This window comes from Algicella marina (assembly GCF_009931615.1).
GTDB classification, from domain to species: Bacteria; Pseudomonadota; Alphaproteobacteria; order Rhodobacterales; family Rhodobacteraceae; genus Algicella; species Algicella marina.
Window position 1 is genome coordinate 755,172 of record NZ_CP046620.1, and the last position, 57,671, is coordinate 812,842.

The following is a 57,671-nucleotide window of genomic DNA, read 5'->3' on the forward strand; positions in this document are numbered from 1 at the left end:
CTTGCCCCAGTCGACTTCGTTCAGAGCCTTGATGATATTTTTGCGAGCCTGTTCCTTCTCATCGGGAGCGACGGCATCCTCAAGGTCAAGGAAGATCACGTCCACATCCGATGCGGCAGCTTTTTCGAACATGTTCGGCTGGGAGCCGGGCACCGCAAGCTCGCTGCGGTTCAGACGGGCGGGGGCCTGTTCGATGGTGTGGAAACTCATATGTCTGTTGTCCTCTTTGTAGTGGTTATTGAAGTTTGGCGTCAGGTTGGCCCGACGGGGCAAAGGTCTGTCAAGGCGGAATGCCGGAAAGGCGGGCATTCCGCGACGAGAGTCTTAGGGATCGCCGGATGAAGGCATTCGGGAGGCGTAGTAGAAGGCGATTGCCTGCGCGCGATTTCGTACCGAGAGCTTGTCATAAAGGTTGGAGAGGTGGAACTTGACGGTGTTGGTCGAGATCTCCAGTTCGGCGGCAAGCTGGCGGTTGGTGAGCCCTTTGGACAGGGCTTCCAGGATCGTGCGTTCCTTGCGGGATAAGGTGCGGATCGGGTCGTGCTGAAGTTCGCGGACGTCAACATAAGGGAAGACCATCTTGCCCTCGGCGACGCTGGCGCAGGTTTCCAGCAGGGTTTCGACCGGAGCGGAACGGGGGGTGAAGCCGGCGGCGCCGGCGGCCATGGCGACGCGGGGCAGGTCCGCCCGGTCCTCGCCGTAGACGACGAGGCGGGGGGCCGCTTCCTGCGCGCGAAGGACCTCTATGAGTTTTGCGCCGCCGAGGGCAGGAAGGTTCCACTCGATCACGCCGACCTTGACGGGGACGCGCATGGCGGTGCCGAGGAAGCCCTCGGCAGTAGCTGCGGTGGCGACGAGCGAGAAGCGTGAGTCGCGCTCGAAGATCTGGGACATTGCTGAGAGGACGAGGGGGTTGCTGTCGGCCAGCATGATGTCGATTTTGCCCTTTGGCGCCGGATTTTGCGACATTTGAACTAATCCTCCTCCCCAAAACCTACCCATATGGGTGGTGTCAAATCGGTATACAGCCGTATTCCCACACTTTCGGGCAGGAATTTTACTACGCTTTTAGCTGCCCAAAGGCAGGAGTAAGGGATGTTGTGAATGAGCGCAAGAAAATTACATTCACGCCAGACATCGCAAGATTTTATTACTCAGGGAGCCTAACGCAGATGACCGACACGATCTTCCCCCAACTTGAAATTCCCGAAACACTGGCGGCCGGGCCCGGACCTGGAAATACCGACCCGCGCGTGCTGGAGCGATTTTCCAAGGCGGGTGTCGCCGACCATATGCAACCCGACGTACTGCGCGGGATGGTCGAGGCGAAGCACATGCTGCGCCAAGTCTGGGGCACGAAGAATATCCACACTTTCGGCGTGGCAGGTACCGGCTGGAGCGGGCTTGACTGCATGATGAGCGCGATCATGCCCGGCGACACGGTCGTGGCGTTCGTGAACGGTACGTTCTCGGGCATTGATGGCTTGACGATCCGGATGAAGGCGGCGACGGCAGAGGAACTGGCGGTGGATTCGCTGAACCCGAAGCCTGCTGGTGTGCAGATCATCGAGATCCCGCATGGCCAGTCCGTGAGCGGCGAGATCGTCGAAAAGGCCTTGGCCGAGCATAAGCCTAAATGGGCCTTCATGGCCCATTGGGAAACCGGCTCCGGCCGTGTGAACGATCTTGCAGGCTTCGCGGAAGCCTGCGAACGCCATGGCGCGCTGGGGCTCGTCGATGCCGTCTCCTCCCTGGGCGTCAGCGACTTTGCGATCGACGACTACCCCGGCGTCGCCGCCTGGGCCTCCTGCCCTCAGAAGGGCATCTGCTGCCTACCGCTGACGTATGCGCCGGTGAGTTTCTCCGATCGCTACATCGCGGAACTGAAAAAGAGCGGCACAAGGACTTTCGTGCATCACCCGATCATGGAAGCACGGCATTGGGGGATCGTGGATGGCAAGGACGTGGATAAGCCGGTCTATCACCGCACCCACTCCGCTTATGCCGTGGCCGCGTTTCACGAAGCACTGCGCATCGCACTGACGGAAACGGTGGCGGACCGGGCGAAGAGTTATGCCCACCACGAGGCAGCACTGCGCGACGCGGTGGAGGCTATGGGCTGCGAGGTGACTTCCAACATGACCAGCCTGATCGTTCTGAACCTGCCGGGCAAACTGGCTGGCCGCGAAATGGAGTTGGTGCAATCCTGCCGCGCAAAGGGCTTTGGCATCTGGCCGACCCTTTCCGAGCCGGTTCAGGTGCGGATCGGCATCCTGAACCAGCTCAACGAGCCGGCAGTGACCGATATCGCGCTGCGGTTTGCACAGGCGATGAACGACTTCGGGGCAGAGATCGACCTTGAAGCTGTCGAAGAGAGACTGAAGACGCATTACGCCACGCGAATGGCGGCGGAATAAGGGGGAAGAAATGGACATCCATGAGTACCAGGCGAAAGAGCTGCTTTCGAAATTCGGGGTGGAGGTGCTTCCGGGCGCGCTTGCCTATAGCCCCGAACAGGCGGCCTATCGTTCCCGCGAACTGGGTGGTGACGCATGGGTGGTCAAGGCGCAGGTTCACGCCGGCGGCCGCGGCAAGGCGGGCGGCGTGAAATTCTGCCGCTCCGACGCGGAAATCCAGACGGCCTGCGAGGCGATGTTCGGACAGAAGATCGTGACGCATCAGACCGGACCGGAGGGCAAGGGCATCTACCGGGTCTACGTGGAGGCGGCGGCGCAGATTGCGCGGGAAGTCTATCTTGGCTTTGTACTCGACCGTTCGAGCCAGCGAGTGATGATCGTCTGCTCCGGGGAAGGTGGGATGGAGATCGAGGAGATTTCCGAGGAGCGTCCGGACAGTATCATCCGTGCGACGGTGGAACCGGCGGTCGGCCTGCAAGCCTTCCAGTGCCGCGAGATTGCCTTTGCGCTGAAGCTTGACCCGGCAGTGGTGCAGAGCTTCGTCCGGACACTGATGGGCTGCTACCGCGCCTTCCGGGACCTCGATTCGACCATGGTCGAGATCAACCCGCTGGTGGTGACGGAAGAAGGGCGGATCCTGGCGCTGGATGCGAAGATGACGTTCGATGACAATGCGCTGTTCCGGCATCCGCAGGTTGCAGAACTGCGCGACAAGAGCCAGGAGGACCCGCGCGAATGCAGGGCGGCGGATCGGGGGCTTTCCTACGTCGGCCTCGACGGCAATATCGGCTGCATCGTCAACGGTGCCGGGCTGGCGATGGCGACGATGGACACCATCAAGCTGGCGGGAGGCGAGCCTGCCAACTTCCTCGACATCGGCGGCGGCGCCACGCCAGAGCGGGTGGCCAAGGCCTTCAGATTGGTGATGTCGGACAAGAACGTTCAGGCGGTGCTGGTCAACATTTTTGCCGGGATCAACCGCTGTGACTGGGTGGCGGAAGGCGTGGTTCAGGCACTGACGGAGAACCCGGTGGACATACCGGTGATTGTCCGGCTCTCCGGCACGAATGTGGAGGAGGGGCAGAAGATCCTGGCAAAGAGCGGGTTACCGATCATTCGCGCCTCCACCCTGAGCGAGGCGGCGGAACGGGCGGTGGGCGCCTGGAAGCATGATTCCACCAAGGGTACGAAAATGAGGGCAGCATCATGAGCATTTTGCTGGACGGATCCACCAAAGTCATAGTGCAGGGGATCACGGGCAAGATGGCCCGGTTTCACACACGGGAAATGCTGGACTACGGCACCCACGTCGTCGCCGGCGTGGTGCCGGGCAAGGGTGGCGAGACTGCAGAGGGCGTGCCGGTGTATGACACCGTTGCGCAGGCGGTCGAGGCGACAGGCGCGGAGGCAAGCCTCGTGTTTGTGCCGCCGCCATTTGCGGCCGACAGCATCATGGAGGCTGCCAACGCCGGTATCCGCTACTGCGTCTGCATTACCGACGGAATTCCGGCGCAGGACATGATTGCCGTAAAGCGGTACATGTGGCGGTTTCCGAAAGAACGGCGGATGATCCTGACAGGACCGAACTGCGCGGGCACGATCAGCCCCGGCAAGGCGATGCTGGGGATCATGCCGGGCCACATCTACATGGCGGGCAACGTCGGTATCGTCGGACGTTCCGGGACCCTGGGCTACGAGGCGGCTTCGCAACTGAAGGAGCGGGGGATCGGTATCTCGACCTCCGTTGGCATCGGCGGCGACCCTATCAACGGCTCTTCCTTCAAGGACATCCTCATGCATTTCGAGGACGACGACGACACCGAGATCGTCTGCATGATCGGTGAGATCGGCGGCCCACAGGAAGCCGAGGCGGCAGAATACGTGCGTGACCACATGACAAAACCGGTGGTTGCCTATGTGGCCGGGCTGACGGCGCCGAAGGGGCGCACGATGGGCCATGCCGGGGCCATCATTTCGGCCTTCGGCGAAAGTGCTTCGGAGAAAGTTGAAATCCTGACGCAGGCGGGGGTCACGGTTGCCGAACACCCCGCGGAGATCGGGGAAACAATCGCGCGGGTCATTGCCGCGTAAGGAGGAAAAGATGGGATTGCCTAGCCTTTTCGTGACCCGCCGCCTTCCGCCGGCGGTGGAAGCCAGGTTGTCGGAGCGTTTCGACGTGACGATCAACCAGAGGGATGCACAGCTGAAGACGGAGGATTTCCGACAGGCGATTTCCGGGTTCGATGCGGTGTTGCCAACTGTGACCGACAAGTTCTGCAGCCGGGCGCTGGAAGTCCGGAATCCGCAGGCGAAGATCCTTGCGAATTATGGCGTGGGATACAGCCACATCGACACTGAAGCGGTTTCCCGGCTGTCGATTGCAGTGACCAATACGCCGGATGTTCTATCCGAGTGTACGGCTGATCTTGCCGTGATGCTGATGCTGATGGCGGCACGGCGAGCGGTCGAGGGTGAACACGAGGTTCGGTCCGGTGCCTGGACGGGCTGGCGGCCAACGCATCTGATGGGAAGGAAGGTTTCCGGCAAGGTGCTGGGGATCATCGGCTTCGGGCGGATCGGCCAGGAGGTGGCGCGGCGGGCGCATCATGGCTTCGGCATGGACATCCTTGTCTACAACCGCAGCGCGGTGGCGGTGGAGAAACTGGCGGCTGTCGGCGCGCGGCAGGTCGAGACGATCGACGCGCTTCTGCCCGAATGCGATTTCGTATCCCTACATTGCCCAGGCGGTGCGGAAAATCGCCACCTGATCGACGCGCGGCGGCTGGGGCTGATGAAGGCAGATGCCTTCCTGATCAACACGGCGCGCGGCGAGATCATCGACGAGGCAGCGCTGGCGCAGGCCTTGATCTTCGAGACAATCGGGGGCGCGGCGCTGGACGTGTTCGACGGTGAGCCGCGTGTGAGCGCGGAACTGCGTGCCTGTGAAAACCTGGTGATGTTGCCACATCTTGGCAGCGCGACACGGGAGGCGAGGGAGGCGATGGGATTCCGGGCGATGGAAAACCTTGTCGATTTCTTCGAAGGCCGTGAACCGCGCGACAGGGTGGCCTGAACCGGGCTTGCCAGCTTTCGCGATGCGGGCTTCTCTCTCCAGTGTGCCCGTGACGTGATGGCCGGCGAAACGCCGATCTCTTTCTTCCTTCCGCTTCCTGGGGATGATTTGAGAGAGCAGGCGAAGACGGAGGGCAGGGGTTTTCCTGCCCTCCTTTTTTTTGTTCAATAAGAGCCGGATAGAGTTTTGCAATCGTGCTAGAAGCTTGACCGGCGGCTCCGGGCATCTCTATTGTCGGCTATAAAAATTGACGCGCGCAAACTTTCGCTGCGTGAAAATGTGGCGCAATGAGAGCGGGCGAAGGCTTTGCCGGTGAATGTGGGGGCGACAGAACCCCTTTCGGAAAGCAGGGGACATGGACAGTCAGAAGATCAGGACGATGGAGGAGTTCGCGGCTCTCAGCGGCATATCGCGTCCAACTGTATCAAAGTATTTCAATGATCCGAGCAGCGTGAGGGATTCCACCCGTAGCCGGATCGAGCGGGCGCTGGAGCAATACGACTACCGCCCCAATATCTTTGCCATCAACCAGAACCGCAAGTTGACAAAGACCATAGGCATTCTTGTGCCCTACCTGGCCGACCCGTTCTTCGCCGAGATCGTGCGTAACATCGAATGGCGCTGCATCGAGGCCGGGTACTTGCCGATCCTGTTTTCATCGCATGGTGAGCAGGACCTTGAAGTCAACGCGTTGGAGACCTTGAAATCGCTGAAACCCGCCGGCGCGCTTCTGGCCCCGTTGGGGCGAGCATCGGATCTGGAGGCCCTGAAGAAGTTTGTCGATGAAGTGCCAACCGTGATCTTCGACAGCGACGTCGAAGTCGGCGAAACCTTTGTGGGCTTGGATAATTTTCAGAGCATCGGGCTGATGGTCGAGTATCTTTGCAGCACCGGTTCTCCCCCCTGTTTCCTGGAGATGCCGCCCGTCAACCCGAACGCACGAAAGCGCAGACAGGCTTATCGTCAGACAATGGAGAAGTTGGGGCTTGAGCCGCAGATCATCCATGTGGAGCAGGAAACATGGGACTTCGAGCGGGTCGGTCTGACCGAAGGCAAACGGCTTATCCAGGAGCGGTTGATACCTTCAGACACCGTCCTGTGCAGCAATGACAGGATTGCCATCGGCCTTCTGGCCGCTGCCTACGAGAGCGGGTTGCGTGTCGGGCGGGGGCCGGGCTGCGCGATGCGGATCGCCGGCCATGATGATCATCCCTGGTCTCGTTTCACCAGCCCTTCGCTGACTACCGTGGCGCAGGACTATGAATCGATTGCGCGGGGCAGTTTCGAGGCGTTGTTCGTGCTGATGGAGGCGGGATTCAGTAGCCATGAGCGCAATGCGACCTATTTCGAAGGCAAGTTGATATTGCGATCTTCGGCGTAAGCGTAAGGCCGCTCCTGGCCATTGATCGGGTCAAAACTTTACGCGCGTAAAAAAATATTTGACTTGGCCGCAGTTAAGTTGGTACCTGAGTTCCAATAACACTGGATAATCTGGGAGGATTACGATGAGACTGAATCACGCATTCTGTGCGGCGTCGGCGCTTGCGCTCTTGGCAGGTGCTGCAACGGCACAGACGACCGTTACCATCGCGACAGTGAACAACGGCGACATGATCCGCATGCAGGGTCTGAGTGACGAGTTCACGGCGGCAAACCCCGATATCACACTGGAGTGGGTCACGCTGGAGGAGAACGTGCTTCGTCAGCGCGTGACGCAGGACATCGCCTCCAATGGCGGGCAGTTCGACGTGATGACAATCGGCACCTATGAAGTTCCGATCTGGGGCAAGCAGGGGTGGCTGGTCTCGCTGAACGATCTGCCGGCCGAGTGGGATGCCGATGACATCCTGCCTGCGATCCGCGGTGGTCTGACTGTCGATGGTGAACTATATGCGGCACCATTCTATGGCGAAAGCTCCATGGTCATGTACCGGAAGGACCTGATGGAAGCGGCAGGCATGGAAATGCCCGAAGCGCCGACTTGGGACGACATCGCCAAGGCTGCCGAAGCGATGACGGACAAGGACAACGAAGTGTATGGCATCTGCCTGCGCGGCAAGGCCGGCTGGGGCGAGAATATGGCCTTCCTGTCTGCCATGGCCAACAGCTTTGGCGGCAAATGGTTCGATGAGGACTGGCAGGCCCAGTTCGACAGCGAGGCCTGGGCGAACACGCTCAACACCTACATGGACCTGATGAACAACTACGGACCTCCGGGCGCTTCCACGAACGGCTTCAACGAGAACCTCTCGCTGTTCCAGCAGGGCAAGTGCGGCATGTGGATCGACGCAACGGTTGCGGCTTCCTTCGTGACCAATCCCAATGACTCCACGGTTGCCGATCAGGTCGGTTTCGCCCTCGCGCCGGACAACGGCCTCGGCAAACGCGGCAACTGGTTGTGGGCATGGTCCCTCGCCGTTCCGGCAGGCTCGGATGCCACAGATGCAGCCAAGAAGTTCGTGGCCTGGGCGACGAGCAAGGAATACACCGCGCTGGTAGCCGAGAACGAAGGCTGGGCGAACGTTCCGCCGGGCACACGTACTTCCCTTTACGAAAACGCCGAGTACCAGAAGGTGCCGTTTGCGGAAATGACGCTGAATTCCATCAATTCCGCGGATCCGACGCAGCCGACTGTCGACCCGGTGCCGTACACGGGCGTGCAGTTCGTGGCGATCCCCGAGTTCGCTGGTATTGCCACCCAGGTGGGCCAGGAATTCTCGGCCGCCCTTGCGGGCCAGCAGTCCGTCGAGGAAGCGCTTGAGAAGGCCCAGGCGATCACCGTCGACGAAATGGAAGCCGCAGGTTACTGAGGTTCCTCCCCGGCCGGGGGGTGTGGCGTCAGCCCGCCCCCCGTCTCTTTCTATTTGCATGAATTGCGCGGCCTGAGGGCCTCTGGCCCGGCTTTCCGAGGAGAGACGAAATGGCGACCCAGCAATCCCGATCCGCAGCAAGACTGATGATGGCACCGGCAGTGATACTGCTGCTCGGCTGGATGCTCGTGCCGCTCATCATGACGCTCTACTTTTCCTTCAAGCGCTACCTGCCGCTGCGCGGTGGCGATCTTGGTTGGGTAGGTTTCGAAAACTACGTTCGTTTTGTCACATCTTCGGCGTTCTGGCCAAGCGTGCAGGCGACCCTGATCATCGTCGGGGGAGTGCTGCTGATCACCATCATTCTCGGTGTTCTGCTAGCCATCCTGCTCGATCAGCCGATGTGGGGGCAGGGGATCGTACGTATTCTCGTCATCGCGCCGTTTTTCGTGATGCCCACCGTCTCCGCGCTTGTGTGGAAAAACATGTTCATGGACCCGGTGAACGGGCTGTTCGCCCATTTGTGGCAGTTCTTCGGACTGACGCCGGTGGAGTGGCTGAGCCAGGCATCGCTGACTTCGATCATCATGATCGTCTCCTGGCAGTGGCTGCCATTTGCCACGCTGATCCTGCTGACGGCGATCCAGTCGCTTGACAGCGAACAGCTGGAGGCGGCGGAGATGGATGGTGCGCCGGTGATTTCCCGTTTCGGCTATATCATCCTGCCACACCTTTCGCGGGCCATCACCATCGTGGTGTTGATCCAGACCATCTTCCTGTTGTCCGTCTTCGCGGAAATTTTCGTGACGACGCAGGGCTCCTTCGGAACCCGGACGCTGACCTATCTGATCTACCAGCGCGTGCTGGAGAGCCAGAACATCGGGCTCGGCTCCGCCGGGGGTATCTATGCCGTCATACTTGCCAACATTCTCGCAATCTTCCTGATGCGGATCGTCGGCAAGAATCTGGACGCGTGAGGAGGAAACGCCATGGCACGCTCTGTTACGAACAGCCGCAAGACGATCAACACGATTGCCGCATGGGCGGTGGGTTTGCTGATCTTCTTCCCGATCCTCTGGACCATCCTGACAAGCTTCAAGACCGAGGCGACGGCGATTGCCGACCCGCCTGTGTTCCTGGCCTTCGACTGGACTCTGGAGAACTACCGCATCGTCATGGAGCGCTCCGACTACATGCGCTTCCTGACCAACTCCATCATCATCGCGGGCGGATCGACCATCCTCGGGCTGATCGTGGCGATCCCGGCGGCGTGGTCGATGGCCTTCGTGCCATCCAAGAGAACCAAGGACATTCTGCTGTGGATGCTGTCCACAAAGATGTTGCCGGCGGTGGGCGTCCTGTACCCGATCTACCTGCTGTTCATCAAGCTGGGGCTGCTGGACAGCCGGATGGGCCTGACGATCGTGCTGATGCTGATCAACCTGCCGATCATCGTGTGGATGCTCTATACCTATTTCCGCGAAATTCCTGGTGAGATTCTGGAAGCTGCGCGGATGGATGGGGCGACACTTCGGGACGAGATCATCTATGTCCTGACACCGATGGCGGTGCCGGGGATCGCGTCGACGTTGTTGCTGAACTTCATCCTTGCCTGGAACGAAGCCTTCTGGACGCTGAACCTGACAGCGGCCAAGGCGGCACCGCTCACGGCCTTCATCGCGAGTTACTCAAGCCCTGAGGGACTCTTCTATGCCAAGCTTTCCGCAGCTTCGACGATGGCGATTGCACCCGTGCTGATCCTCGGCTGGTTCAGCCAGAAACAGCTCGTTCGTGGTCTGACATTCGGCGCAGTCAAATAAGGATAAAGAAAATGGGACGTATCACGCTTAACCAAGTCACGAAGTCCTTTGGCGAAGTCAATGTCATCCCGCCGCTGGACCTGACCATAGAAGACGGTGAGTTTGTCGTCTTCGTCGGGCCTTCGGGTTGCGGCAAGTCTACCCTGCTGCGGCTGATCGCCGGGCTGGAGGATGTTTCGGGCGGCGACATAGAGATTGACGGAAAGAACGCGACAGCACTGCCACCGGCCAAGCGGTCGCTGGCGATGGTGTTTCAATCCTACGCGCTCTACCCGCATATGTCCGTTCGCAAGAACATCGCCTTTCCTTTGCGGATGGCGAAGCTCGACAAAGAAGAACAGGACAAGCGGGTGGAAGGGGCCGCGCGTGTGCTGAACCTGACGGACTATCTGGACCGGCGCCCGGGCCAGCTTTCGGGGGGGCAGCGGCAGCGCGTGGCCATCGGCCGGGCAATCGTGCGGGAGCCCGCGGCGTTCCTGTTCGATGAGCCGCTTTCGAACCTCGATGCTGCGCTGAGGGTTGGAATGCGGCTCGAGATCTCGGAACTGCACAAGCGACTGGCGACGACGATGATCTATGTGACGCACGACCAGGTGGAAGCCATGACGATGGCCGACAAGATCGTGGTGCTGCAGGCGGGGTTGATCGAGCAGGTCGGCAGCCCGCTGGAGCTATACAAGGCACCGCGCAACCGGTTCGTTGCCGGGTTTATCGGCTCTCCAAAGATGAACATCTTCGAGGGACCGCTGGCGGCCCAGCACGGGGCTCATGCCATCGGAGTTCGGCCAGAACATATCGCGGTCTCTTCTGAAGCCGGTTCCTGGGCAGGGGTGGTTGGCGTTTCAGAGCATCTCGGCTCCGACACGTTTTTTCACGTGAACTGCGAGGGCATCGACGATCCGATCACCGTGCGTGCGGGGGGCGAAGTCGATATCCACTACGGGGACAAGGTGTTCCTGACGCCGGAAGCAGGACAGATCCACAAGTTCGATGCGCAGGGGTTGAGGATCGTTGAATGAGGCTGAAGGGAAAGGTGGCGCTTGTCACCGGTGGCGCGCGCGGGATCGGGCGGGCCATTTGCGAGGCCTATGCGGCTGAGGGCGCGCGGGTCGCCGTGGCCGACCGTCTGACGGCAGAGGCGGTGGAGACCGCGAAGGCTTTGGGCGAAGCGGGCATGGCGGTGACGATGGATGTCACTGACTTGGCTGCTATCCGAGAAGGTGTTGCGGCGGTTGAGGCTGAATTTGGCGGTATCGACATCCTTGTGAACAATGCCGGGATCTTCAACATGGGGTCAATCGAGGAAGTTACCGCCGAGGATTACCGACGCCAGTACGACGTCAATGTCGGTGGCACGATTTTTGCCATTCAGGCTGTTGTGCCGGGTATGAAGAAGCGGGGCAGGGGCGGGGCGATCATCAACTTCTCGTCGCAGGCCGGAAGGCGGGGCGAGCCGAACATCGTGCTGTATTGCTCGACAAAGGCGGCGGTGATCTCTGTCACGCAATCGCTGGCGTTGGAATTGGCGAAGGACAGAATTCGCGTCAATGCGATTGCGCCGGGTGTGATCGATACGCCGATGTGGGATATTGTCGATGCCCAGTTTGCGCAGTATGAGAACCGGCAACCCGGCGAGAAGAAGCGCATCGTCGGCGAGGCCGTGCCGCTGGGATACATGGGGAAACCAGAGGATATCGCGGGACCGTGCGTGTTTCTGGCCTCCGATGATGCGGCCTACGTGACGGCGCAGACGCTGAACGTCGATGGCGGGAACTGGATGAACTGATGAAACTTTCGAACGCAACCCTCAAGGATCTGCCGGACGGCGTGATTGTTCCAGAGTATGACCGTTCGAAGTTGACACCCGGAATTGTGCATATCGGTCTCGGCAATTTCCACCGCGGACATCAGGCATGGTATCTGCACCGGCTGTTTCAGCAGAAATTATGCATGGACTGGGCGATCATCGGCGCCGGTGTCCGGGCCTATGATGCAGCGCAACGCGAGAAGATGGCCGCGCAGGATTACCTGACGACGTTGATCGAGCTGTCGCCGGACTCCCGTTCCGCCGAGGTGACGGGATCTATGATCGGTTACGTGCCCATCGAAGAGGGTAACGGGCCGTTGATCGAGCAAATGGCCGATCCGGCGATCCGCATTGTCGCGCTGACGGTGACCGAGGGCGGCTACTACATCGACCCGGCAACGAAGGGTTTTGATTCCCGACATGTCGATATCTTGCACGATGCTGCCAACCCGGGATCGCCAAAGACTGCCTTCGGAGCGATGGTCGCGGCGCTGAAACTGCGGCGGGAGCGCGGCATCGGGCCGATTACCGGCCAGAGTTGCGACAATTTGCAGGGCAATGGCGATATTCTGCGGCAGACGCTGGTGTCATTGGCGCGCATGTCGGACCCGGTTCTCGCCGACTGGATCGCCGCCCAGTGCAGTTTTCCGAATTCGATGGTGGATTGCATCGTACCCGCGACGGGGCCAAAGGAGATCGCACTGGCGCGGGAAATCGGCATCGAGGACGCTGTGCCGGTGACGCATGAGAGTTTCCGGCAGTGGGTGATCGAGGATGATTTCTGCGCCGGACGCCCGGACTGGGACAAGGCCGGGGCGACGTTTGCGGACGATGTCCATACCTACGAGGCGATGAAGATCCGGATCCTGAATGCCGGGCACCAGGTCATCGCCAATCCGGGGGAAATACTTTCCGTCGAGACGATCGCGGGCTGCATGGAGCATCCGCGGATCGGGGCGCTGTTCCGCAAGGTGGCGCTGGATGAAATCTCCCCGCATGTTCACGCGGTGCCGGGGATGACGCCCGAGGCCTATGTTGACCTGATAGATTCGCGCTTTTCCAACCCCAAGATCGTCGATACGACGCGGCGGGTGGCGTTCGACGGTTCCTCCCGTCACACCGGGTTCCTGTTGCCGACGGTGCGGGACGCCTTGGCCAAAGGCGGGCAGATATCGGGTTTGGCGCTGGTAGAGGCGATGTGGGCGCGAATGTGCGAAGGCACACGCGAGGATGGCAGCCGTATTGAGCCGAACGATCCGTTCTGGGGAACGCTGACAATCGTGGCAGCAGAGGCGAAGGCCCGGCCGATGGCGTGGCTGGAGCAAAAGCAGCTATACGGTGACCTGGTGGACAATGCAGAGTTCTCCGATGCATTCACGCGCTGGCTGACGGTAATCTGGGCCGATGGCGCCGATACGGCGATGCAGGCCTATCTGCAGAGCTGAAGCTCACGGCAGGTTCAGCAGCGCTTCGGCTATCAGGGCGCCGGCGTTGCCACCATCGATAACCCGCGTCTTGGTTCGCGGTGCGATCCGTCGGGCGGCTCCGGCGAGGACGGCCCCGAGCAGGACCACCGTGCGTGCGCCATCTGTCGCCAGTTCCGCAGTGGCGGCGAGCAGCAAACGGTCCAGTTCCGTCTTGTCGCCTTCGCGATAGGCAGAGGGAGCGTCGAACGCGCGCCAGCCGACGCAATCCGTTTTCAGGTCACAATGGGTCAACGTCTCTTCATAGAGGGGAACCAGAGAGGCTCCGAGGGTGATAAAGCCCAATGGACCGCCGCAAAGGCGGGCAAGAGAGATTGAGGCCTCCGTCATACCGACGACGGGGATGGAGAGGCTGCCGCGCAGCTCAGTCAGGGCGGTGTCAAAAGACACCGCGAGCATGATGGCGTCCGCATTGTTCATGTGCTCGTGAGCTGCGGTGAGTACGCCTTGGTGGGCCAGCGCGTTGTCCTCGGCCGAGCGGATGATCGGCGGGCCGTCTTCGGGGGTCACGGGAATGACATGTGCGCGGTTGCAGAGGGTGCTGGCCATCTCATCCGCGACGGTACGGGTAACGTACGCTGTGGTGTTGGCATTTAGGCAAAGGATGCGCATTCACCCGTCACCCTCAAACTGGGCGGCAAGGGCGGCGGGCAAGCCAGTGGTCGCCTTGCCGGGCGGGCGACGGTAGGAGCCCTTCGACGCGCCGTCGGGGGCCAGCAAGGCGAGGGTTTCGGCCTGTCGGACGGCACAGGCGACCGGATCGATCAGCACGGCCGGAACCTCCTCGGCAATTTCACTAGCGAGGCCGGCAAGCGGGGCACCGCCGAGAATGACACAGTCTGCTCCGCCGGCGGCCGCTTCCTGCGCGAGGCGTGTAAGTTCTGCGCGCATGTCGACCTTGAGGTTGCCGAGACTGCCGCTCTGCCGTTCCGGCGCGTGGAAGCCGCTGAGGCGGCTTTGCACACCGGCAGCGGCGACGGAGAGGGCGTACCAGGCAATCATATCGGGCGTGAATGTGACGATGGCGAAACGCTCCCCCAGCATGCAGGCCGTCAGGATTGCGGCTTCGGCGAGGCCGGTGACGGGCAGGTCGTAGAGTTCGCGGGCGGCATGGAGGCCGGGGTCGCCGAAGGCGGCGACGACGACAGCATCGACCTGATCCTGGTAGTCGGCGATTATTTCCAGCGTGATTGTGCCGGCAAACTGCGACTCTGCGCGGGAAGAGATGTAGGGAAATCCGCGGGTGGCGGTAACGGGGATGATTTCCGTTCCCGGCGAGGCCGCGAGGCGGGCGACTTCGGCCATGCCGTCAGTCATGCCGGTTGTCATATTGGGATTGAGCAGAAGGATTTTCATGCGGCCTCGTCGGGGAAGGGTGCCGAAGTCAGTCCGGCGGAAAGAAAGATTGATTCGAAGTGGCGAGCGGCGGCGAGAACGCTCCGGTCTGCGCCGACGCGGGCGATGATCTGGAGACCGAACGGCAGGCCCCGCGGATTGCTGCCGCAGGGCAACGACAGGGCCGGGGAACGCGCGTGGTTCATTTGCGGGGTGAAGACGGCGTGGTCGCGAGGGCTGGCGGGTCTTCCACCGATGGACTCCGGCCCTGGACGACCCAGCGGCCATGCAGCGCAGGGCGTTGTCGGGCAGAGCAGCAGATCGTAACGGGTGAAGAACGCCGCGAGGGCGGTACGCATGGCGCGTCCGGCATCGAGCGCGCGGGCGACGGCGGTGCCGGGGAGGGCGAGACCCTGTTCAATCTGGGTGCCTATGTCGGGGTCAAAGAGTTCGGGGCGCGATTTCCATTTCTGGCCGTGGAGGGCCGCGAGACCTGCGAACTGCAGCGGCATGAGTGCACCTTCGTTCCCGCCGTCGGGCCAGTCGGGCGCGGCGTCGTGGATTACGACACCAGCGGAACGCAAGGCATCTATGGCGGCGAGGGTGACAGCGGTGGCATCAGCGTCCATTGCCACGTCGCGCCCCATGCGGGGCGCAAAGGCGATGCGGAGGGACCGGGATTCCTCCGCTGGCGCAAGTGTGAGCCGGCTGATGACATCGCGTTCCTCGGCGCCAACCAATGTTTCGAACAGCAGAGAGAGGTCGGCGGCGGTTCGGGCCATGGGGGCGATAGTGCAGATGTCCCAGAACGGTTCCGGAAAGCCGGGTCCGTAGGGAATGGCACCCTGCGACGGTTTGAAACCGATGACGCCGCAGTGGGCTGCGGGCCTGCGGCCGGAGCCGCCGCCATCGGTGCCGAGGGCGAGGGGAACAATACCGTCGGCGAGGGCCGCCGCGGATCCGCCGGAGGAGCCGCCGGGGGTAAGGTCCTTGTCCAGCGGGTTGCGGGTGGTGCCGTAGAGTGGCGTATTGGTAACGCCCTTGCAGGCGAATTCGGAGCAGGTGGAGATGCCGAGGATCAGGGCTCCGGCGGCGCGAAGGCGGGCCGTGGCGATGGCGTCTTCCGGTGCGATGTGATCTTCGAACAGGCGTGACCCTTGGGTTACGCGCCTGTCTTTTACCCAGATGTTGTCCTTGATCACGACCGGCACGCCCGCGAGGGGCAGGGCTTCGCCAGCGGCAATGCGCTGTGTCAGGGCAGCGGCCTCGGCACGGATCGGTGCGGCTTCGATCCGGGTCAGGGCATTGATTGTGGGATTACGCTCCGCCGCTCGGGCGAGCGCCGCTTCGGCCAGATCGAGGGGCTCGATCTGGCCGGCAGCCACGGCGGCGGCAATGGCGGAGGCGGACTGATCAAGCAAGGTGGTCATGCGGGCTTCCATTCCGGCAGGCCGGAGGCGCGCCGCCAACACGCGGCGATCTGGGCACGGGTGGCGAACCAGACGCCGCCTTTGGCGACCATGTGGGCAAGCAGAGTTTCGAGACCAGCTATGCGGGCGGGACGGCCAATGATGCGCAGGTGAAGACCGATGGAGAGCATTCGGGCCTCGGTGGCACCCTCGGCCCAGAGACGCTCGAACGCGGCGATGCTGTAACGGGCGAAGTCCTCGGCATGGGTGAAGGAGCCGCCGGGTTGGAAGCGCATGTCGTTGGTATCGAAAGCATAGGGAATGATTACATGGGGCCTGTCGCTGACAGTGTCGATCCGTGGCACGTCATCGTCATAAGCATCTGAATCATAGGCGAATCCACCGTGCTCGCCCAGCAGCCGGCGGGTGTTGGGCGACGCGGCGGAGCGTGTGTGCCAGCCTTGCGGTGGCTGCCCGGACGCCGCAGCAATGACGGCGTGGGTGCGGGCGATGATCGCACGTTCTTCTGCCTCATCCATGCCGGCATGGGATTCCCATCGCCAGCCGTGACACGAGATTTCGTGGCCCCGCGCGACGGCGTCGGCGAGAAGCCACGGCAGGCGCTCGGCCGCGCGACCACAGGTGGAAAAGGTGGCGGGGATATCATGGGCGGCGAGCGCATCGGCGATGCGGCGATAGCCCTGACGGGGGCCGTAGGCGAAATGGCTTTCCAGACATGGATCCGGTGCCCCGATCACCTCTTCCCTCGCCTCGTAGATGGATTCGTTGCGCATGTCGCCATCGGCGACGGATAGCTCGGCGCCTTCCTCGACGTTGACGACGACGGAGACGGCAAGGCGCGCACTGTCAGGCCATGGTGGTGGCGGAGCGCTACTCTGATACCCGCGAAGGTCCCGGCGATCGATCATCCCTGGATCATCCGGTTAAGACCGACGGTTCGGGCTCCGACCATCAGGGCGACGAGGGCAAGCAGGATAAGGCCTGTGGACATCGCGGCGATCGATGGATCCGGCTGCTCCTCCAGATACTGAAGCATCTTGATGGGAAGGGTCTTGTTGCGGGCATCGGTGAGAAAGATCGAGATCGGATAATTATCCATCGAGGCGAGAAAGGCGAAGAGGCTGGCGGTGAGGAATGCGGGCGCAAGTCCCGGAATCAGCACCTTGACCACGGCCATCGGATAGCTGAGGCCGAGGGTGCGGGCGGCGTCGATCAGCGAGAAGTCGAACGCGCCCATGGCGGCAAGCAGGGTCCGCATGACGAACGGCAGTGTGATGACGATATGGCCGATCAGAAGGCTCCAATAGGCGTCACGCAGACCGATTTCACGCAGGAACTGCAGAAGGGCGACACCGACCACGAGACCGGGCATCATCAGCGGTGAGACCGAGAAGGTTGCGATCGCCTGCCTTCCGGGGAAGCGACCGCGGGCGACGGCCATGGCGGCGGCGGTGCCGAGGACCAGGCTGAGGAGGGTGGAGACGGCGGCGAGGTTGAGTGACAGCATCACGGCATCATAGAGTCCCGAGCGGCGGGTCATCGCTTCGTACCATCGGAAGGACCAGCCTGTCGGCGGAAGAGTGTACACAGAACTGTCGCTGAACGAGACGGCGACCGTCAGAACCAGTGGCAACATCAGGAAGACGACGACGAAGGCGGCCATGGCCCACGCGAACCAGCGGGCGAAGAGGTCGGTGCGAGTCATGCGCGGCCTCCTGACACGCGGGACGCCAGCCAGCTTGAACCGACGACGACGGCGACCGCGATCAGCAGAAGAATGGCGGAAATCGTGGAGCCGGTCTGCTCGTCTCGCAAGTAAAGGAAGGACCGCGCGATCAGCATGGAGAGTGTCTGCTGGCGTTCTCCAACGATTAGACTGGGGATGACGTACATCGACACGGCCAGCGAGAACGTGAATGCGGAGCCGGCGATGATGCCGGGCAGGGTGAGCGGAAGGGTGACGCGGAAGAAGCGGAAGAAAGGCCCGGCACCGAGGGTGGCGGCAGCCTCTGTCAGTGCGCCATCGATCTGACGGATGACGGCATAGATCGGCAGGACCATGAAAGGCAGGAAGACGTTGGCGGCACCGATGATGAGGGCGGTTTCGGTAAACAGCATCCGCACCGGCTCCTCGGTGATGCCGAGAGCCATGAGCGTTTGGTTCAACAGGCCGTTGGAGCGGAAGAGGATCGACCAAGCGAAGGCCTTGACGATGACGCCGACTGAGAGCGGCAGGATCATCGCGACAAGGATCAGCGTCTGGGCAAGCCCACGGGCTCGGGCGAGGGCGAAGGCTGTTGGATAAGCAAGTGCGAGCGACAGTAGGGTTGTGAGCAAAGCGACACGGAGGGTGCGCCACAAGACGGTGAGATCATAGCTGTCAGTAAAGAAGTCGACATAGGCAGAGAGGGAGAATCCGGCCGGTCCCTGAAAGCTCTTCAGCAAGAGGATGATGAGAGGCAGGGCGTAGAGGGCAGCGAGATAGAGCAGCCCCGGCGCGGCAAGGAGGGCGAAACGATCTACACGCCTCACGCCGGAACCTCATAGACCAAGGTGTTTTCAGGTGCCCAGCCAAGTGTGAGCTTCTGGCCCGGAGTGATGCCGGAAACGGTGCCGGGGAGTTCACAAAGCAGACGGTCGTCACCTTCGGATCGACAGTGAACATGAGTTTTCGAGCCGAGGATCATCACGTCGGCTACTTCTGCGGACAGCGTGATCGGAGCATCGCCGAGAGTGATGTTTTCGGGCCGGACGCCGATAAGCAAGGGCGTGCCGTCTGGAATCGGGTCGGGCAAGGGGAGGGTGCCGTAAGCTGTCTCGGCCGAATTGCCGCGGGCGGTGGCGTGGATACGGGTAGAGAGGCCGACGAAATCGAGCGCAAAAGGTGTGGCGGGCCGGGCGTAGAGTTCGGCCGGTGCGGTAAACTGCTCAATCCGGCCTTCGTTCATCACGGCGATGCGGTGGGACACGGCGAGAGCTTCTTCCTGATCGTGGGTGACGAAGATGGCTGTGATCCCGCGATCACGCAACAAAGTCTTCAATTCGACTTGCATGGTTTCACGTAACTTTCGATCAAGTGCGGAGAACGGTTCATCCAGCAGGAGCAGATCCGGCTGAACGACGAGGGCGCGGGCGACCGCGACGCGCTGCTGTTGACCGCCGGAGAGTGCGGCAACGGGGCGGTCGGCGAATTCGGTCATGCGGACGAGATGGAGAGCCTCGGCTACACGGTCGGGGATGGTGGCCTTGTCGACCTTTCGGGCACGCAGGCCGAAGGCGACGTTTTCGGCGACCTTGAGGTGGGGAAAGAGGGCGTAATTCTGGAAGACGACCGAGACGTTGCGCTTGTGGGCCGGAGTGCGGGTGACGTTTCGGGTGCCGATGGATATGTTGCCATCATCGGATGAAACGAGCCCGGCGATCAGGCGCAGGAGCGTGGTCTTGCCGCAGCCGGACGGGCCGAGGAGGGAGACCAGCTCCCCCCTGGCGACGGAGAAGTCCAACCCGTCGATTACGCGAGTACCGTGGTAGCTCTTGGAGAGGCCCACGGCGTCGAGGTATCGTGCCGTGGGAGTGGTAGCATTGGTCATCAGGCCGCCATCAGCTTGTCAAAACGTTCGATCCAGTCTGCGCGGTTGGCGCTGACGAAGGCCCAGTCGGGCGAGAAGATCGGAACGCCTTCAGGTGTCTTGGCTCCGGCGGAAACCGTGGTGTTGGCCGGGACGGAGGAGGCGAAATCGGCAATGGCGGCCTGCATGTCCGGACCGAGCATCTCGTTGACATAAGCTGCGGCGAGTTCGGGGTTCGGGCCGTCCTTGACGAGACAGATGCCCGACGGCATGGCGAAGATGCCTTCCGCCGGGGCGGCGAGATCGACCGGCACACCCTCGGCCTTGCGGGGAAGGGTGTAGGAGGAGAAGTTTCCGGACAGCATGGTGATTTCGCCCTGTTCGAGCAGGTTAAAGGCCTGACTCATGACGGCGTAGGTCGTCAGTACGTTGGGCTTGAGTTCGGCCAATTTGTCGAAGGCGGCGTCGATCTCGTACTGGGCCTCGGCGAAGGGTTTGCCGGTGGCGAGCATGGCGGCGGCGAACAGTGTCCAGCTGCCCTCCGTGTTCTGTAGTGAAGGGATGATGACCTTGCCGCTGGCCTCCGGTGCCCAGAGTGCTGACCAACTGGGAACGCCATCAATGGCGTCGCTGTTGTAGGCGACACCGGCCCACGGCTGCACGTAGTTGCACCACATGCCGTCCATGTGGGTGGCGTCGGGGCGAAGGTCGGTCATGTTCGGGGCGGCATCGGGCGTGATCGGGGTGAGGAGATCCTCCTCTACAGCGAGAATCATAACGGGATCGTCCATCTGGACAACGGAGAGGTAGGGCCTGTCCTTGTTGGCGCGCATCTTCTCGAGGTTGACGCTAGACTTGGTGCCTTCGAAAAGGATCTCAGCGCCGATGGTTTCCTTCATATGTGGCGCCACGATTTCTTCCATCCAGGCGGAGTGACTGCCGGCACAGCCGATAACGAGTTCGTTGGTCTGGGCGCGCAGGATGGTTGGCGCGGCGAGCGTGCCGGCCGCGGCGAAAGCGGAGGTACGGAGAAGGCTACGTCGTGTGAGGCCTGGGTTGAGAATGGTCATCTTTCGAGGGCTCCCTGTTGGATGAAAAAATGGCATGCCATTTGTCGGAGCCTTCGGGGAATAGCCGGTGGATGGCAAGTTAAACTGCCATCGTGGCCAGCATCTGGATGCTTTTGTGGAGAATATGTGCAGAAAGCCCGCCCAAATCGCCTATTTGATGGTCAGAACTCTGCCTGCTGATCGCTTTGTTCCGAATCGGCGCGTAGGGCGGCGGCGACGGAGATGCCAGTATTCATCAGGTGGCCCGACCAGATTTCGCGGGCGGCGTCGGGATCGCGAGCTTCCAGGGATGCCATCAGCGCGCCGTGCTCCGACACGGCCTGGTTCCAGCGTTCCGGGTTCATAATGGCCATGTAGCGGCCGCGCTGGGCCAGAAGCATGAGGCGGCGGTGGGCATTGGCCAGCACGGGATTGGCGGCGATGCGCAGGATGGCTGCGTGAACGGCGCTGTTGGCGGGAAAGTAGTCATCCAGGTTGCCGGTCTTGTGGAAGTGGACGATGCGCGCGTGCTGTTCCTGGAGTGCGTCGAGTTCGGTGTCTGTGATCCGTTCGGCGGCGCGGGAGGCGGCAATGCTTTCCATCCCGGAGATCACTTCGAAGAGATCTATGGCATCCTCGGCGGTGTAGGGCGCAACGCGCGCGCCGCGATTGCGGAAGATTTCCACAAGGCCGTCTTGCCTCAGAAGTTTCAGGGCTTCGCGCATCGGGGTTCGGGAGACGGACAGTTCGGCGCAGAGTTTCCGCTCCACTATATGTTGTCCGGGTGCCAATTGCCCCCTGATGACCATCTCCCGAAGTTTGTCGGCGACGTGTTCCGTGAGTGAAAGCGGTTCCTGCTCCGGGGTGTCCTGCATGTGATTCACAGTGGCGTCCTTCGTAATCTGTGAATGCAATTCTAACGCGATTGCAAATGGCATGCCAACTCATCCAGTTTCGTCGTAAGCCGTGTTCGGTGGGGCGACCTGATGTGCTGTAATTCTGGGCATCAAGGGCATCAATTATGACTGATAATCAGTCAAAATAGAAATACTGGCTATTTTTAAATCTTAAGTGCGTGCTGTGAGTTGACTCTCAGGGTGGATGGAATGCCATCGGACAGAGCTTGCAGAAAGCGGGCCGCCGGAAACCACAGGGGACCTTCATCAATGAGAATGACACGATTGAAGAGAAATTTCGTCGCGCTGACTGCGGCACTGACGCTCGGGGCCTTGCCGGCTCTGGCACAGGGCACTTTGCGGGTGGGCATGACGGCATCCGATATTCCGCTTACCACCGGCCAGACGGACCAGGGTGGCGAAGGCATGCGGTTCATAGGCTACACTGTCTATGATGCGCTGATCAACTGGGACCTGACTTCGGCGGATAAGCCGTCGGTCCTGATCCCCGGTCTGGCAGAAGAATGGTCCGTCGATCCGGAAGATCAGACAAAATGGACCTTCAAGATTCGCGAAGGCGTCAAGTTTCACGACGGTTCCGAGTTCGATGCTGAAGCGGCCGTCTGGAACTTCGACAAGCTGCTGGACAATGAGAGCGAACAGTATGATCCGCGCCAGTCGGCACAGGGCAAGTCTCGCATACCAGCGGTGACGTCCTACACGGCGATCGACAAATACACACTTGAAATAACCACGGGCACGCCGGACGCGACGCTGCCTTATCAGCTTGCATGGATCCTGATGTCTTCTCCTGCCCAATGGGAGGCGCTCGAAAAGGACTGGGAGCAGGTGGCGGCCAGCCCGTCGGGCACAGGCCCGTGGATGCTGGAAAGCTTTGTGCCTCGGGAGCGGGCCGAGCTTGTACCGTTCGCCGATCATTGGGACGCGACGCGGGTGCCGAAGCTGGAAAAGATGGTGCTGATCCCCCTGCCTGAGCCGAACGCGCGGTCAGCCGCGCTGCTGTCAGGGCAGGTGGACTGGATCGAGGCACCGGCTCCGGACGTGATTCCGGCGCTGGAGGGCAACGGCTTCGAAATTGTATCCAACACCCTGCCGCACAACTGGACATGGCACCTGAGCAGGGTCGAGGGGTCGCCGTGGAATGACATAAATGTGCGCAAGGCGGCCAACCTCGCCATTGATCGCGAAGGGATGAAGACGCTGCTCGGTGGTCTGATGGTGCCTGCCGAGGGGTTCCTGCCGCCGGGCAGCGCCTGGTTCGGGACACCTGACTTCGAGGTAAAGTACGACCCGGAAGCGGCGAAGGCGCTTTTGGCCGAATCGGGCCATGGGCCGGACAACCCATTGCAGGTGAAGGCGATGATCTCGCCGTCCGGTTCCGGCCAGATGTTGCCGTTGCCAATGAACGAGTACGTTCAGCAGAACCTTGCGGAAGTGGGAATCGAGGTGGAATTCATCGTCGTGGAATGGAACACGATGATCAACATCTGGCGCGCGGGCGCGGCTGACGAAAGCAGCCAGGGCGCGCACTCGATCAACTTCACGTATTTCATTCAGGACCCGTTCACCGGCCTGATCCGTCACCTTTCGTGTGACCTCATTGCGCCGAACGGCACGAACTGGGGCCATTACTGCGACCCGGAGATGGAGGAGTTGTTCCAGAAGATCCGAACGACTTTCGACCCGGAGGAGCAGACGAAAGTGCTGCAGGAGACGCACGAGAAGTTCGTCAACGAGGCGTTGTTCCTGATGGTGACGCATGACGTTGCGCCGCGGGCGATGAGCCCGAAGGTGAAGGGCTTCGTGCAGGCACAGAACTGGTACCAAAACTTTGGTACCGTGACGATGGAGGACTAAGGTTGCGGGGGCTTCGGCCCCCCTTCCGATCGCCATGCTTGGATATCTTTTTCGCCGCCTCGTCTATGTGATTCCTGTTGGCCTCGGGGTCAGCCTGATCTGTTTTCTGCTTGTCCATATCGCGCCGGGTGATCCGCTGGTGGCGGTAATGCCGATCGACGCCACCGCGGAACAGGAGGCGGAGATGCGGGCCGAGTATGGCTTCGACAAGCCCTTGCCGGTGCAGTTCGGCATCTGGCTGGGCAACGCCTTACAGGGTGATCTGGGTAAATCCATCGCGACGGGCAGACCGGTGGCGAGGGAAGTGGGCCGGGCTGTGGGCAACACACTGCTGCTGGCTGCGGCGGCGAGCCTGATCGGGTTTCCCCTGGGGCTGCTGTTTGGGTTCATGGCTGGTTATCTGAACAATACGGTCTGGGACCGGCTTGTGACGGCCGTCGCCATCGGGGGCGTTTCCACCCCGAACTACTGGCTGGGCATGGTGCTGGTGATCATCTTCTCGGTGACGCTCGGCTGGCTGCCGTCCATGGGGGCGGGGCCGGGCGGATCCTCCGATTGGTCGTGGGACTGGGCGCACATGAAACACCTGGTGCTGCCGGCGATAACGCTGGCGGTGGTTCCGATGGGCATCGTCATGCGGACCACACGGGCCCTCGTGGCCGATATTCTCGATCAGGATTTCGTGCAGGCGCTGGTGGCCAAGGGCATGACCCGAAGAGGGGTGCTGGCACATGTCGCTCGCAATGCTGCACCGACCGCGTTGTCTGTCATAGGGTTGCAACTGGGCTATCTGCTGGGTGGTTCGATCCTGATAGAGACGGTCTTCAATTGGCCCGGGTCAGGTTACCTGCTGTCCGTGGCTATCCTGCAAAGGGACCTGCCGATGCTGCAGGGAACGATACTCGTGCTGGCCATGTTCTTCGTCGCGCTGAACCTTCTGGTAGACTTGGCGCAATCCTTCATCGACCCAAGGATCAAGCGCGCATGACCGACGTTGCCGACGACACGACCATCGCTGTGGAAGCGCCGTTGCAGCCGTCGCGCGGATATTGGGCCGGCGTGTGGCGCCGCCTTCGGCGCGATCCTGTCTCCCTGGTTTGTGCAGGGCTGCTGAGCCTGCTCGTTCTGGGTGCGATTTTCGCGCCATGGCTGGGGATGGCAGACCCTTATACGGGGTCAATGATGACACGCTTGAAACCCATCGGGACCGAGGGCCACCCGCTGGGCACAGACGAACTGGGTCGCGATATGCTGGCCCGATTGATCTACGGCGGCAGGTTGACCCTTTTTATAGGCATTACGCCGGTGGTTCTGGCCTTTCTTATTGGCACGTCGCTGGGATTGATCGCGGGCTATGTCGGCGGCTGGATCAACACCATCATCATGCGAACGGTGGATGTGTTCTTTGCCTTCCCGTCGATCCTGCTGGCGATTGCCATATCCGGAGCGCTGGGCGCAGGCATTACCAACTCGCTGGTGTCTCTGACCATCGTGTTCATTCCACCGATCACACGGGTGGCGGAAAGCGTCACCGCCTCTGTCCGGGCGCTGGATTATGTCGATGCCGCGCGCGCGACGGGGGCCGGGGACTTTACCATCGTTCGAGTGCACGTTCTGGGAAACGTGATGGGGCCGATCTTCGTCTATGCCACGTCGTTGACATCCGTCTGCATGATTATCGCGGCAGGGCTGTCGTTCCTTGGGTTGGGGGTGAAGCCGCCGGAGCCTGAATGGGGGCTGATGCTCAATACTTTGCGCACCGCCATCTACATCAATCCCTGGGTCGCCGCGCTTCCGGGCGTGATGATCTTCATAACTTCGCTTTGCCTGAACCTGCTGAGCGACGGCCTGAGGAGTGCCATGAATGTCCGTCAGTGAGAAACAGACTCTGGGTTTGAAGGACAAGGGTGGGCCGCGCCAACCGCTGGTGACGGCTGACAATCTGACCTGCCACTTCCCGGTACGTGCCGGGGCCTTCGCCCCGAAAAAGGTTGTGAGAGCCGTCGATGGCGTCAGCTTTACCGTGGCCAAGGGCGAAACGCTTGGTGTTGTCGGTGAATCGGGTTGCGGCAAGTCCACGACTGCGCGGCTGCTGATTGGATTGGCGCCGGTGACATCGGGCCGTATGCTGTTCGACGGTCAGCAACTGGGCGAAGAGCTTTCGATGCGGGAGCTACGCCGTGGTGTGCAGATGGTGTTTCAGGACAGCTATGCCTCTTTGAACCCGCGGCTGACCATCGAGGAGTCGATTGCTTTCGGCCCGAAGGTCAACGGTGTCGATCCGGGGGAGGCCAGGCGGATTGCGCTGGACCTGCTGGAACGGATCGGGCTGGACCCTGGGCGGTTTGCCGGCCGATACCCGCATGAGCTGTCAGGTGGGCAACGGCAGCGGGTGAACATCGGTCGGGCGCTGGCGATGCGGCCGCGGCTGGTGATCCTCGACGAGGCTGTCTCGGCGCTCGACAAGTCAGTGGAAGCACAGGTGCTGAACCTGCTTGCGGACCTGCGCCGCGATTTCGATCTGACCTACATGTTTATCAGTCACGATCTCAACGTCGTGCGCTTCATCTCCGACAGGCTAATGGTGATGTATCTAGGCGAAGTGGTGGAGATCGGCCCGGCGGAGGCGCTCTACGAGCGGCAGGCGCATCCCTATACGGCCGCACTTTTTTCGGCGATGCCGTCGATGGACCCGGAGGCGCGGACGGAGGTGCCACCACTTGCAGGTGACCCGCCCAACCCCATCGATCCGCCCACTGGCTGCCGGTTCCATACCCGTTGCCCGTTCGCGGAAAGCGTCTGTGCACAGGCAAAGCCGCGGGCAATGACGATTTCTGAGGGCCACCAGGTGGCCTGCCACATGCATGATCCGGCCTCGGGCCATGGCAAGGTGGCGGCATGAGCAATCTGGTCGAAATGAAGAATCTGACAGTCCGGTTTTCCGGGGAACGCACGGTACATGCCGTGAACGACGTGAGCCTTGATCTGAAAAAAGGTGAGGTCGTCGCGTTGCTGGGCGAGAGCGGTTCCGGAAAATCGGTGACGATGAAGGCACTCATGCGACTGCTTCCGGGCAAACGAACGCGGATCGGTGGTACGCTGAATTTCGATGGGCGGGATATCCTGACACTAAAGGGCAGGGCTCTATCAGATTTCCGTGGGGGTGAGGCGGCGATGATTTTCCAGGATCCGGCGCTGGCGCTGGACCCGGTCTATACCATCGGCCAGCAGATCGCCGAGACGGTGATGCGGCATGAGGGGCTAAGCCAGAAACAGGCGATGGCGCGGGCGCTGGAGATGTTGGAAAAGGTCCGTATTCCGTCGCCGGAACGCCGGTTGAAAAATTATCCGCATGAGATGTCCGGAGGGATGCGACAGCGTGCGATGATCGCACTGGCGCTGGCCTGCAAGCCGAAATTGCTGCTGGCGGATGAGCCGACGACGGCACTGGACGCGACGGTGCAGATGCAGATCCTGCTCCTGTTGCGCGAGTTGCAGCAGGAGATGGGGATGGCGGTTATCTTCGTGACCCATGATATCGGGGTGGCGGTGGAAATCGCCGACCGGGTGGCGGTGATGTATGCGGGAACGATCGTTGAAACCGGTACGATAGCCGAGATCATGAAGGACCCGCGCCATCCCTACACTCGCGGCTTGCTCGCGGCCAACCTGCACGGGGCGGTGAAGGGCAGTCGGCTGGATGCCATTCCCGGAGCGCCGCCGACGCTCGAAGCGCCGCCGGATTTCTGCCCCTTCGCGCCACGGTGCCCGGAGGCGACAGCCCTTTGCAGCGCCGAGTTGCCGCCCACGATCGTGCCCTCTCCGGGAAGGCGGGTTGCCTGCGTGCTGGAGGCCGAGAACGTGATATGAGGGATCCCTACAATGCGCTGATGCCGTATCCGTCGGTGCCGGTGGCATCTGGCGACGGCCCACTCAACGGTTTGCGTTTCGTGGTCAAGGATCTGTTCGATGTGGCTGGTTACCGTACTGGATGCGGCAACGCTGTTCGACTGGCGGAAAGCAGGGTCGCTGAGCAACACGCCCCGGCGGTTGCACGGCTTTTGCAGGCCGGAGCTGTCTTCGCGGGCAAGGCCCAGACAGATGAACTTGCGTGGTCATTGACTGGCAAGAACCCATACTTTGGTGACATCATCAACCCGACTGCGCCGGACAGGATTTCGGGAGGCTCTTCATCAGGTTGTGCGGCGGCAGTCGCCGGCGGGCTGGCGGAATTCGCTTTGGGTACCGATACGGGGGGATCCGTGCGGGCGCCGGCAAGTTTCTGCGGTGTGTGGGGATTGCGCCCGACCTGGGGGCGGGTACCCCTTGCCGGCTGCATGCCCCTGGTGCCGAGTTTCGATACCGGCGGGCTGTTCGCGCGGGATGGGGTAACTCTGCTGGCTGTCGCGGCGGCCCTGCTTGGGCCTGATAACGCCAATCTGGAGGGTGAAGAACCACTTTTGGCGGAAGATCTGGTAGCGCGGCTGCCCGATGAGGTTAAGAGGGCGCTGGAGACCACGTTCGCCCGGTTATCCGGTGGCGGCGTTGATCTGTATGTCGAGGATGCCGAGACGATGCACACCTGTTTCGACACCCTGCAGTCGCGTGAGGTCGTTGAGACGCAGGGGCCATGGATCGAGGAGGTGCGACCGCCGCTCGGACCGATGATCAGGGCACGTTATACGACGTCCTTGGCCGTGACACCGGCGATGGAGGCGGAGGCGCGGAATGATCGGGAACGGATCACGGGCCAGCTGGTTGACCGGCTGGCAGGAAGGGCAGTGCTGGCACCGGTGGTGCACGACGTGCCATTACGAGCAGATGCCGGGGTGGAGCAGCAGATGGCCTTCTCGGACGCAGCGCGGCGTCTGCTTTGCGTCGCCGGTATTGCCGGTCTGCCGCAAGTGGTGTTCCCGGCGGTGAGAATTGGCGGCGCGCCGATTGGGCTTTCACTGATCGGGCCGCCGGGCAGCGACCTTGCGCTTGTGGCGCTGGCCGCACGGCTGGTTGAACCGGAAATGGCGGAGACTTGATATGGACGACGGAACGATCGAAGCAAAACTGGCGGCCTTGGGGTTGGAATTGCCGCCGGAATGCCCCCCACGGGCAAGCTTCGTCAAATACCGTTTGTGGAACGGGTTGCTCGTGCTATCCGGCCAGATATGCGAGTGGTGCGGTGAGCCGAGGTGGCTGGGACCGGTAACGGAAGAAACTTCCGTGGAAGAGATGCAGAAGGCCGCGCAGATGTGTGCATTGAACCTGTTGTTTTGTGCTAGGGAGGCACTGGGGTCGCTCGACCGGGTAGATCAGGTGTTGCGTTTAGGTGGCTTCGTCAACGCGGAACCTGGTTATGGCCGCGGGCCGGCAATCATCGATGGAGCTTCCAATTTGTTCATAGATATCTTTGGTGAACGTGGCCGACATGCGCGAACGGCAGTCTGTGTGTCCAGTCTGCCCGTGAACGCAGCAGTAGAAGTTGATGCATTGATAGCTGTGTCATGACGCTGATCGCCAATGCCGCGGCCCGGAGAGATGCCGAATGGACAGCTGCGCAGGACGAGATCCTGTCCGACGCAGGGTTGCAGGCGGCAGGTTCGGCAATCCGGAACTGGCCAAATTATCAAGTCACGCCCCTGGTCGAACTGCCGACGTTGGCGCAGCGGATGGGTGTAGCCGCGTTGCATTTGAAGGATGAGGGCGCACGCTTTGGACTGCGCAGTTTCAAGGCGTTGGGAGGCGCATATGCGGTAGCCTGCGTGCTGCGCCGGGAGTTGGAGCGGCAATCGGGTTTTCCCGTTCCTCTTGCAGAGATTACCGGCGGCAGTATGGCAGACGATGTTGCGGCCATCACTGTGGCCTGTGCGACCGACGGCAACCATGGGCGCTCCGTTGCCTGGGGCGCACAACAGTTCGGGTGTCGGGCGGTCATCTTCATTCATGAAACGGTATCGGAAGGACGGGCCGCGGAAATAGCCCGGTTCGGGGCAGAGGTCCGACGCACGAAGGGCGACTACGACGACAGCGTTCGCATCGCGAGCGAGACGGCTGCCGCCGAAGGTTGGTTCGTGGTCTCCGATACTTCATGGCCGGGATATGAGGATGTGCCGCGCGACGTGATGCAGGGGTATGAGCTGATGGCCAGCGAGGCGTTTGCCGCACTGACGCAGCCACCGACCCATATTTTCGTGCAAACGGGCGTTGGAGGTATGGCGGCTGCCGTAGCCGGATTGGCCAAACGCCGTTGGGGAAAAGCGCGGCCCGTTGTCGTGCTGGCGGACCCGGAAGGCGCTGCTTGCTGGGCCGAGAGTTTCGCGATGGGCATGCCGCAATCGGCAAAAGGCGCGGTCCGTACGATCCAGGCCGGGCTGGCATGTGGCGAGATTTCCGTGCTGGCCTGGGAAGTGCTCAAGGATCATTCCGACTGGGTGATGACGGTGCAAGACGGCGCGGCGGAGCGGATGATGCGAGCGCTGGCGCGCCCTGAAGGCGGCGATCCCGCTATTGTAGCCGGCGAGTCGGCCGTTGCGGGACTGTGTGCCTGCCTGCAGGCGACGCCGGCAGAGCGCGCAGCCATCGGGTTGGATAGCCAGTCGCGTGTGCTGGCCTTCGTTACCGAGGGAGATACCGATCCGGCGCTCTATCAGAAAATTGTCGGGGTCGATGCCGCCACCGTCCTCAGGGGAGGCGTACGTGCGCCGTAAGTTGGTCGCCGCTGTGGCGCAGATGGGACCGGTTGCACGAGACGAAACCCGTGCATCGGCGGTTGCCCGAATGTGCGAGATGATGCGGGACGCATCGGGACGGGGTGCGCGCGTCGTGGTGTTCCCGGAACTGGCGCTGACCACGTTCTTTCCGCGGTGGTTTCTGGAAGGCGAGGCGCTGTCGGCATGGTTTGAGACGGAGATGCCGGGGCCGGCGGTGCGACCGCTGTTCGAGCTTTCACAGGAACTGGGGATGGGGTTCCACCTCGGCTATGCGGAGCGGACGGATGCCGGCCGACATTTCAATACGGCGATTCTGGTCGATGGTGGTCGGTTGCTGGGCAAATACCGCAAGGTGCACCTGCCGGGTCATCGTGACGAAGAAAGCTGGCGCCCCTTTCAACATCTGGAAAAGCGTTATTTCGAAACTGGAGACCTGGGCTTTCCTGTCTTCGACGCGCTCGGCGGCAAGGCGGGGATGTGCATCTGCAATGATCGCCGCTGGCCGGAAACATGGCGAATGCTGGGGTTGCAGGGCGCGGAATTCGTGATGCTGGGTTATAACACGCCGGCGCATTATCCTCCGGCGCCGGAGCATGACCATCTCCAGTATTTCCACAACGAGCTGTCGATTCAGGCCGGGTGCTACCAGAACGGGGTCTGGGCATTGGCAGCGGCGAAAGCCGGGTGCGAGGAAGGTTGCGACCTGATCGGAGGCAGTCTGATCGTTGCACCGACCGGCGAGATTATGGCGAAAGCGGGTGGCGTTGAGGACGAGGTCATCACTGCGGAGATCGACCTAGACCGTTGTGCCGAAATCCGGCGCAACATTTTCGATTTCGCTCTGCACCGGGAACCGCAGACATACGGCCTGTTAACGGCACTGAAACCGTGAAGAACGGTGCCGAAGAGATTGCGATGGCTCTCGTAAGGGCTCGCTCGAACGGGATTTTGGCCGATACGGCAGCCCTGCCGCCGGTGGTATCGACTACGATGGCCTACGACATTCAGGCGCGGGTGGTGGCCGCGGCCGGACCGATCGGAGGGTACAAGACCGGCAGAGCATCACCGGGAGAGCCTTTGATTGCCGCGCCGATTTTCGCCAAGGAGATCCGAGACAGCGATGCGATCATCCCGTTCGAGGGAAGTCGGCTGCGAGGCTTCGAACTGGAAGTGGGCTTTCGTGTCGATACGCCTTTGCCGCGAACCGGCGGTACGGATATCGCCGAGAAACTAGCTCTCACTGTGACGCCGGTGGCGGTGATCGAAATTGTCGAGAGCAGGCTGGTCGATCCGCTTGGATGTGGGGCGCTGTGGAAGCTGGCGGACAACCAGATCAATGGCGGGTTGGTCGTCGGCGCATCCGGCAAGGTTGGGACGGAGCTTTGGGCCGACCTCCGTTTGGATGACGCGACTCTTGTTTCAGGGGGCGTCACAAACCCTGCCGGGCGACCTTGGGAAGTGCTGCAGGAATTCCTGACTTTGGCCGAGAGCCTGAGCCTCGATCTGTCAGTGGGGCAGTTGGTTATCACTGGGTCACTGACCGGATTACGCTACGCTGAAGCGGGACAGAAACTGGTGGGTGAGATCGCAGGATTGGGCCGGGTTTGCTGTCACTTTGAGGCTGAATGAAGGGTGTTGCGGAACCGAATGTTTTGAAAGCTTAACAAAATCAACAGCTTGATCGGTATTCGAAATTTTCTTCCCTAAAGTAATATAGTATGATTTATTTTCGACAGACTCACTTGAACGGGTCGAAAAATTATATCCTGGGGAGGATAGCATTATGTTGAAGACACTTCTGACCGGGGCGGCAGCCCTGGCCATCAGCACGACCATCGCGGGTGCGCAGACCATCGGTTTCAGCCAGATCGGTTCCGAATCCGGCTGGCGTGCGGCGGAAACCACGCTGACAAAACAGCAGGCAGAAGAACGCGGGATCGACCTGAAGTTTTCCGATGCGCAGCAGAAGCAGGAAAACCAGATTGCCGCAGTCCGATCGTTCGTTGCACAGGGCGTCGATGCGATCCTGCTTGCCCCTGTTGTTGCGACAGGTTGGGACGCAGTTCTGGAGGAGGCAAAGGAGGCCGAAATCCCTGTTGTTCTGTTGGACAGGCAGGTGGATTCCTCGGATGACCTGTACCTCACGGCTGTTGGCTCCGACCTTGTGCATGAAGGCAGCGTCGCCGGACAATGGCTTGTGGATACAGTTGCGGGCGAAGAGTGCCGCGTGGTTGAATTGCAGGGCACGACCGGTTCTTCGCCGGCGATCGACCGCAAAACCGGGTTTGAACAGGCGATTGCCGACCATGGCAATATTGAGATCGTGCGCAGCCAGACCGGTGATTTCACTCGGTCGCGTGGCAAGGAAGTGATGGAGAGCTTTTTACAGGCCGAAAATGGTGGCGCAGACATCTGTGCGCTCTATGCACATAATGATGACATGGCCGTCGGTGCAATTCAGGCAATCAAGGAAGCCGGTTTGAAGCCCGGCGAGGATATCCTTGTCGTTTCCATCGACGCGGTGCCGGACATCTTCCTGGCGATGGCAGCTGGTGAAGCCAATGCAACTGTGGAACTGACGCCGAACATGGCAGGCCCGGCATTCGACGCCCTGAAGGCGTACATGACGGATGGCACAATGCCCGAGAAGTTCATCCAGACCGAATCCAAGCTCTACACGCAGGCGGACGACCCGCAGGGCGAGTATGATCGCCGCAAGGGTCTCGGCTACTGATCCTAAACGTGTGATATGAGGTCCGGGCCAGCAGCAACGCTGGCCCGGACCCGTTATGCGACGGCAGATTGGATGAGCGGGTAAGGGGTTCGGAATTGGCTGACGAGAGATCGCTGCTGCAGGTACGGGCGCTGCGAAAGACGTTTCCGGGGACGGTGGCGCTGGACGATGTCGATTTTGACCTTCGGGCCGGGGAAGTGCACGCCTTGCTGGGCGAGAACGGCGCCGGAAAATCGACACTAATCAAATGTCTGACAGGGGCATACCGCAGAGATGCGGGAACCATCGCCATGGAAGGCCGTGAGGTTTCGCCGGAGAGCACGCAGGATGCGCAGGATCTGGGCATCGGCACGGTCTATCAGGAAGTGAACCTGTTGCCGAACATGAGCGTGGCAGAGAACCTGACACTAGGCCGCCAACCGGGACGTTTCGGCATCGTCAATCGACGGGCACAGTTGCGGGATGCAGAAGCGATGCTGGACGGCTATGGGCTTGATATCGATGTTCGTAGAGATCTGTCCAGCTATTCGATAGCCATACAGCAGATCATTGCCATAGCCCGCGCTGTAGACCTTTCGGGGAAGGTGCTGATCCTGGATGAGCCGACGGCGAGCCTCGACGCGCGCGAGGTGGCCATGCTGTTTGACGTGGTGCGTGGGCTGAAGGAACGAGGATTGGGGATCGTGTTCATTTCTCACTTTCTCGACCAGGTTTTTTCCATTTCCGATCGAATGACTGTGCTGCGAAATGGCCAGTTGATTGCGACCGAGAATGCCGAGGGGCTGGACCGGGTACGGCTGGTGAACCTGATGCTCGGCCATGACCTGGAAGAAGTGGAACGCCGCCGACCGGAACGTAAGGAAGCGGGTGCGGGAGGCAAGGCGATCACATTCAATGGCTTTGGCCGGCGCGGCCATGTCGAGCCGTTCGACCTGCGGATCGAGGCCGGAGAAACTCTTGGCATGGCGGGATTGCTGGGTTCCGGCCGGACGGAGACAGCGGAGGTAATGTTCGGCAGCGCAGTAGCCGATAGTGGTGAATGCGTCGATGGAAACGGCCCGGTGCGATTGAATTCGCCGAGAGCGGCGATTGCCGCGGGGTTCGGGTTCGCGCCGGAGGACCGGAAGACGGACGGAATCGTTGGCGATCTGAGTGTGCGGGAAAACATTGTGCTGGCGCTGCAGGCGCGGCGCGGTTGGGCGCGGCCCTTGCCGCGTGCGGAACAACAGCGATTGGCCGACGAATACATTCGCAAGCTCGATATCAGGACACCAAACAGCGAGAAGCCGTTGGGCCAGCTTTCCGGTGGCAACCAGCAGAAGGCAATTCTTGCGCGCTGGCTGGCGATGAACCCGCGGTTTCTGATCCTTGACGAGCCGACGAGGGGAATTGATGTCGGCGCACATGCCGAGATACTGCGTTTGATCGAGGATGTGGTGGAGCAGGGGATGTCCATCCTGCTGATTTCGTCCGAACTCGAAGAGCTGGTCGCCGTTTCCGACAGGGTGATCGTCGTACGGGACCGGTCCCACGTGGCCGAACTCACGGGTGGCGACATTCGCGCCGAGCGGATTGTCGATGCGATTGCGGGGGAGACAGTACAATGATGTTGCTGCGGCGCGTTGCGCCCCAACTTCTGACCCTCTGCGCCGTCCTGGCGCTGACGGTGATGGTCTTTCCCGGCTTTCTGCAGATCGAATTGGTTGACGGCCGCTTGGTGGGCAGCCTGATCGACATCCTGAAACGTGGCGCACCGGTCGCATTGTTGGCGATTGGCATGACACTGGTCATCGCGACCAAGGGCATAGACCTGTCTGTCGGTGCGATCATGGCGATTTGCGCAGCCGTCGCTGCTGCCTCCGTCGCCAATGGTTTGGGACTTTTCGCGGCACTGGCACTTGCGATGCTGGCCGGGCTTGCGTGCGGGCTGTGGAACGGACTGCTCGTCGCACTGCTGGGCATCCAGCCGATCGTGGCTACGCTGATCCTGATGGTGGCCGGTCGTGGGGTGGCGCAGCTTATTACCGAGGGACGAATACTGACTTTTTCCCACGAGGGGCTGGCGTTCATCGGTTCCGGCGACCTGCTCGGTCTTCCCGTGCCGTTTCTGATCTGGGCGTTGGCCGGTGTAGTTGCCGGGCTGATTGTCCGACGGACGGCGCTGGGAATGCTGATCGAGGCTATCGGGGTCAATATGCGGGCCAGCCAGTTAGCTGGTATCAATGCGCGTGTGCTTTTGATCGCCGTCTACATGGCATCAGGCCTGTGCGCCGCCATCGCCGGCGTGATTGTCGCCGCCGACATTCGTGGCGCGGATGCAAACAATGCGGGGCTGTGGCTGGAACTCGACGCGATTCTAGCAGTGGTGATCGGTGGAAACTCGCTGCTCGGCGGCCGGTTTGCGATCCTCGCCTCACTGATCGGTGCGATGGTTATCCAGGCGATCAACACGGGTATCCTGCTCGCCGGATTTCCGCCAGAGTTCAACCTGGTGATCAAGGCGGGGCTGATCCTGACGATCCTGGTCCTGCAGTCGCCGAGCTTCGGTGAGGTGATGGCAAAAGCGCGGTTGCGGCGCGAGGCGGCACTTGCAAGATCGACTTCGCGGCGGGAGGTGGCGAAATGAACGCGCGGGCCCTGCCACTCTATGCCACCATAGGCATCTTTCTCGTGGCCTATGCGATCTGCTACAGCCAGTTTCCCGCGATGCTGTCGACACGCGTGATCGGTAACCTATTGACGGATAATGCGTATCTCGGCATCGCCGCGGTGGGTATGACGATTGTCATCATCTCTGGCGGCATCGACCTGTCGGTGGGCTCCGTCATCGCTTTCGCTGGCGTATTTATTGCGGTGATGCTGCGCGACACGAGCCTGCATCCTGTGGCGGTATTTGCGTTGCTTCTTCTGATCACCACGGTCTTCGGAGCGTTCATGGGAGGAATGATCCACCTTCTGGAGATGCCACCTTTCATCGTGACGCTTGCGGGTATGTTTCTCGCGCGGGGCGCGGCCTACCTGCTGACGATCGATTCAGTTCCCATTGACCATCCGGTATTCGAGAGCCTGCAACGGGCATATTACCTGATGCCTGGAAAGGGGCGACTGACGCTGATCGGCGTCATAATGCTGGCCTCGGTGGTTGTGGGGATGATCGTGGCGCATCGCACGCGGTTCGGTGCGAATGTTTTCGCACTGGGCGGCGGCGTGGCGACGGCGCGGTTGATGGGCGTCGCGGTGGGGCGGACCACGGTGCTGATCTACGCATTCTCCGGTTTTATGGCCGGATTGGCAGGTATCGTCTTCGCAATCTATACCTCGGCGGGCTATCCTCTGGCCACGGTGGGTGTCGAACTCAACGCCATCGCGGCGGTAGTGATCGGCGGAACGTTGTTGACAGGGGGTAGTGGATACGTGCTTGGCACGCTGATCGGAGTGCTGACAATGGGCCTGATTCAGACCTATATCGTGTTTGACGGTTCCTTATCCAGTTGGTGGACGAAGATCGTGATAGGTGCGCTGTTGTTCCTTTTCATCGTTTTGCAGAAAGGGCTTCTGCGGCTTGGTCAAGGGCGGCACGGTGTTCGCCCTGTTTCGGCATGACTGGCCTCTTACGGGAAGGGCTTGAGGCCAATCTGTTGCGCAACTCTCATGCGCAAGTGGTCGATACGCTTGGGCGGGAAATCGTTGCAGGGACCATTGCCGAGGGCGATATACTGCCACGCGACGAAGATCTCGCCGCTCGGTTTGGTGTGTCGCGAACCGTGTTGCGCGAGGCGATGAAAACTCTCGGGGCCAAGGGCATGGTTGTGGCGCGGGCGAGGATCGGCACAAAAGTCACCTCTCGCAGCCGGTGGAACCATTTTGACAGCGATGTGCTGGGCTGGTTTCTGGACAGTGGTGTCAACCGCCAGTTCCTGCATGATCTGTTTCAGATCCGCCAGACAATCGAGCCATTTGCGGCTTCGCTGGCGGCGGAAAAGGCGGGGAGAGAGGCAGTTGCTGCAATGCGCGATCATGTACGGGAGATGGCGGAAGCAGTGGATGACAAGGCCTTCGCTCTCGCCGATCTGGCGTTCCATCGCAAGATACTAGAGGAGTCCGGCAACCCGTTTCTGTTTTCCGTCGGAGGTCTGATCGAGGCGGCACTGTTGACGACCTTTCGCCTGAGTTCGCCCGCAGAGAAGGACGAGACGCAGGCGACGGTGGCCGCCGCCCACGGGCTGGTGGTTGATGCAATCGAGGCGGGAGATACCGAAGCGGCCTCAGTGGCCATCCGGGAGGTCATCGGCTTCGGCATGGACAGGCTTCTCGACCAACTCGACTGAGGGTGCCTCAAACGCCGATTGCCAGCCGGATTACGTAGGCGACGATACCAAGGGTGAGAACGCTTGCGAGCCAGATGCCGATGAACCAGGCCCATTTTCTGAGCAGGTCCTGGCGCATCAGTGATAACCTTCGGACGGGTCGATCTTGCCGCGGAAAACCCAATAGGCATATGCGGTATAGGCGAGGATCAGTGGGACAAGCACCAGAGCGCCGACCAGTGCGAAGGCAAGGCTGGAATCAGGTGCCGCTGCCTGCCAGATCGTTAGCGAAGGCGGTACCATCATCGGGTAGAAGCTGATGCCGATGCCGATGAAGGAGACTACGAAAAAGCCGAGCGCCGAGAGGAACGGCTGCGTGTCTCTACCTCTCGCCAGGGCCGTGAAGAACGACCATGCAAGGCCAAGCATCAGGATCGGCACACACAGCGACCAGGCGCTGCCCGGCAAACTGAACCAACGACTGAAATAGACTGGCTCCAAAAATGGAGTGGCGACGCTGACCACGCCGATGAGTACGAGTGTTGCGATGCCGAGAACCCTCGAATGCCCCTGCATCCGGTCGTGGATTTCGCCTTCCGTCTTCATAACCAGCCAGGTCGCACCAAGCAGGGCGTAACCGACCACCACCGCGAAGCCGGTCAGGATTGAAAATGGCGTGAGCCAGTCGAACCAGCCACCGGCATAGGCGCGATTTTCGACTTCGATACCCTGCACCAGGGCGCCGAGAGCAATGCCCTGGCAAAGGGCAGCGACAAGCGAGCCGCCGATAAATGCTTTGTCCCACACATGTTTCCAGCGGTGTGTGCGCCAGCGGTACTCGAAGGACACGCCGCGAAACACCAGTGCCAGCAGCATGAGCGTGATGGGCATGTAGAGTGCCGGCATGACAACGGCATAAGCAAGCGGGAAGACGGCGAACAGCCCGCCACCGCCAAGTACCAGCCAGGTCTCGTTACCGTCCCAGACGGGGGCAACAGTGTTCATCATCAGATCTCTTTCGCCTTCGTTTCGGGCGAAAGGGAAGACAATGCCGATTCCAAGGTCGAAACCGTCGAGAATTACGTATACAAGCACTGCGAAAGCAATGAGTCCGGCCCAGATGAATGCGAGATCGAATACCATTGCCGTCACCTCATCCCTTGCCTGAGCCATGTTCGGCCTGAAAGCCGGGCGTAATGCCAGCCGCACGCACAGGGCCTTCGTCGAGTTCCCGGTCCTTTGTAACAGTCGGTTGGTTCATCAGGCGAAGGATGTAAAACGTGCCCGCCCCAAAGATGAAAAAATATACGACGATAAAGGCTATCAGCGAAGCGGCAACCGCCGGAGCATCGACAGGTGCCAGAGATTCCGATGTTCTGAGCAGGCCGTAGACGGTAAACGGCTGGCGTCCGACCTCGGTTGTGATCCAGCCCGCCAGCACGGCGACAAATCCCGTGGGCCCCATGACAAGAACGATACGATGTAGCCACGTATCGTCGAACAAATGGCCGCGCCAGCGCTGAAGCCCGCTCCACAAGCCTACGGCGAGCATGGCGAACCCGAGGCCGACCATTACGCGGAAACTCCAGAACACTATGGCGACGGGCGGCTGATCTTCGAGAGGAATGGTGTCGAGACCGTCCAGCGGCGCTTCCCAGTGATGCTTGAGAATAAGCGAGCTGAGCTTCGGTATCTCGATGGCGTAGTCAACGGTGCGGGTTTCGGAGTTGGGTATGCCGAAAAGGATAAGTGGTGCGCCATCGGGATGGCTGTCGTAATGCCCCTCCATGGCCATAACCTTGGCCGGCTGATGCTCAAGCGTGTTCAGGCCATGGGCATCGCCCGCGAAAATCTGGATCGGTGTAACGATAAGAGCCATCCACATTGCCAATGAAAACATGCGCCGCGCCCGTTTGTCGCCGCGATCGCGTAGCATGTGAAGGGCACCTACAGCGCCGACGACAAAGGCGGTCGTCAGGTAGGCGGCGAGAACCATGTGAACGAGACGGTAGGGGAATGACGGATTGAAGATGATCTGCCACCAATCCTCCGGCACGAACTGGCCGTCCGCGTTGATCGAGTAGCCCGCAGGAGTTTGCATCCAGCTGTTCACGCTGAGGATCCATGTCGCCGACATGAGTGTGCCGAATGCGACCATGGCAGTGGCAAACATATGCAACCGCTCGCCAACACGCTCGCGCCCGAAAAGCATGATGCCCAGAAAGCCGGCCTCCAGGAAGAAGGCCGACAACACTTCATAGGCCATCAACGGCCCGATCACCGGGCCGGCCTTGTCGGAGAACACGGACCAGTTGGTGCCGAATTGGTAGGACATGACGATGCCCGACACGACGCCCATGCCGAATGCGACGGCGAAGATCTTTTTCCAGTACTTGAAGAGATGCAGATAGGTTTCGTCGCGGGTCCGCATCCAGAGTGCGTTGAGCACGGCCAGGTAGCTCGCCAGCCCGATCGAAAAGGCAGGGAAAATGATGTGAAATGAAACCGTGAACGCGAACTGTATCCGCGCGAGGGTTTCGGCACCGTAGCTTTCGATCATGGTCGGCCTCTTGGCCTGAGATTCCAGGCATCAGCTTGAGAGCACGACTCTCTTCTACTTCCCATGGTTGTCGAGTCTAGACTTGCAGGGATGCCTTTCAACCGGAGCCGTGCCGGTATTTCTTCTCGCCTTCGCCATTGGACCTAGAAGGTTTTGGCGGGTCTGTCTGACAACTTATTGATAATACTTTCATTTTCTGAAGCTTTCGGGCGAAACAATCGCCGATTAGACGTCATTTCCCGTGCACGGGGGAGTTCTGTGGCACGTGGCCGCAGTCAGGCGAGCACCTACTTAGGCTGCAGGCGGGAAGCGCCGTCGAGGCGGATTGTCTCGCCGTTAAGATACCGGTTTTCGACGCAAAATCGCACGGTGTCGGCAAATTCCGACGGATCACCGAGGCGACCGGGAAAGGGAATATTGGCGGCGAGGGCTTTTTGGGCATCCTCTGGGAGAGTATGGAGGAGCGGCGTTAAAAAAATGCCCGGCGCGACGACGTTCACTCGAATTCCGAGACGGGCAAATTCGCGGGCGGCGGGAAGTGTCATGGCGACAATTCCACCCTTCGACGCGGAATAGGCTACCTGTCCGATCTGGCCCTCGAAGGCTGCAACAGATGCGGTGTGAACGAAGGCACCGCGTTCGCCGTCCGCCATGGGATCAAGTTCCTGCATCGCGGCAGCGGCGAGTCGCATGACGTTGAAGGTTCCGACGAGGTTGACACGAATGACACGCTCGAAACTGTCCAGTGGCATCGGTCCATCGCGGCCGACAACACGAGCAGCCGTGCCGATACCCGCACAACTGACGACGATGCGGGGCGCGCCGTGAGCCGAGACGATGCCTTGCAGGGCGGTTGTCATATCGCCCTCCGATGCGACGTCGGCTGCTACGGCGACGCCGCCGATTTCTTCCGCGACCATCTGTGCGCGGTCTGCATCCACGTCTATCACGCCGACTCTTGCGCCGGATGCTGCCAGCATCCGTGCCGTCGCCTCGCCTAATCCGGAAGCGCCGCCGGTGACCATTGCGGATGTACCGTCGAGTTGCATGTCAGGTCTCCCCGCTGTGAATGACCCTCGGGTCGTCTGAGAACGCAGTAGCGACTGCGTCCTGCCTGTTTCGCAACACCGCCCGCTGGTTGACCGATCCCTTGTCCGTGACTTCGCCTTTGTCGAGATCGAGTGGATCGACGAGGAACATGGCACGGGTGACCCTTTCGGAAGAACCGCCGGCAGCCGCGTTGTAAGATGCCAGCAGGTTGGCAATCCTTTCGCGAATGCCGGGATCGCCGGTGAGCTCAGCGTCCGACATATCCGTTCCACCCGGGACATCGCGTTCCAGTGCAGGACGGAAGGGTATCAGTAATGCGGCGAGTTCCGGGTGACCTTCGCCGGCGATCACCACATCACGGGCGAGCCCCTGAAGAGCATCTATGAGCTTGGCCCGTACAGCCCCGACACTGACCCATGTGCCGGTAGCAAGCTTGAAATTTTCGGCCGTGCGCCCGTCGAAGAAAAAGCCCCGTGACGGATCGGACTCGTCGGCGAAGCGCAGGGCATCGCCAAAATTGTAATAGCCTTCGTCGTCGAAGACCTCTTTGGTCAGGGGCGCGTTCTGCCAGTAGCCCGGTGTGACCGACGGCCCCTTGATGCGCGCTTCCCATTTGCCGTTGGCGGGGACAAGCTTCAGTGTAAGTCCCTTGGCGGGAATGCCGACATTGCCCGGCCGGTCATTGGGTTCGGTGCTGAACAGGGCGAAAGGTGCCGTCTCTGTGGAGCCGAGGCCGGTCGACAGCAGGATGCGGGACCCCGTATGCCTTATCGCCAGCCGGTCCAGTTCCGCCCATGTGTGTTCCGCCATGGCCGCGCCTGCATACATCATCAGCTTCAGGTCCGCGAAAAAGCTATTGGCGAGCGCCGCATCCTCGCGCATCGCCTCGACCAACATCTCATAGCCAATGGGAACATTGAAATACCAGGTGGGTGAAACGTCTCGCAGATTACGGATGGTTTCTCCGATCAACTGTGGTGTCGGCTTGCCGCCATCAAGATAGAAGGTTCCGCCGTTGTAGATCGTCATGTTGAAGACCTTGTTGCCGGCGGCGACGTGGTTCCACGGGGCCCAGTCCAGCAGCACGGGAGGTTCGTCGTCGAAGTAGTGATAGCAGTCGCGGACCATTTCCATGTTGGCGCACAACATGCGTTGTGTCTGAATGACGGCCTTCGGTGATCCGGTCGTACCAGAAGTGAACATGAACTTGGCGATAGTGTCCGGCCCCGTCATCTGGTTGGCGTCATCGACGGCCGGCGTGACAGGTGTGTTCAGAACGTCCTCCCACGGGACAGGACCGCCGGTGACGCAAAGGTGATGCTTTTCCGGAAAAACTGCATCCATTGCCGGGGCGAAGGCAGAAAGATCCTCTGCAAAAACCGCACCGGGTGTAATCTGGTCAGCGATCTGACGCAGCTTGGCGAAACCTGAAGACGCAGAGCCGGAATAGGCGGGAGCCAGAGCGGCTGAGGGTATGCCGACATATTGGGCGCCAAGTGCGGCCAGAGCATGAGCGACTGAATTGCCCGAGAGGATGATCAGCGGTCTTTCGACGCCGAGGCCGAGGTCGAGCAGGTACTGGCCTATGGACCTGATGTGGGAGAGCATCTCCTGATAGGTCACTCCGTGCCAGTCTCCGCCATTCTTTCGCTCGGCCATCCAGACGCGGTCAGGCGCTGATCCGGCCCAAGTGTGGATGCGGTCCGAGAGCCTGGCCGGATAGGCGGGCAGGGGGGCTGTCTGCCAAACGAGCACGGAACCGTCCTCGCGCTTCTCCCACTCGACCTCTGCCTCCCAAAGCCGCACAGGTCTCAATGGCGTTTGATTCATCGCTCTCAATCCTCCCGTAAAATTTGTTTACATGGAAACTGTTTCCCGAGATAGTATTTTGTGAGGGAAGAATGAGAGAGTCGCTGTGAACGCTGGCATGAACTATCTGAAGGTCGAAAGACGAGGCGATGTGGCCGTCGTGGGCCTGAATCGACCTGATAAGCGGAATGCGATTTCCGATGCCTTCGTCGAGGAGTTGGCTCTGGCCGTCAACGAAGCCGAACAGACGGCAAAGGCTGGCGTGATTCATGGCATTGGTCCGCATTTTTGTGCGGGGCTTGACCTTGCCGAGCACGTGAAGAAGACGCCTTTCGAAGGGGTGCACGGCTCCCGCCGTTGGCACGAGGTCTTTGCGAAGATCGAGAGGGGCAAAATGCCGTGGGTGTCGGCGCTCCACGGTGCGGTTGTTGGTGGCGGGCTCGAATTGGCGGCATCAACTCATGTTCGGGTGGCCGACGAGACGGCTTTCTTTGCCCTGCCGGAGGGGCAGCGCGGCATTTTTGTCGGCGGTGGCGGATCTGTTCGGGCCGCGCGCCTGATGGGGGTGGCACGAATGACGGACATGATGCTGACCGGTCGATCCGTCGATGCACGGACGGCAGAGCAGTGGAACCTTGTCCAGTATGTCGTGAAAGAAGGGTGCGCCCTCGACAAGGCGGTGGAGCTTGCAGCTGCAGCGGCGGGCAATGCCGAGATATCCAACTACGCAATCATCAACGCACTTCCGCGGATCCAGGACATGGGTAGTGATGAGGGATTGTTCTTCGAAAGTTTCATCGCCTCTTTTACGGCCACAAGCCCGGAAGCGGAGGCAAGGCTGAACGCGTTTCTGGCCAAGAAGGCCGGAAAGGTCAAGCGACCGGGAGAGTCCGGATGAATGGCCCCGTAGGTGAGCAGATTGGTGACGCGGCCATCGAATTGGGGGAAGTCGGTTCCTCGCTCGGCTTCCTGCTACGCATGGCGCAGGTGAAGGTGTTCGATCAGTTCTACGACAAGCTGGCGGGGCATGGGTTGAAGCCCGGCGAGTTTACCCTGCTTTGGGTGATCGGCATGAACCCAGGTGTGAGACAGGGCGAAATCGCGCGCCGATTGCAGATAAAGCCAGCCCACATGACAAAGCTGGTTCAGCGCAATGTCGATGCCGGTCTGTTGGACCGGCATGTACCGGAAGACGACCGCCGCGCGGTGAATCTGGTGCTTACCAACGCCGGGGAGGAGTTCGTGGCGGAGAAGAAGCCAGAGTTCCTGAACTTCATCGAACTGGAAAAGATCACGCTGACGGGGCGTGAGTTCGAACAGTTGATAAGCCTACTGCGCAAGTTCAACGGTATGGAGTGCAGGGCGTGATCGACTTCAACAAGGTCCGGGCGATAGACATTCACACTCACGCGGAAGAACCGTGCTGTGGAACACGCGATGATGGTTATGACGACTTTCAGGCCGGCATGGCAGCCTATTTCAAGAACCCGGCCGGCGCATCCGGCATGTTGCCTTCAGTTCAGGAGACTGCGGCCTACTACAGGGAGCGCAATATTGCGGCGGTGATCTTTCCTGTCGATGCGGAGAGGGAAACTGGCTTCAGGCGCTATTCCAACGATGATGTGGCGCAGATATGTGCCGAGAACGACGACATTCTTATCCCGTTCGCATCCGTTGATCCGTGGAAGGGAAAAATGGCGGTTCGGGAGGCAAGGCGTCTCGTTGCGGAATACGGTATCAAGGGCTTCAAGTTCCACCCGACGATGCAGGGCTTCTTTCCCAACGACCGAATGGCATACCCGTTGTACGAGGCAATAGAGGAAGCCGGCGCCATCGCTCTGTTTCACACCGGCCAGACGGGCGTGGGCTCGGGAATGCCGGGCGGCATGGGGATGCGCCTGAAATTCTCTAACCCGATGCATGTAGACGATGTTGCCGTCGATTTTCCCGATCTCGGGATTATTCTCGCGCACCCCAGCTTTCCCTGGCAGGAAGAGGCGCTGTCCGTCGCGCAGCACAAGCCGAACGTGTACATAGATCTCAGCGGGTGGAGCCCGAAATACTTTCCTGACATCCTGATCCGGTATTCCAACACCTTGCTGAAGAAGAAGATGCTTTTCGGGTCGGACTGGCCGGCTATCACGCCTGATCGCTGGTTGGCAGATTTCGAGAATGCCGCTTTCCGGGATGAGGTTCGCCCACTTATCCTGAAGGAAAATGCACGCAGGCTACTGAACCTGTGAGGGCCCAAAGGGAGGATAGAGGAATGAGAAGTCTGAAAAGGACGCTTGCCGCAGCATTCGCTGTATCGACGGTCGCACTGGCCACGGCGGTCGACGCGCGTGATCTGCGCGTCGCACCGGCCGCACCACCCGCTCACCCGGCAAATGGTGTGATGTATACAAATTTTCTGAAATACCTGCCGGAGGAATCAGATGGCAGGCTGACGGGCACAATGCTCGGTCCGGAAGTGGTGAATCTGACGCAGATGAAGGATGCATTGCAGAGCCAGGTTGCAGAGATCGGCAACCTGCTGCCGCTCTATTTCCCTGCGGATTTGCCGATGATGTCCGTCACAGGTCAGGTGTCGCTGATCGGCAAGAACCCGCAGGCGATGGGTGCGGCCGTAACAGAGTACATCGTCAACTGTACGCCGTGCCAGGAAGAGATGCGCGCGCTCGGCTTCGTGTTTCTCGGTTCGGGGGCGTCGGATGTCTACGAATTCATTACCACGAAGCCAGTGCGCACCGCGGACGACCTGAAAGGCCTGCGGTTGCGTTCCGGCGGTGCGCCGTGGGGACGTCTGGCGGAGAAATTCGGTGCCGTACCGGTGCAGATGTCAGTCTTCGATCAGTTCGAAGCTATGAGCCAGGGTACGATCGACGGTACGATGGCGTCCGTCGGTGATCTGCTGGCATTCCGGTTGGTGGAAGTAGCCAAGAACATAACCTTCGCACCCATCGGGATGTATATCTCCACCTCGAATTTTACGACTTCCAAGGCAGCTTGGGACAGCCTCTCTGTCGAAGACCGGGCCGCGCTGACCCGTGCAGCAAACCGGGCGAACGCCGACTTCACGCACCGCTGGGGCACCGAAATACCGGAGATTGCGGAAAAGGCTGCGCAGGATGCCGGCATCGAGATGGTGGAGGCGGATGCATCGCTCGTGCAGGCAATCGAGGAGTTCGTCGAAGCTGACATCGAGACCGCCGGGACCTTCAGCCAGGAACAGTTTGGCATTGCAGATGCACCAGAGCAAATCTCGGCCTTTCTTGAACTGGTGGATAAATGGGAAGCGATCGCTGACGAACTTGACAGCGATCCGGCCGCGATGACCGAGCGTGTCTATCAGGAAGTCTGGTCGAAGGTAGACTACGCGACCTACGGCGGCTGATAGCGACATACGCCGACCGGCGCAGATGCCGGTCGGCGATTCTTCTGAAAGTTTGGCTAAGTGCGATGCGGATGATCTTGCGCATACAGGACCTACTATTTGCCGCGTTGGCGGTAATCGGCGCTGTCGCAATCCTGATGCTGATGGTGCATGTTGTCACCGACGTTGTAATGCGCAACGTCGCGAACCAACCTGTTCCGGCGACTTATGAGATCGTGACCAATTACTACATGGTCGCGCTGGCGTTCATTCCCCTGGCCTGGTTGGAGAGAAGTGGCGGCATGGTCAATGTCGAGGTGCTGGAGGCAGCACTCACTCCGCGGATGATATGGTATTCTGACAAGTTGGTGGCACTGATATCGACGGCAATCTACCTGGCGCTGGCTTGGGTGACATTCGCGGCTTCGTTGAAGACTTTTGCCGCGGGTACATTTGTGCTGGCACAGACAGTGCCGATACCGACATGGCCTGCGTATTTCCTGCCGCCACTAGGCTTTGCGCTGGCGTCGGTGACCACTGGTATCCGATTGTTTGCACCGTTTGGCCAGGAGACGGTGGAATGAGTGTTTTCACCGGTGTCATGGGAGTGGTGTTCCTCTTTGTCCTGCTGGCAGCCCGCGTGCCGGTGGCGCTGGCCCTGATCTGTGTGTCTTTCGGGGGCGTCGCATCCCTGCTGGGTGTGACCCCGGCGATTGGCATACTGTCGAACACGCCGGTTTCCTTCGTTGCGAACTGGACACTCTCCGCGGTGCCGATGTTTCTGCTCATGGGGTTTGTTGCGTTTCATTCTGGATTGACGGGGGGGCTGTTCGACGCGGCCAAGGCACTGCTCCGGCGTGTCCCCGGAGCGTTGGCGATTTCCTCGATATTTGCCTGCTCCGGCTTCGCTGCCGTTTGCGGCTCTTCGCTGGCCACTGCGGCCGCAATGGGCCGGATCGCGGTGCCGGAGATGGTTCGCGCCGGTTATGCGCCAAGTTTCGCGACCGGGGCGATTGCTGCCGGCGGCACTATCGGTGCGCTCATCCCCCCCTCGATTCTGATGATAGTTTACGGTGTGTTTGCCGAAACCTCGGTTACCAAGGTATTCATGGGCGGGATCACTATCGGGATTTTGACGGCGTTGCTGTACTCCGGCGTCGTGCTTCTGACATGTTGGCTGCGCCCCGATATCGCGCCCCCCCGCCCGCTGGAAGCGGACCCTGTGAGCACCCGCAAGGCGATTGCCAATGTTTGGCCAATCCTTCTGTTGATGGTGCTGGTTTTCGGCGGTTTGTTCTCGGGTGTTTTCACGGCCACGGAAGCAGGCGCCGTCGGGGCTGTCGGAGCGATCTTGATTGCGGTGGCGATGGGCAGACTGACGTTCGAGCGGTTTCGTGTGGCCCTGATCGAGACGCTGACGACATCTGCATCCCTGTTTATCATCGGTGTTGGGGCATCGATGTTCACCCGGTTCCTGGGCCTTACAGGCCTTACAGGTAGCCTGTCGGCCTATGTTACTGGTGCGGAGCTCGGCTACTTCCAGCTTATGCTGGTGGTCGTGGTGCTGTACCTGGTGCTTGGCATGTTCATGGAGCCATTCGGGGCTTTGCTGATCACCCTGCCGGTTTTGCTGCCGATCTTCAGGCAGGAAGGGATCGACCTGATCTGGTTTGGCGTACTGGTTGTCAAATTGCTCGAAATTGGCATGATCACACCGCCGGTGGGACTGAATGTCTTCGTGATCCGAAACGTCGCCAGCGAGTATGCCAGCGTGGCGCAGATATTCCGCGGCGTAATTCCGTTCCTGCTCGCCGATATCGTTGTAGTGATCATTGCCATTCTTGCGCCGTCGCTGATCCTTTTTCTGCCGTCGCTGATCTGAGGTCGGCATGGGGTTTGCACAAGATGCCGAGGCGATGCAGGAAGCGCTGGCCAGCACACCCGGATGGCAGGAAGTCGCCGGCGATCGGTTCGATGACGCTACACTGTCGGCCATATTTTCCGAGGCAGTCAAAGTGGCCGAGGTCGAAATCGCGCCGCTGAACGCTATTGCGGACAGAGTAGGGGCCCGGATTTCCGAGGGGCGAGTGACGACGCCTGCGGCATTCCGATCTGTCTTCACCACGCTTGCCGACGGTGGCTGGCTCAGCCTTGAACATGACGCACGCTTGGGCGGGCAGGGCCTACCACTTACTGTCTTTGCCGCGGTGAACCCGTTGTTCGAACGGGCTTGCCCGGCATTCATGATGGTGGCGGGCGGCACGCGCGCGGCAGCGATGATGCTGTCGGAATGGGCCGATCCCGAGACTCAGTCGGAGTGGGTGCCGGAGTTGCTCGCCGGCCGGAGGTGCGCGACAATCTGCATATCCGAGCCTGAGGCCGGTTCTGATGTCGGCAGGATCAGAACGCGAGCGGAGCGCGGATCTGACGGACGGTGGCAGGTCAGCGGGCAGAAGATCTGGATTTCTTTCGGCGATCACGACATCCGATCAAGGATTGGCCACTGCCTTCTGGCGAGGACTGGCGACAAGCCCGGCACGCGCGGCCTCAGTCTCTTTCTGGTGGAAAATGGGCCGCAAGTGGTGACCGAAAGGATCGAAGAGAAGCTTGGGCTGCATGGATCGCCGACATGTGCGTTGCGGTTCGAAAAGGCCCCCGCGACGCTAATTGGGTCGGAAGAGGGCGGCCTACGTCAATTGTTTACGATGATCCGCCACATGCGGCTTACTGTTGCATGCCAAGGCCTTGGTGTCGCACTCGCCTGCCATGATGCAGCCGCCTCATATGCGCAATCTCGCAGGCAGGGCGGATCCGCGGATGCGCCGCCTGTGGCCATCGTTCAGCATCCCGATGTGCGGCGGCAGTTGCTGGAAATGGAGACGGACATCTCGTTGTTTCGGCTGGCGTTGTTGCAGACAGCCGTTGCCGCTGACCTCGCACCTGGCGATGCGGGCATGGCGCGCCTCTGCGGGTTCCTGTTACCCCTGATCAAGAATTTCGGTGCCGAACTGGCGTTCGACACGGCTGCACGGTCGATCCTCGTTCTTGGAGGGGGGGGCTTCATGCAGGATTACCCCGCGGCGCAGGCTCTGCGCGACGCACGGGTATTCGCGATCTATGAGGGGACGACCGGCATGCAGGCGCAAGATTTTGTGATGCGCCAGTGTATCCGGAACGACGAAGCCGCGCTGCAAACTTTTGTTGAAATCGCACGGGCGGAATGTGCGGGACAGAAGCAGGCAATTGAAGTGATTGAGACCTTCAAAGCGTTCTTCGATCGGGAGGTTCGCGATCAGAAGGAGTTTGCGCTGATGGCCATGGCTGAGCCGGTGATGCGTGCCGGCTGGTGTGCTGTGAAAGCGTGGCTCTCCGGCCGGATGGCCGATGAAATATGCCGGATACACTTTCTTGCCACGGCGGAAGCGGAGATTGAGGTTCATTTCGCCAAGGCACGCTCTGCCGCGCGATTGCTGGGCCAATAATTGGCGTGGCTGAGGGCGCCTCACCGGTTTTGGAAGAGGCACATACAACTGACAATTGGGGCTGCGCCATCAAAATAGGCAAATTGGCGTAGTGTGTCGGGCAAAGACGCGATGATGTTCACTCTTCTTTTGGCAATTGGTGGGCATCACCGATAGCGTTAACACTAGACGGAACGCATGCCCTTCTTCCGACAAATCGAACCGGCGTTCCAAGAGCCGTTTCGAGGCCCTACGGACTTGCGGGACAAATGAAAAGGGTATACCGCCGTATACAAATCGAAGTGCCGGATACCGTGAGTGGTTGTCGGCATCAGAAAAGACGCCAATTCAGTCAGCCACTGGGACACACAATGAGCCTTTATTCGGATTACCTTGACGAGATCGAAACGCGCAAGGAGCAGGGGCTGCAGCCCAAGCCGATTGACGATGGCGCGCTGACGACGGAAATCGTTGCCGAGATCAGGAAGACAGACAGTCGGCATCGGGCTGACTGCCTCCGCTTCTTCATCTACAACACCCTGCCCGGAACCACGAGTGCCGCGGGAGAAAAAGCGGCGTTCTTGAAGGAGATCATCCTAGGCCAGGCGATGGTGGAGGAGATCACACCGGCGTTTGCATTAGAGTTGCTGTCGCACATGAAGGGTGGGCCGTCGGTTGAAGTGCTACTTGATCTCGCTCTGGGTGACGACCCAGTAATCGCTGGCCAAGCTTCAGAAGTGCTCAAGACGCAGGTGTTCCTGTATGAGGCCGATACCTCGCGGTTGAGAGAGGCACACGAAGAAGGCAAGGCAATCGCCACCGACGTCCTGCAGAGTTACGCGAAAGCCGAATTCTTTACTAAACTGTCGGACGTCGAGGACGAGATCGAGATCGTCACCTACGTCGCCGCCGAGGGCGATATTTCTACCGATCTGCTCTCGCCCGGAAACCAGGCACATTCCCGGTCCGACAGGGAACTGCATGGAAAGTGCATGATTTCGGAAAGGGCTCAGCAGGAGATCGAGGCGCTGAAATTACAATATCCAAGTAAGCGGGTAATGCTTATCGCCGAGAAGGGAACGATGGGTGTTGGGTCCTCGCGGATGTCGGGTGTAAACAATGTCGCACTCTGGACGGGCAAGCCTGCCAGCCCTTATGTGCCATTCGTCAACATCGCCCCAGTCGTGGCCGGCACGAACGGCATTTCCCCGATTTTCCTGACGACCGTGGGTGTTACGGGCGGTATCGGTATCGACCTTAAGAATTGGGTCAAGAAGCTTGACGAAGACGGCAAGCCGATCCTCAACAACGATGGCAATCCAATTCTCGAGCAGAGATATTCCGTCGATACCGGTACTGTTCTGAAGATCAACACGAAGAACAAGAAACTCTACGATGAGACCGGCAGCGAAGAATTAGCGGATCTCTCCGCCTCCTTCACTCCTCAGAAGGTGGAGTTCATGAAAGCGGGAGGCTCCTATGCCATCGTTTTCGGCAAGATGCTTCAGACCTTCGCCGCCGAAACCCTGGGCATCGAAATGCCTCAGGTCTTTGCTCCGTCGAAGGAAGTTTCGCATGAGGGACAGGGCCTGACGGCCGTCGAAAAAATATTCAACGCTAACGCGCGGGGCGTGACGCCCGGAAAGAAGCTGCACGCTGGCTCGGATGTACGGGTGAAGGTCAATATCGTCGGCTCGCAGGATACCACCGGCTTGATGACGAGCCAGGAACTGGAAGCGATGGCCGCGACTGTGCTTTCACCTTCGGTCGATGGAGCCTACCAGTCCGGTTGCCACACAGCTTCCGTCTGGGACCAGAAAGCGCAGGCAAACACGCCGCGCCTGATGGCATTCATGAACAAATTCGGGCTCGTCACCGCGCGGGATCCGAAAGGTGTCTACCATTCGATGACGGATGTTATCCACAAGGTGTTGAACGACATTACTGTTGATGACTGGGCGATCATTATCGGTGGTGACAGTCATACCCGCATGTCCAAGGGCGTGGCCTTCGGCGCAGACTCCGGTACCGTTGCGCTCGCACTGGCGACTGGCGAAGCTTCAATGCCGATTCCCGAATCCGTGAAAGTGACATTCAAGGGTCAGATGGCCGATCACATGGATTTCCGCGACGTGGTGCATGCGACACAGGCTCAGATGCTGCAACAGTTCGGGGACAACGTTTTTCAGGGACGAGTGATCGAAGTTCACATCGCTACCTTACTTGCGGATCAGGCATTTACCTTCACGGACTGGACTGCCGAGATGAAGGCGAAGGCTTCGATTTGCATTTCGGAGGATCAGACACTCATCGAGTCGCTGGAAATTGCCAAGGCCCGGATCGCGATAATGATAGAGAAGGGAATGGAGCACGAAAACGGCATGCTGCGGAAACTGGTTGGGATCGCCGACAAGCGCATCTCAGAAATCCGCTCCGGCGAAAAACCGGCACTTCGACCGGACGAGGACGCCAGCTACTTCGCGGAAGTTGTCGTTGACCTCGATGAAATCGACGAACCGATGATTGCAGATCCGGATGTAAACAATGCGGATGTATCAAAGCGCTACACACACGATACAATTCGCCCAATTTCTTTCTACAAGGCGGACAAGAAAGTGGACCTCGGATTTGTCGGCTCCTGCATGGTCCACAAAGGTGACATGAAGATTGTGGCCCAGATGCTGCGCAACCTCGAAAAGGAGAGCGGCTCTGTGGAGTTCAAGGCTCCGCTGGTCGTCGCTGCGCCTACCTACAACATCATCGATGAATTGAAGGAGGAAGGCGACTGGGAGGTTTTGCAGAAATACTCCGGTTTTGAGTTCGACGATTTCGCCCCGAAGACTTCGGCGCGTACCGAATACGAGAACATACTTTATCTTGAGCGTCCGGGTTGCAACCTTTGCATGGGCAACCAAGAAAAGGCTGCCAAGGGTGACACTGTGCTTGCAACGTCCACCCGCCTCTTTCAGGGCAGGGTCGTGGCTGACTCGGAGACGAAGAAAGGCGAGTCCCTTCTGGCATCGACACCGGTGGTGGTCCTCTCGGCCGTTCTCGGCCGCACACCCACCATCGACGAATACAAGGTGGCGGTGGAGGGTATTGACCTGACAAAGTTCTCACCGCCAAAACAAGCGTCGATCGGCACCCGATCAATGCATTTCTGACGGATGGTTGGTCAAAGGATGTACACTCCAGGGCCGCGTTGCTTGAGGCGCGGCCTGCCTGTTGGCAATATCGCTTGAGTGTGCGGATGCGGGGTCGGCGGCGTTGGAAGGCAAGAAAAACGCTTGTGCCTTCCATGTTTTTCGATCACACGCGACGCACCGAGGTGACTGCTCAGGTCCGCTCTCCAATTTGCTGCCTTGGAGCCATGAATGCCTTTGACATATGCCGACGTAACCAAGGCTCGGTCAGCCATCGCCGATGCGACGTTGCTGACACCGACTGTTCCCGCGACGAGACTTTCCCTCCAGTTCGGCTTTCAATTGTTCCTGAAGCTGGAGAACCTTCAGCACACAAATGCCTTCAAGGCACGCGGCGCTTTGGCCAAGTTGCTGAGTCTTTCAAAGTCTGAGCGACAGGCCGGGGTGATTGCCTGCAGTGCCGGTAACCACGCCCAGGGTGTTGCCTATCACGCGACGCGGATGGGTATGACATCGGTGATCGTGATGCCGCACGGTACGCCCTTCAACAAGATCAAGAGGACGCAAGACTTTGGGGCTCGGGTCGAAATTCAGGGGCGCAGCTTCGAGGAAGCGATGGCCTTCACGCTTGAATTCGCAGAACGCGAGGGGCTGGTCCTGATCCATCCTTTCGACGACCCGGTTGTCGTAGCGGGGCAGGGAACCGTTGCCTGTGAAATGCTCGAGCAGGTGTCTGATCTCGACGTTATCGTCGTGCCGATCGGCGGCGGCGGCCTGATTGCGGGAATGGCGGTGGCGGCGAAAGCCATCAAGCCGACAGTTGAGGTCATCGGTGCACAAGCACTGTTGTTTGACGCAGTCAAAGCGCGGATCGATGGCACCGAACCACATTTTTCGGCAGCCAGCCTGGCGGAGGGAATTGCTGTCAAGGAGCCTTCCGAAGCCAATGTCGAAATCATTCGCAAGTATGTTGACCGCATCGAGACCGTCACCGAAGACGAGATCGAGAAGGCGGTGTTCGACCTTCTTTCCCATGAAAAGATCGTGGCTGAGGGCGCCGCTGGCGCAGGTCTGGCGGTTGTCGAAAAACTGGCCGATGAAATGCGTGGCAAGAAAGTCGGACTCGTTGTGTGTGGCGGCAACATTGACTCCCGCATTCTTTCGACCCTGATCCTTCGGGGCCTGGTGCGCGACGGCAGGATCGCAAGGCTGACGTTCGAGATCGACGATACGCCTGGGCAACTTTCGGAAATATCCCGACTGATCGGGGCTTCAGGTGCCAACGTGGTAGAGGTAATCCATCAGCGCATGTTCCAAAGCGTGGCGTTGAAACAGGCTGAACTCGAGGTCGTAATCGAGGCCCGTGACAGGCTGCATGTAGAATCTATCGTCGGAGACTTGCGACGGGCAGGATTTCTCGTTCGTACGGACCTAACCTGACACGCTGTGCGGTTGGGCATCGTGGACGCGATTGTTGACGCCGTCGCTTGGGCAACCAGTAGTTTTCAAGAGCTAATGCCTATTGAAGTTTCATGAATGCTTCATGAATCCGTTTAAGAGACGATCATGGTTCACTCTGAGTGGTTGAACGCTCGATATGAAATGCTTTGTGGCATGCTGAACTGACAGCCGGTATCCCAGCTAGAGTTTGCACGGAACATCTGCTTGGATTTGCTCAGTATCGAAGGTGTAAGCTTTCGTCGCTATCGCCTGATCATTGCCAAATTGCTGATTGGTTACGGGGTGCATCAACGGAACCATGGAAGCAATCGTACCTAAAAGCCAATCCCATCAATGGCAAAGTTGCGACCCTCCGTTTGCTTGGGGAGTGGTCGTTGGCAGGCGATCTGTCCTTTTACAGTGTGTTTTACTCCGCTGATCTCAGGCCCAGTCGCGGCAGACGTATTTGACTTCCGTGAATGCCTCCAGCCCCAAACGTGAGCCTTCGCGTCCCAGCCCGGACTGCTTCATACCACCGAATGGGATCGGCGCGCCTGTGACCTTGGTGCGGTTCACCGCAACCATGCCGAACCGCATTGCGCGACTGGCGCGGTAGATTCGCCGGGGATCCTGAGTATGAAGGTAGGCGACGAGGCCGTACTCTGTGGCGTTGGCTCGGTCGATGGCCTCAGCCTCGGTGTCGAAGGGGGCAATGGCCGCAACGGGTCCAAATGTTTCCTCGTGCATGATCTTCGCTTCGTTCGGAACATCTGCCAGCACGGTAGGTTGAAAGAACAGATCGCCTGCTTCATGCCTGCTGCCGCCACAAAGAACCCGCGCCCCTTTCTCGATCGCATCATCCACATGCTCATGCTGTTTTGCCACGGCACGCGCGTTCATCAGCGGGCCGATATCAGGGTCTTCGACGCCCTTGCCAACACTCAGGGCCTTCGTTCTCTCCGCAAAGGCGTTACAGAATTCGTCGTAAACGGATCGCTCGACCAGAAAACGGTTTGCTCCAAGGCAGTCCTGTCCGGAGGTTGCGAACTTGGCCTTGATCGCCTCGTCCACGGCCTGATCCATGTCGGCATCAGCAAAGACGACGAAGGGCGCGTGGCCGCCGAGTTCCAATACCAGCCGTTTGATCGTGTCAGCGCCCTGACGGTAGAGCAACCGACCAACCTCGGTCGAACCTGTAAAGGATACTGCTCGAATGCGCGGGTCTTCCATCCAGGCACCGACGATTTCGGCGGCAGCTCCGGTTACCACGTTGAAGACGCCTTTTGGCATACCGGCCCGTTCGGCAAGCCGGGCCAGCGCAAGAGCCGAAAAAGGCGTTTCGATCGAAGGATGCGCGACCACGCTGCAACCTGCCGCCAACGCTGCCGCCGCCTTGCGGGTCAGCATCGCCGAAGGGAAGTTCCATGGCGTAATCAATGCGGCTACACCGACAGGTTCGCGCCAGACCTCAACCTCGGCATCCGGCAAATGCGAGGTGACACTTTCGATGTTGGGGCGGCGCGCTTCCTCTGCGTAAAACTCGACAAAGGCGGCGGCATAATCAATTTCGCCGCGCGCCTCGGAAATCGGCTTACCCTGTTCCGCAGTCATGATCATCGCCAAATCCTCCCGGTGCGCAATCATCAGGTCGAACCAGCGGCGCAGGATTGCGGTTCGCTCCTGCGGTAGTGTCCCTGCCCAGGCAGCCCAGGCGTTTTGGGCCTCTCTGGCGGCGCGTCGGGCATCGTCGGCGTTCAGGCGTGCTACCATGCCCAACTCGGTGCCATCTGCCGGATCGGTCACCGTTATACTGTTTCCGTCATGTGCATCAGCCCAGAGACCACCGATAAATGCTTTGGATGTCAGCAGGTCAGGGTCAGCAAGTCGGGAAAGAAGCGGATGGTTGCTGTTGAGTGTCTTGGACATGTCAGCCTTCCGTAAGCAGTTGGTGGGTTGCGCACACTGTTGCAGCACCAGCCTCGAGGGTACTTCGCCGAAGAACCCGGTCATTCCAAATGTCGCTTGGCACAAGGATTGACAAATTTTCTTGATCGTTCTTGTTGAGACGGTGCTTTATCATCGCCTATCCTCTCCGGAAAAGTTGTGCACTTGTCAATTGTCATGAAACTTGGAACGATATTGTCATGACAAATTGGCTTCCAGACAAGAGCGAACTGAAGCGCCCGCGCTATCGGTCACTGATGGAAGCAATCGAGCACGCTATCGAGAATGGTCTCCTGCTGCCCGGTGATCGCTTGCCTACCCATCGTGAGCTTGCCTTTCAGCTGCAGCTAAGTGTTCAAACAGTCAGCCGCGCTTATACCCGTCTGATCGAAGCTGGCCATATCGTCGGGGAAGTGGGCCGCGGGAGTTTCGTGCGCAATCCAGCCGATGACCATGCACTGCCCTTTCCGGCGCAGCGTGCAAGCGATGAAATCGTGGACCTCGCACTGCTTAAACCAATAGTGGGCAACTTTCACAGGGATGCCATGCAAAGGGCACTGCGTCAGATCGCTGGCGATTTACCCACTGATATCCTTTCGTCGTTTCGCGCTGCTACCATTGCCGGCCGTCACGTTGAGGCAGTCGACGAATGGCTGGAACTTTGCGGAGTTCCTCCCGACGACATGACAGTGATTGCGACAAATGGCAGTACGGCGGCAATGACCGTGGCTATGATGAGTGTTGCACGCAGCGGCGATCTGATTGTTACCGAAAAAATGAGCCACCATACCGTGCCTGCACTCTGCCGGAGCCTCGGATTGCGCTTGCACGGGTTGGCCATTGACGAAGAGGGCATCCTGCCGTCCGCGCTGGATGCCGCCTGTCGCGCCGATTCTGTCAAAGCGCTGTATGTTGTGCCGGATTCCGGCCCGGTTTCCTGCACTATGGGCACTGACCGCAGGCAAGCCATTGTCGAATTGGCACGCCAATACGACATTGCGATTATCGAGAACGACGCCTGCGGCCCACTTCCGACTGGCGGTATATCTCCGCTATCGGCTCTTGCGCCGGAGCGGTCTTACTATTTCACCAGTCTCACGAAATGCCTTTTGCCGGGGCTGCGCGTGGGTTTTCTCGCGGTGCCGCATAATGCAGCCTCAACCGTCCGAGAGCGGCATATGATCACCAACTGGATGGTGACCCCGCTGATGCACGAAATCGCCACCCGCTGGATCGAAGACGGCACCGCAAGAGCATTGCTTGACTGTCAGCGAGATGCGCTGCGTGAACGGGCCGCGATTGCAGAGAAATTTTTAGGTGGTTCAAATGCCCGCATTGGCAATGCCGGCCTCCAGGTCTGGCTTCCGTGCCCCGACATCGGGTCAGAGGCGCGACTGGTTGAGCGATCACGTGAGGCGGGCATACTCGTGGCGCCAGGGTCAACTTTCTCGATCGGGCCATTGGCCTCGGAGCCGGGCGTGCGGGTTTCGCTGGGCATTTCGGACACGCAGGTGCTGAGGCAAGCGCTGCGGGTTCTGCGGTCTATCACAGGCGAGAACGCTCTCATGTATGGCCCAC

Annotated in this window: 53 protein-coding genes (2 of these 53 cut by a window edge); 36 read left to right on the forward strand and 17 right to left on the reverse strand. The window is 60.2% G+C overall.

Annotation, left to right across the window (positions count from 1 at the left end):
* On the reverse strand, positions 1–210 hold the beginning of the coding sequence (locus tag GO499_RS03725) for an HpcH/HpaI aldolase/citrate lyase family protein (protein WP_161860926.1). It extends 768 nt beyond the left edge of the window; only the first 210 of its 978 coding nucleotides appear in the window; the start codon lies at positions 208–210; the stop codon falls past the left edge of the window.
* Between the two features lie 114 nt (positions 211–324).
* On the reverse strand, positions 325–969 hold the full coding sequence (locus tag GO499_RS03730; RefSeq protein ID WP_284154883.1) for a response regulator transcription factor: 645 nt from the start codon (positions 967–969) through the stop codon (positions 325–327).
* A gap of 203 nt (positions 970–1,172) precedes the next feature.
* Between GO499_RS03730 and GO499_RS03735 the strand changes: the two genes are divergently transcribed.
* From GO499_RS03735 to GO499_RS03785, 11 genes are all read left to right on the forward strand, one after another.
* Positions 1,173–2,417: a pyridoxal-phosphate-dependent aminotransferase family protein gene (locus GO499_RS03735; RefSeq protein WP_161860927.1), complete on the forward strand. Its 1,245-nt coding sequence runs from the start codon at positions 1,173–1,175 to the stop codon at positions 2,415–2,417.
* A 10-nt stretch (positions 2,418–2,427) separates the two neighbouring features.
* Positions 2,428–3,627, forward strand: coding sequence for a malate--CoA ligase subunit beta (locus GO499_RS03740; RefSeq protein ID WP_161860928.1), 1,200 nt, complete (start codon positions 2,428–2,430; stop codon positions 3,625–3,627).
* Positions 3,624–4,508 (forward strand): succinate--CoA ligase subunit alpha, encoded by an 885-nt coding sequence (gene sucD, locus GO499_RS03745; RefSeq protein WP_161860929.1) that lies wholly within the window; start codon positions 3,624–3,626, stop codon positions 4,506–4,508. The genes GO499_RS03740 and sucD overlap by 4 nt, the downstream gene beginning before the upstream one ends.
* Before the next feature lie 10 nt (positions 4,509–4,518).
* Positions 4,519–5,490, forward strand: coding sequence for a 2-hydroxyacid dehydrogenase (locus GO499_RS03750; protein WP_161860930.1), 972 nt, complete (start codon positions 4,519–4,521; stop codon positions 5,488–5,490).
* 355 nt (positions 5,491–5,845) lie between these two features.
* The gene (locus GO499_RS03755) at positions 5,846–6,871 is read left to right on the forward strand and encodes a LacI family DNA-binding transcriptional regulator (protein ID WP_161860931.1); all 1,026 of its coding nucleotides are present in this window, start codon (positions 5,846–5,848) and stop codon (positions 6,869–6,871) included.
* 124 nt (positions 6,872–6,995) lie between these two features.
* Positions 6,996–8,300 (forward strand): ABC transporter substrate-binding protein, encoded by a 1,305-nt coding sequence (locus GO499_RS03760; protein WP_161860932.1) that lies wholly within the window; start codon positions 6,996–6,998, stop codon positions 8,298–8,300.
* Between the two features lie 110 nt (positions 8,301–8,410).
* On the forward strand, positions 8,411–9,277 hold the full coding sequence (locus tag GO499_RS03765; RefSeq protein WP_161860933.1) for a carbohydrate ABC transporter permease: 867 nt from the start codon (positions 8,411–8,413) through the stop codon (positions 9,275–9,277).
* Between the two features lie 12 nt (positions 9,278–9,289).
* Entirely contained in the window at positions 9,290–10,120 is an 831-nt protein-coding gene (locus tag GO499_RS03770) for a carbohydrate ABC transporter permease (protein ID WP_161860934.1), read from the forward strand.
* A gap of 11 nt (positions 10,121–10,131) precedes the next feature.
* The gene (locus GO499_RS03775) at positions 10,132–11,139 is read left to right on the forward strand and encodes an ABC transporter ATP-binding protein (protein WP_161860935.1); all 1,008 of its coding nucleotides are present in this window, start codon (positions 10,132–10,134) and stop codon (positions 11,137–11,139) included.
* Positions 11,136–11,906 (forward strand): L-iditol 2-dehydrogenase, encoded by a 771-nt coding sequence (locus GO499_RS03780; protein ID WP_161860936.1) that lies wholly within the window; start codon positions 11,136–11,138, stop codon positions 11,904–11,906. The genes GO499_RS03775 and GO499_RS03780 overlap by 4 nt, the downstream gene beginning before the upstream one ends.
* A complete protein-coding gene (locus GO499_RS03785; RefSeq protein ID WP_161860937.1) occupies positions 11,906–13,372 on the forward strand; it encodes a mannitol dehydrogenase family protein in 1,467 nt (488 codons plus the stop codon). Before GO499_RS03780 ends, GO499_RS03785 begins: the two co-directional genes overlap by 1 nt.
* 3 nt (positions 13,373–13,375) lie before the next feature.
* On the opposite strand, the gene GO499_RS03790 is transcribed toward GO499_RS03785, so the two are convergent.
* The 9 genes from GO499_RS03790 to GO499_RS03830 form a co-directional block, all read right to left on the reverse strand.
* A complete protein-coding gene (locus tag GO499_RS03790; RefSeq protein ID WP_161860938.1) occupies positions 13,376–14,023 on the reverse strand; it encodes an aspartate/glutamate racemase family protein in 648 nt (215 codons plus the stop codon).
* Entirely contained in the window at positions 14,024–14,767 is a 744-nt protein-coding gene (locus GO499_RS03795) for an aspartate/glutamate racemase family protein (RefSeq protein WP_161860939.1), read from the reverse strand.
* The gene (locus GO499_RS03800; RefSeq protein WP_161860940.1) at positions 14,764–16,176 is read right to left on the reverse strand and encodes an amidase; all 1,413 of its coding nucleotides are present in this window, start codon (positions 16,174–16,176) and stop codon (positions 14,764–14,766) included. Before GO499_RS03800 ends, GO499_RS03795 begins: the two co-directional genes overlap by 4 nt.
* Entirely contained in the window at positions 16,173–17,084 is a 912-nt protein-coding gene (locus GO499_RS03805) for a polysaccharide deacetylase family protein (RefSeq protein ID WP_161860941.1), read from the reverse strand. Before GO499_RS03805 ends, GO499_RS03800 begins: the two co-directional genes overlap by 4 nt.
* Complete coding sequence (locus GO499_RS03810; protein ID WP_161860942.1) at positions 17,081–17,881, reverse strand: ABC transporter permease; 801 nt, start codon at positions 17,879–17,881, stop codon at positions 17,081–17,083. Before GO499_RS03810 ends, GO499_RS03805 begins: the two co-directional genes overlap by 4 nt.
* Positions 17,878–18,708: an ABC transporter permease gene (locus GO499_RS03815; RefSeq protein WP_161860943.1), complete on the reverse strand. Its 831-nt coding sequence runs from the start codon at positions 18,706–18,708 to the stop codon at positions 17,878–17,880. Before GO499_RS03815 ends, GO499_RS03810 begins: the two co-directional genes overlap by 4 nt.
* A complete protein-coding gene (locus tag GO499_RS03820) occupies positions 18,705–19,766 on the reverse strand; it encodes an ABC transporter ATP-binding protein (protein ID WP_161860944.1) in 1,062 nt (353 codons plus the stop codon). The genes GO499_RS03815 and GO499_RS03820 overlap by 4 nt, the downstream gene beginning before the upstream one ends.
* Positions 19,766–20,815, reverse strand: coding sequence for an extracellular solute-binding protein (locus GO499_RS03825; protein WP_161860945.1), 1,050 nt, complete (start codon positions 20,813–20,815; stop codon positions 19,766–19,768). The genes GO499_RS03820 and GO499_RS03825 overlap by 1 nt, the downstream gene beginning before the upstream one ends.
* A 161-nt stretch (positions 20,816–20,976) precedes the next feature.
* Positions 20,977–21,669, reverse strand: coding sequence for a GntR family transcriptional regulator (locus GO499_RS03830; RefSeq protein ID WP_161860946.1), 693 nt, complete (start codon positions 21,667–21,669; stop codon positions 20,977–20,979).
* Between the two features lie 291 nt (positions 21,670–21,960).
* On the opposite strand from GO499_RS03830, the gene GO499_RS03835 reads away from it, so the two are divergent.
* From GO499_RS03835 to GO499_RS03905, 15 genes are all read left to right on the forward strand, one after another.
* The gene (locus GO499_RS03835) at positions 21,961–23,568 is read left to right on the forward strand and encodes an ABC transporter substrate-binding protein (RefSeq protein WP_284154884.1); all 1,608 of its coding nucleotides are present in this window, start codon (positions 21,961–21,963) and stop codon (positions 23,566–23,568) included.
* Positions 23,569–23,602: 34 nt separating this feature from the next.
* A complete protein-coding gene (locus GO499_RS03840) occupies positions 23,603–24,556 on the forward strand; it encodes an ABC transporter permease (RefSeq protein WP_161860947.1) in 954 nt (317 codons plus the stop codon).
* Positions 24,553–25,446 (forward strand): ABC transporter permease, encoded by an 894-nt coding sequence (locus tag GO499_RS03845; RefSeq protein ID WP_161860948.1) that lies wholly within the window; start codon positions 24,553–24,555, stop codon positions 25,444–25,446. The genes GO499_RS03840 and GO499_RS03845 overlap by 4 nt, the downstream gene beginning before the upstream one ends.
* Positions 25,433–26,470 (forward strand): ABC transporter ATP-binding protein, encoded by a 1,038-nt coding sequence (locus GO499_RS03850; RefSeq protein WP_161860949.1) that lies wholly within the window; start codon positions 25,433–25,435, stop codon positions 26,468–26,470. The genes GO499_RS03845 and GO499_RS03850 overlap by 14 nt, the downstream gene beginning before the upstream one ends.
* Complete coding sequence (locus GO499_RS03855; RefSeq protein WP_161860950.1) at positions 26,467–27,438, forward strand: ABC transporter ATP-binding protein; 972 nt, start codon at positions 26,467–26,469, stop codon at positions 27,436–27,438. The genes GO499_RS03850 and GO499_RS03855 overlap by 4 nt, the downstream gene beginning before the upstream one ends.
* Positions 27,435–28,601, forward strand: coding sequence for an amidase (locus GO499_RS03860; RefSeq protein WP_161860951.1), 1,167 nt, complete (start codon positions 27,435–27,437; stop codon positions 28,599–28,601). Before GO499_RS03855 ends, GO499_RS03860 begins: the two co-directional genes overlap by 4 nt.
* A gap of 1 nt (position 28,602) precedes the next feature.
* Entirely contained in the window at positions 28,603–29,070 is a 468-nt protein-coding gene (locus GO499_RS03865) for a RidA family protein (RefSeq protein WP_161860952.1), read from the forward strand.
* Positions 29,067–30,269 carry a diaminopropionate ammonia-lyase gene (locus GO499_RS03870; protein ID WP_161860953.1) on the forward strand — a complete coding sequence of 401 codons (1,203 nt, stop codon included), beginning with the start codon at positions 29,067–29,069 and terminating at the stop codon, positions 30,267–30,269. The genes GO499_RS03865 and GO499_RS03870 overlap by 4 nt, the downstream gene beginning before the upstream one ends.
* Positions 30,259–31,164, forward strand: coding sequence for an N-carbamoyl-D-amino-acid hydrolase (locus tag GO499_RS03875; protein WP_161860954.1), 906 nt, complete (start codon positions 30,259–30,261; stop codon positions 31,162–31,164). Before GO499_RS03870 ends, GO499_RS03875 begins: the two co-directional genes overlap by 11 nt.
* A gap of 23 nt (positions 31,165–31,187) precedes the next feature.
* Entirely contained in the window at positions 31,188–31,901 is a 714-nt protein-coding gene (locus GO499_RS03880) for a hypothetical protein (protein WP_161860955.1), read from the forward strand.
* Between the two features lie 154 nt (positions 31,902–32,055).
* The gene (gene ytfQ / locus GO499_RS03885; RefSeq protein WP_161860956.1) at positions 32,056–33,006 is read left to right on the forward strand and encodes a galactofuranose ABC transporter, galactofuranose-binding protein YtfQ; all 951 of its coding nucleotides are present in this window, start codon (positions 32,056–32,058) and stop codon (positions 33,004–33,006) included.
* 95 nt (positions 33,007–33,101) lie between these two features.
* The gene (locus GO499_RS03890; RefSeq protein ID WP_161860957.1) at positions 33,102–34,613 is read left to right on the forward strand and encodes a sugar ABC transporter ATP-binding protein; all 1,512 of its coding nucleotides are present in this window, start codon (positions 33,102–33,104) and stop codon (positions 34,611–34,613) included.
* Positions 34,610–35,632, forward strand: coding sequence for an ABC transporter permease (locus tag GO499_RS03895; protein WP_161860958.1), 1,023 nt, complete (start codon positions 34,610–34,612; stop codon positions 35,630–35,632). Before GO499_RS03890 ends, GO499_RS03895 begins: the two co-directional genes overlap by 4 nt.
* Entirely contained in the window at positions 35,629–36,609 is a 981-nt protein-coding gene (yjfF, locus tag GO499_RS03900) for a galactofuranose ABC transporter, permease protein YjfF (RefSeq protein WP_161860959.1), read from the forward strand. Before GO499_RS03895 ends, yjfF begins: the two co-directional genes overlap by 4 nt.
* Before the next feature lie 35 nt (positions 36,610–36,644).
* The gene (locus tag GO499_RS03905) at positions 36,645–37,334 is read left to right on the forward strand and encodes a FadR/GntR family transcriptional regulator (protein WP_284154885.1); all 690 of its coding nucleotides are present in this window, start codon (positions 36,645–36,647) and stop codon (positions 37,332–37,334) included.
* 7 nt (positions 37,335–37,341) lie between these two features.
* Here the strand turns inward: GO499_RS03905 and GO499_RS03910 are convergent, their stop codons facing one another.
* The 5 genes from GO499_RS03910 to GO499_RS03930 form a co-directional block, all read right to left on the reverse strand.
* Positions 37,342–37,452 carry a DUF2474 family protein gene (locus tag GO499_RS03910; RefSeq protein WP_161860961.1) on the reverse strand — a complete coding sequence of 37 codons (111 nt, stop codon included), beginning with the start codon at positions 37,450–37,452 and terminating at the stop codon, positions 37,342–37,344.
* Entirely contained in the window at positions 37,452–38,456 is a 1,005-nt protein-coding gene (gene cydB, locus GO499_RS03915; RefSeq protein ID WP_161860962.1) for a cytochrome d ubiquinol oxidase subunit II, read from the reverse strand. Before cydB ends, GO499_RS03910 begins: the two co-directional genes overlap by 1 nt.
* A 10-nt stretch (positions 38,457–38,466) precedes the next feature.
* Entirely contained in the window at positions 38,467–39,873 is a 1,407-nt protein-coding gene (locus GO499_RS03920) for a cytochrome ubiquinol oxidase subunit I (RefSeq protein WP_161860963.1), read from the reverse strand.
* A gap of 287 nt (positions 39,874–40,160) precedes the next feature.
* On the reverse strand, positions 40,161–40,922 hold the full coding sequence (locus GO499_RS03925; protein WP_161860964.1) for an SDR family NAD(P)-dependent oxidoreductase: 762 nt from the start codon (positions 40,920–40,922) through the stop codon (positions 40,161–40,163).
* Position 40,923: 1 nt separating this feature from the next.
* A complete protein-coding gene (locus tag GO499_RS03930; protein ID WP_161860965.1) occupies positions 40,924–42,753 on the reverse strand; it encodes a feruloyl-CoA synthase in 1,830 nt (609 codons plus the stop codon).
* 97 nt (positions 42,754–42,850) lie between these two features.
* Between GO499_RS03930 and GO499_RS03935 the strand changes: the two genes are divergently transcribed.
* The 9 genes from GO499_RS03935 to GO499_RS03975 all read left to right on the forward strand — a co-directional run bounded on the left by GO499_RS03935 (position 42,851) and on the right by GO499_RS03975 (position 54,149).
* Entirely contained in the window at positions 42,851–43,630 is a 780-nt protein-coding gene (locus GO499_RS03935; RefSeq protein ID WP_161860966.1) for a crotonase/enoyl-CoA hydratase family protein, read from the forward strand.
* Positions 43,627–44,100 (forward strand): MarR family winged helix-turn-helix transcriptional regulator, encoded by a 474-nt coding sequence (locus GO499_RS03940; protein WP_161860967.1) that lies wholly within the window; start codon positions 43,627–43,629, stop codon positions 44,098–44,100. The genes GO499_RS03935 and GO499_RS03940 overlap by 4 nt, the downstream gene beginning before the upstream one ends.
* The gene (locus tag GO499_RS03945; protein ID WP_431309883.1) at positions 44,097–44,975 is read left to right on the forward strand and encodes an amidohydrolase family protein; all 879 of its coding nucleotides are present in this window, start codon (positions 44,097–44,099) and stop codon (positions 44,973–44,975) included. The genes GO499_RS03940 and GO499_RS03945 overlap by 4 nt, the downstream gene beginning before the upstream one ends.
* Before the next feature lie 23 nt (positions 44,976–44,998).
* Positions 44,999–46,126: a C4-dicarboxylate TRAP transporter substrate-binding protein gene (locus GO499_RS03950; RefSeq protein WP_161860968.1), complete on the forward strand. Its 1,128-nt coding sequence runs from the start codon at positions 44,999–45,001 to the stop codon at positions 46,124–46,126.
* 71 nt (positions 46,127–46,197) lie between these two features.
* Positions 46,198–46,689 (forward strand): TRAP transporter small permease, encoded by a 492-nt coding sequence (locus GO499_RS03955; protein ID WP_284154886.1) that lies wholly within the window; start codon positions 46,198–46,200, stop codon positions 46,687–46,689.
* Positions 46,686–47,987 (forward strand): TRAP transporter large permease, encoded by a 1,302-nt coding sequence (locus GO499_RS03960; RefSeq protein WP_161860970.1) that lies wholly within the window; start codon positions 46,686–46,688, stop codon positions 47,985–47,987. Before GO499_RS03955 ends, GO499_RS03960 begins: the two co-directional genes overlap by 4 nt.
* A gap of 7 nt (positions 47,988–47,994) precedes the next feature.
* Positions 47,995–49,587, forward strand: coding sequence for an acyl-CoA dehydrogenase family protein (locus tag GO499_RS03965; protein WP_161860971.1), 1,593 nt, complete (start codon positions 47,995–47,997; stop codon positions 49,585–49,587).
* A gap of 350 nt (positions 49,588–49,937) precedes the next feature.
* Positions 49,938–52,730 (forward strand): bifunctional aconitate hydratase 2/2-methylisocitrate dehydratase, encoded by a 2,793-nt coding sequence (locus GO499_RS03970; RefSeq protein ID WP_161860972.1) that lies wholly within the window; start codon positions 49,938–49,940, stop codon positions 52,728–52,730.
* Between the two features lie 210 nt (positions 52,731–52,940).
* Positions 52,941–54,149 (forward strand): threonine ammonia-lyase, encoded by a 1,209-nt coding sequence (locus tag GO499_RS03975; protein WP_161860973.1) that lies wholly within the window; start codon positions 52,941–52,943, stop codon positions 54,147–54,149.
* A gap of 441 nt (positions 54,150–54,590) precedes the next feature.
* On the opposite strand, the gene GO499_RS03980 is transcribed toward GO499_RS03975, so the two are convergent.
* A complete protein-coding gene (locus GO499_RS03980) occupies positions 54,591–56,075 on the reverse strand; it encodes an NAD-dependent succinate-semialdehyde dehydrogenase (protein WP_161863829.1) in 1,485 nt (494 codons plus the stop codon).
* 218 nt (positions 56,076–56,293) lie between these two features.
* Between GO499_RS03980 and ehuR the strand changes: the two genes are divergently transcribed.
* Positions 56,294–57,671, forward strand: partial view of a MocR-like ectoine utilization transcription factor EhuR gene (gene ehuR, locus GO499_RS03985; protein ID WP_161860974.1) — the 5' portion only. Its footprint extends 8 nt past the window's final position; 1,378 of the gene's 1,386 nt are visible here — the first part of the coding sequence; the start codon lies at positions 56,294–56,296; the stop codon falls past the right edge of the window.

Coding starts and splice junctions, on each gene's coding strand:
- GO499_RS03730 (WP_284154883.1), bottom strand. CDS start 969: ATGTCGCAAAATCCGGCGCCAAAGGGCAAAATCGACATCATGCTGGCC.
- GO499_RS03735 (WP_161860927.1), top strand. CDS start 1,173: ATGACCGACACGATCTTCCCCCAACTTGAAATTCCCGAAACACTGGCG.
- GO499_RS03740 (WP_161860928.1), top strand. CDS start 2,428: ATGGACATCCATGAGTACCAGGCGAAAGAGCTGCTTTCGAAATTCGGG.
- sucD (WP_161860929.1), top strand. CDS start 3,624: ATGAGCATTTTGCTGGACGGATCCACCAAAGTCATAGTGCAGGGGATC.
- GO499_RS03750 (WP_161860930.1), top strand. CDS start 4,519: ATGGGATTGCCTAGCCTTTTCGTGACCCGCCGCCTTCCGCCGGCGGTG.
- GO499_RS03755 (WP_161860931.1), top strand. CDS start 5,846: ATGGACAGTCAGAAGATCAGGACGATGGAGGAGTTCGCGGCTCTCAGC.
- GO499_RS03760 (WP_161860932.1), top strand. CDS start 6,996: ATGAGACTGAATCACGCATTCTGTGCGGCGTCGGCGCTTGCGCTCTTG.
- GO499_RS03765 (WP_161860933.1), top strand. CDS start 8,411: ATGGCGACCCAGCAATCCCGATCCGCAGCAAGACTGATGATGGCACCG.
- GO499_RS03770 (WP_161860934.1), top strand. CDS start 9,290: ATGGCACGCTCTGTTACGAACAGCCGCAAGACGATCAACACGATTGCC.
- GO499_RS03775 (WP_161860935.1), top strand. CDS start 10,132: ATGGGACGTATCACGCTTAACCAAGTCACGAAGTCCTTTGGCGAAGTC.
- GO499_RS03780 (WP_161860936.1), top strand. CDS start 11,136: ATGAGGCTGAAGGGAAAGGTGGCGCTTGTCACCGGTGGCGCGCGCGGG.
- GO499_RS03785 (WP_161860937.1), top strand. CDS start 11,906: ATGAAACTTTCGAACGCAACCCTCAAGGATCTGCCGGACGGCGTGATT.
- GO499_RS03790 (WP_161860938.1), bottom strand. CDS start 14,023: ATGCGCATCCTTTGCCTAAATGCCAACACCACAGCGTACGTTACCCGT.
- GO499_RS03795 (WP_161860939.1), bottom strand. CDS start 14,767: ATGAAAATCCTTCTGCTCAATCCCAATATGACAACCGGCATGACTGAC.
- GO499_RS03800 (WP_161860940.1), bottom strand. CDS start 16,176: ATGACCACCTTGCTTGATCAGTCCGCCTCCGCCATTGCCGCCGCCGTG.
- GO499_RS03805 (WP_161860941.1), bottom strand. CDS start 17,084: ATGATCGATCGCCGGGACCTTCGCGGGTATCAGAGTAGCGCTCCGCCA.
- GO499_RS03810 (WP_161860942.1), bottom strand. CDS start 17,881: ATGACTCGCACCGACCTCTTCGCCCGCTGGTTCGCGTGGGCCATGGCC.
- GO499_RS03820 (WP_161860944.1), bottom strand. CDS start 19,766: ATGACCAATGCTACCACTCCCACGGCACGATACCTCGACGCCGTGGGC.
- GO499_RS03825 (WP_161860945.1), bottom strand. CDS start 20,815: ATGACCATTCTCAACCCAGGCCTCACACGACGTAGCCTTCTCCGTACC.
- GO499_RS03830 (WP_161860946.1), bottom strand. CDS start 21,669: ATGCAGGACACCCCGGAGCAGGAACCGCTTTCACTCACGGAACACGTC.
- GO499_RS03835 (WP_284154884.1), top strand. CDS start 21,961: ATGAGAATGACACGATTGAAGAGAAATTTCGTCGCGCTGACTGCGGCA.
- GO499_RS03840 (WP_161860947.1), top strand. CDS start 23,603: ATGCTTGGATATCTTTTTCGCCGCCTCGTCTATGTGATTCCTGTTGGC.
- GO499_RS03845 (WP_161860948.1), top strand. CDS start 24,553: ATGACCGACGTTGCCGACGACACGACCATCGCTGTGGAAGCGCCGTTG.
- GO499_RS03850 (WP_161860949.1), top strand. CDS start 25,433: ATGTCCGTCAGTGAGAAACAGACTCTGGGTTTGAAGGACAAGGGTGGG.
- GO499_RS03855 (WP_161860950.1), top strand. CDS start 26,467: ATGAGCAATCTGGTCGAAATGAAGAATCTGACAGTCCGGTTTTCCGGG.
- GO499_RS03860 (WP_161860951.1), top strand. CDS start 27,435: ATGAGGGATCCCTACAATGCGCTGATGCCGTATCCGTCGGTGCCGGTG.
- GO499_RS03865 (WP_161860952.1), top strand. CDS start 28,603: ATGGACGACGGAACGATCGAAGCAAAACTGGCGGCCTTGGGGTTGGAA.
- GO499_RS03870 (WP_161860953.1), top strand. CDS start 29,067: ATGACGCTGATCGCCAATGCCGCGGCCCGGAGAGATGCCGAATGGACA.
- GO499_RS03880 (WP_161860955.1), top strand. CDS start 31,188: ATGGCTCTCGTAAGGGCTCGCTCGAACGGGATTTTGGCCGATACGGCA.
- ytfQ (WP_161860956.1), top strand. CDS start 32,056: ATGTTGAAGACACTTCTGACCGGGGCGGCAGCCCTGGCCATCAGCACG.
- GO499_RS03895 (WP_161860958.1), top strand. CDS start 34,610: ATGATGTTGCTGCGGCGCGTTGCGCCCCAACTTCTGACCCTCTGCGCC.
- yjfF (WP_161860959.1), top strand. CDS start 35,629: ATGAACGCGCGGGCCCTGCCACTCTATGCCACCATAGGCATCTTTCTC.
- GO499_RS03910 (WP_161860961.1), bottom strand. CDS start 37,452: ATGCGCCAGGACCTGCTCAGAAAATGGGCCTGGTTCATCGGCATCTGG.
- cydB (WP_161860962.1), bottom strand. CDS start 38,456: ATGGTATTCGATCTCGCATTCATCTGGGCCGGACTCATTGCTTTCGCA.
- GO499_RS03920 (WP_161860963.1), bottom strand. CDS start 39,873: ATGATCGAAAGCTACGGTGCCGAAACCCTCGCGCGGATACAGTTCGCG.
- GO499_RS03925 (WP_161860964.1), bottom strand. CDS start 40,922: ATGCAACTCGACGGTACATCCGCAATGGTCACCGGCGGCGCTTCCGGA.
- GO499_RS03930 (WP_161860965.1), bottom strand. CDS start 42,753: ATGAATCAAACGCCATTGAGACCTGTGCGGCTTTGGGAGGCAGAGGTC.
- GO499_RS03935 (WP_161860966.1), top strand. CDS start 42,851: ATGAACTATCTGAAGGTCGAAAGACGAGGCGATGTGGCCGTCGTGGGC.
- GO499_RS03940 (WP_161860967.1), top strand. CDS start 43,627: ATGAATGGCCCCGTAGGTGAGCAGATTGGTGACGCGGCCATCGAATTG.
- GO499_RS03950 (WP_161860968.1), top strand. CDS start 44,999: ATGAGAAGTCTGAAAAGGACGCTTGCCGCAGCATTCGCTGTATCGACG.
- GO499_RS03955 (WP_284154886.1), top strand. CDS start 46,198: ATGATCTTGCGCATACAGGACCTACTATTTGCCGCGTTGGCGGTAATC.
- GO499_RS03960 (WP_161860970.1), top strand. CDS start 46,686: ATGAGTGTTTTCACCGGTGTCATGGGAGTGGTGTTCCTCTTTGTCCTG.
- GO499_RS03965 (WP_161860971.1), top strand. CDS start 47,995: ATGGGGTTTGCACAAGATGCCGAGGCGATGCAGGAAGCGCTGGCCAGC.
- GO499_RS03970 (WP_161860972.1), top strand. CDS start 49,938: ATGAGCCTTTATTCGGATTACCTTGACGAGATCGAAACGCGCAAGGAG.
- GO499_RS03975 (WP_161860973.1), top strand. CDS start 52,941: ATGCCTTTGACATATGCCGACGTAACCAAGGCTCGGTCAGCCATCGCC.
- GO499_RS03980 (WP_161863829.1), bottom strand. CDS start 56,075: ATGTCCAAGACACTCAACAGCAACCATCCGCTTCTTTCCCGACTTGCT.